The sequence below is a fragment of the Stenotrophomonas sp. YJH_SMC_105-26 genome (genome assembly GCF_059368915.1).
The window spans coordinates 1,413,949-1,470,590 of the sequence record NZ_JCAFSD010000001.1; the positions used below are offsets into that span (position 1 = coordinate 1,413,949).

General features: G+C 67.1%; 54 protein-coding genes and 2 tRNA genes (2 of these 56 only partly in view). 26 read left to right on the forward strand and 30 right to left on the reverse strand.

Annotated elements, in window-relative coordinates:
• From AC5P7F_RS06480 to AC5P7F_RS06500, 5 genes are all read right to left on the reverse strand, one after another.
• Positions 1-1,973: the 5' portion of an NADP-dependent isocitrate dehydrogenase gene (locus AC5P7F_RS06480; protein ID WP_046432822.1), read on the reverse strand. The gene continues 250 nt to the left of window position 1, outside the view; only the first 1,973 of its 2,223 coding nucleotides appear in the window; it begins with the start codon at positions 1,971-1,973; the stop codon falls past the left edge of the window.
• Between the two features lie 915 nt (positions 1,974-2,888).
• Entirely contained in the window at positions 2,889-3,401 is a 513-nt protein-coding gene (locus AC5P7F_RS06485) for a hypothetical protein (protein ID WP_014648644.1), read from the reverse strand.
• Positions 3,402-3,446: 45 nt separating this feature from the next.
• Positions 3,447-3,740: a LysM peptidoglycan-binding domain-containing protein gene (locus AC5P7F_RS06490; RefSeq protein WP_005419771.1), complete on the reverse strand. Its 294-nt coding sequence runs from the start codon at positions 3,738-3,740 to the stop codon at positions 3,447-3,449.
• 285 nt (positions 3,741-4,025) lie between these two features.
• Complete coding sequence (queF, locus tag AC5P7F_RS06495) at positions 4,026-4,844, reverse strand: NADPH-dependent 7-cyano-7-deazaguanine reductase QueF (protein ID WP_164077581.1); 819 nt, start codon at positions 4,842-4,844, stop codon at positions 4,026-4,028.
• 529 nt (positions 4,845-5,373) lie between these two features.
• Entirely contained in the window at positions 5,374-6,693 is a 1,320-nt protein-coding gene (locus AC5P7F_RS06500; RefSeq protein ID WP_164077919.1) for an amidohydrolase, read from the reverse strand.
• Positions 6,694-6,879: 186 nt separating this feature from the next.
• Between AC5P7F_RS06500 and AC5P7F_RS06505 the strand changes: the two genes are divergently transcribed.
• The 9 genes from AC5P7F_RS06505 to AC5P7F_RS06545 all read left to right on the forward strand — a co-directional run bounded on the left by AC5P7F_RS06505 (position 6,880) and on the right by AC5P7F_RS06545 (position 21,152).
• Positions 6,880-8,124, forward strand: coding sequence for an efflux RND transporter periplasmic adaptor subunit (locus AC5P7F_RS06505; protein ID WP_014648647.1), 1,245 nt, complete (start codon positions 6,880-6,882; stop codon positions 8,122-8,124).
• Positions 8,125-8,198: 74 nt separating this feature from the next.
• Positions 8,199-11,432 carry an efflux RND transporter permease subunit gene (locus AC5P7F_RS06510; RefSeq protein ID WP_495204169.1) on the forward strand — a complete coding sequence of 1,078 codons (3,234 nt, stop codon included), beginning with the start codon at positions 8,199-8,201 and terminating at the stop codon, positions 11,430-11,432.
• Between the two features lie 31 nt (positions 11,433-11,463).
• A complete protein-coding gene (locus tag AC5P7F_RS06515) occupies positions 11,464-14,586 on the forward strand; it encodes an efflux RND transporter permease subunit (protein WP_495204170.1) in 3,123 nt (1,040 codons plus the stop codon).
• A gap of 170 nt (positions 14,587-14,756) precedes the next feature.
• A complete protein-coding gene (gene yccS, locus AC5P7F_RS06520; protein ID WP_164077917.1) occupies positions 14,757-16,934 on the forward strand; it encodes a YccS family putative transporter in 2,178 nt (725 codons plus the stop codon).
• A gap of 143 nt (positions 16,935-17,077) precedes the next feature.
• Entirely contained in the window at positions 17,078-17,872 is a 795-nt protein-coding gene (locus AC5P7F_RS06525) for an SDR family NAD(P)-dependent oxidoreductase (protein WP_049440057.1), read from the forward strand.
• Positions 17,873-17,970: 98 nt separating this feature from the next.
• Positions 17,971-19,860 carry an MFS transporter gene (locus tag AC5P7F_RS06530; RefSeq protein WP_014648652.1) on the forward strand — a complete coding sequence of 630 codons (1,890 nt, stop codon included), beginning with the start codon at positions 17,971-17,973 and terminating at the stop codon, positions 19,858-19,860.
• A 221-nt stretch (positions 19,861-20,081) separates the two neighbouring features.
• Positions 20,082-20,369 (forward strand): CD225/dispanin family protein, encoded by a 288-nt coding sequence (locus AC5P7F_RS06535; protein WP_005419784.1) that lies wholly within the window; start codon positions 20,082-20,084, stop codon positions 20,367-20,369.
• Positions 20,370-20,403: 34 nt separating this feature from the next.
• Positions 20,404-20,682, forward strand: a complete 279-nt coding sequence (locus AC5P7F_RS06540; protein WP_014648653.1) for a CD225/dispanin family protein — start codon at positions 20,404-20,406, stop codon at positions 20,680-20,682.
• A gap of 44 nt (positions 20,683-20,726) precedes the next feature.
• Complete coding sequence (locus AC5P7F_RS06545; protein WP_014038725.1) at positions 20,727-21,152, forward strand: DUF2752 domain-containing protein; 426 nt, start codon at positions 20,727-20,729, stop codon at positions 21,150-21,152.
• A 478-nt stretch (positions 21,153-21,630) separates the two neighbouring features.
• Here the strand turns inward: AC5P7F_RS06545 and ampE are convergent, their stop codons facing one another.
• The 5 genes from ampE to AC5P7F_RS06570 all read right to left on the reverse strand — a co-directional run bounded on the left by ampE (position 21,631) and on the right by AC5P7F_RS06570 (position 25,348).
• Complete coding sequence (gene ampE, locus AC5P7F_RS06550; RefSeq protein ID WP_014648654.1) at positions 21,631-22,518, reverse strand: regulatory signaling modulator protein AmpE; 888 nt, start codon at positions 22,516-22,518, stop codon at positions 21,631-21,633.
• Between the two features lie 134 nt (positions 22,519-22,652).
• Positions 22,653-23,558, reverse strand: a complete 906-nt coding sequence (gene nudC, locus AC5P7F_RS06555) for an NAD(+) diphosphatase (RefSeq protein WP_014648655.1) — start codon at positions 23,556-23,558, stop codon at positions 22,653-22,655.
• A gap of 153 nt (positions 23,559-23,711) precedes the next feature.
• Complete coding sequence (gene erpA, locus AC5P7F_RS06560; RefSeq protein ID WP_005419789.1) at positions 23,712-24,104, reverse strand: iron-sulfur cluster insertion protein ErpA; 393 nt, start codon at positions 24,102-24,104, stop codon at positions 23,712-23,714.
• Positions 24,105-24,135: 31 nt separating this feature from the next.
• Entirely contained in the window at positions 24,136-24,600 is a 465-nt protein-coding gene (locus AC5P7F_RS06565) for a polymer-forming cytoskeletal protein (protein ID WP_164077913.1), read from the reverse strand.
• Positions 24,601-24,604: 4 nt separating this feature from the next.
• Complete coding sequence (locus AC5P7F_RS06570; protein WP_164077912.1) at positions 24,605-25,348, reverse strand: DUF6776 family protein; 744 nt, start codon at positions 25,346-25,348, stop codon at positions 24,605-24,607.
• Positions 25,349-25,527: 179 nt separating this feature from the next.
• Here AC5P7F_RS06570 and AC5P7F_RS06575 point away from each other — a divergent pair, with 179 nt between their 5' ends.
• From AC5P7F_RS06575 to AC5P7F_RS06585, 3 genes are read left to right on the forward strand one after another with little or no spacing between them, the layout of a single operon-like run.
• Positions 25,528-26,145 carry a DUF4126 domain-containing protein gene (locus tag AC5P7F_RS06575; protein ID WP_014648657.1) on the forward strand — a complete coding sequence of 206 codons (618 nt, stop codon included), beginning with the start codon at positions 25,528-25,530 and terminating at the stop codon, positions 26,143-26,145.
• A gap of 44 nt (positions 26,146-26,189) precedes the next feature.
• Entirely contained in the window at positions 26,190-28,079 is a 1,890-nt protein-coding gene (locus AC5P7F_RS06580; RefSeq protein ID WP_164077911.1) for an EAL domain-containing protein, read from the forward strand.
• A 1-nt stretch (position 28,080) separates the two neighbouring features.
• A complete protein-coding gene (locus AC5P7F_RS06585) occupies positions 28,081-30,321 on the forward strand; it encodes an ATP-binding protein (protein ID WP_142235101.1) in 2,241 nt (746 codons plus the stop codon).
• Between the two features lies 1 nt (position 30,322).
• On the opposite strand, the gene bfr is transcribed toward AC5P7F_RS06585, so the two are convergent.
• The 3 genes from bfr to AC5P7F_RS06600 form a co-directional block, all read right to left on the reverse strand.
• A complete protein-coding gene (gene bfr / locus AC5P7F_RS06590) occupies positions 30,323-30,793 on the reverse strand; it encodes a bacterioferritin (protein WP_005419804.1) in 471 nt (156 codons plus the stop codon).
• A gap of 142 nt (positions 30,794-30,935) precedes the next feature.
• Positions 30,936-31,145: a (2Fe-2S)-binding protein gene (locus AC5P7F_RS06595; RefSeq protein ID WP_005411309.1), complete on the reverse strand. Its 210-nt coding sequence runs from the start codon at positions 31,143-31,145 to the stop codon at positions 30,936-30,938.
• Positions 31,146-31,253: 108 nt separating this feature from the next.
• On the reverse strand, positions 31,254-31,874 hold the full coding sequence (locus AC5P7F_RS06600; protein ID WP_014648660.1) for an RNA pyrophosphohydrolase: 621 nt from the start codon (positions 31,872-31,874) through the stop codon (positions 31,254-31,256).
• 121 nt (positions 31,875-31,995) lie between these two features.
• On the opposite strand from AC5P7F_RS06600, the gene AC5P7F_RS06605 reads away from it, so the two are divergent.
• A tRNA-Met gene (locus tag AC5P7F_RS06605) sits at positions 31,996-32,072 on the forward strand.
• 55 nt (positions 32,073-32,127) lie between these two features.
• Positions 32,128-32,202 (forward strand) — tRNA-Gln (locus AC5P7F_RS06610).
• 323 nt (positions 32,203-32,525) lie between these two features.
• On the opposite strand, the gene rpsI is transcribed toward AC5P7F_RS06610, so the two are convergent.
• Positions 32,526-32,918: a 30S ribosomal protein S9 gene (rpsI, locus tag AC5P7F_RS06615; protein ID WP_005411311.1), complete on the reverse strand. Its 393-nt coding sequence runs from the start codon at positions 32,916-32,918 to the stop codon at positions 32,526-32,528.
• Between the two features lie 2 nt (positions 32,919-32,920).
• Positions 32,921-33,349, reverse strand: coding sequence for a 50S ribosomal protein L13 (gene rplM / locus AC5P7F_RS06620; RefSeq protein WP_005414692.1), 429 nt, complete (start codon positions 33,347-33,349; stop codon positions 32,921-32,923).
• A 196-nt stretch (positions 33,350-33,545) separates the two neighbouring features.
• On the opposite strand from rplM, the gene coq7 reads away from it, so the two are divergent.
• Positions 33,546-34,190, forward strand: coding sequence for a 2-polyprenyl-3-methyl-6-methoxy-1,4-benzoquinone monooxygenase (gene coq7, locus AC5P7F_RS06625; protein WP_049440046.1), 645 nt, complete (start codon positions 33,546-33,548; stop codon positions 34,188-34,190).
• 82 nt (positions 34,191-34,272) lie between these two features.
• Here coq7 and AC5P7F_RS06630 read toward each other — a convergent pair whose 3' ends face one another.
• Positions 34,273-34,593 carry a DMT family transporter gene (locus AC5P7F_RS06630; RefSeq protein ID WP_005419816.1) on the reverse strand — a complete coding sequence of 107 codons (321 nt, stop codon included), beginning with the start codon at positions 34,591-34,593 and terminating at the stop codon, positions 34,273-34,275.
• Between the two features lie 167 nt (positions 34,594-34,760).
• On the reverse strand, positions 34,761-35,555 hold the full coding sequence (gene speD / locus AC5P7F_RS06635; RefSeq protein ID WP_014648662.1) for an adenosylmethionine decarboxylase: 795 nt from the start codon (positions 35,553-35,555) through the stop codon (positions 34,761-34,763).
• A 149-nt stretch (positions 35,556-35,704) separates the two neighbouring features.
• On the opposite strand from speD, the gene crp reads away from it, so the two are divergent.
• Together crp and AC5P7F_RS06645 are read left to right on the forward strand one after the other, a co-directional pair.
• A complete protein-coding gene (gene crp, locus AC5P7F_RS06640) occupies positions 35,705-36,394 on the forward strand; it encodes a cAMP-activated global transcriptional regulator CRP (protein ID WP_010482649.1) in 690 nt (229 codons plus the stop codon).
• Between the two features lie 62 nt (positions 36,395-36,456).
• A complete protein-coding gene (locus tag AC5P7F_RS06645) occupies positions 36,457-37,218 on the forward strand; it encodes a sulfite exporter TauE/SafE family protein (protein ID WP_010482650.1) in 762 nt (253 codons plus the stop codon).
• Positions 37,219-37,330: 112 nt separating this feature from the next.
• Here the strand turns inward: AC5P7F_RS06645 and AC5P7F_RS06650 are convergent, their stop codons facing one another.
• From AC5P7F_RS06650 to AC5P7F_RS06695, 10 genes are all read right to left on the reverse strand, one after another.
• Positions 37,331-38,047: a haloacid dehalogenase-like hydrolase gene (locus AC5P7F_RS06650; protein ID WP_005419826.1), complete on the reverse strand. Its 717-nt coding sequence runs from the start codon at positions 38,045-38,047 to the stop codon at positions 37,331-37,333.
• The gene (gene trpC, locus AC5P7F_RS06655) at positions 38,044-38,838 is read right to left on the reverse strand and encodes an indole-3-glycerol phosphate synthase TrpC (RefSeq protein WP_032960709.1); all 795 of its coding nucleotides are present in this window, start codon (positions 38,836-38,838) and stop codon (positions 38,044-38,046) included. Before trpC ends, AC5P7F_RS06650 begins: the two co-directional genes overlap by 4 nt.
• 74 nt (positions 38,839-38,912) lie before the next feature.
• Complete coding sequence (trpD, locus tag AC5P7F_RS06660) at positions 38,913-39,944, reverse strand: anthranilate phosphoribosyltransferase (RefSeq protein WP_197641360.1); 1,032 nt, start codon at positions 39,942-39,944, stop codon at positions 38,913-38,915.
• Positions 39,945-39,960: 16 nt separating this feature from the next.
• Positions 39,961-40,548, reverse strand: coding sequence for an anthranilate synthase component II (locus AC5P7F_RS06665; RefSeq protein ID WP_014038739.1), 588 nt, complete (start codon positions 40,546-40,548; stop codon positions 39,961-39,963).
• Between the two features lie 2 nt (positions 40,549-40,550).
• Entirely contained in the window at positions 40,551-41,330 is a 780-nt protein-coding gene (locus tag AC5P7F_RS06670) for an SIMPL domain-containing protein (protein WP_032960714.1), read from the reverse strand.
• 67 nt (positions 41,331-41,397) lie between these two features.
• Positions 41,398-42,873, reverse strand: coding sequence for an anthranilate synthase component I (gene trpE / locus AC5P7F_RS06675; RefSeq protein ID WP_014648670.1), 1,476 nt, complete (start codon positions 42,871-42,873; stop codon positions 41,398-41,400).
• A 299-nt stretch (positions 42,874-43,172) separates the two neighbouring features.
• A complete protein-coding gene (gene yegS / locus AC5P7F_RS06680) occupies positions 43,173-44,102 on the reverse strand; it encodes a lipid kinase YegS (RefSeq protein WP_014648671.1) in 930 nt (309 codons plus the stop codon).
• 224 nt (positions 44,103-44,326) lie between these two features.
• On the reverse strand, positions 44,327-44,809 hold the full coding sequence (locus AC5P7F_RS06685) for a GNAT family N-acetyltransferase (protein ID WP_065178874.1): 483 nt from the start codon (positions 44,807-44,809) through the stop codon (positions 44,327-44,329).
• Positions 44,810-44,821: 12 nt separating this feature from the next.
• A complete protein-coding gene (gene rpe, locus AC5P7F_RS06690) occupies positions 44,822-45,499 on the reverse strand; it encodes a ribulose-phosphate 3-epimerase (RefSeq protein ID WP_006474082.1) in 678 nt (225 codons plus the stop codon).
• A 57-nt stretch (positions 45,500-45,556) separates the two neighbouring features.
• Positions 45,557-45,886, reverse strand: a complete 330-nt coding sequence (locus tag AC5P7F_RS06695) for a J domain-containing protein (protein ID WP_005411327.1) — start codon at positions 45,884-45,886, stop codon at positions 45,557-45,559.
• Between the two features lie 144 nt (positions 45,887-46,030).
• Here AC5P7F_RS06695 and AC5P7F_RS06700 point away from each other — a divergent pair, with 144 nt between their 5' ends.
• The 8 genes from AC5P7F_RS06700 (at position 46,031) to AC5P7F_RS06735 (ending at position 53,845) form a co-directional block, all read left to right on the forward strand.
• Positions 46,031-46,957: a phosphoribosylaminoimidazolesuccinocarboxamide synthase gene (locus AC5P7F_RS06700; RefSeq protein WP_014648673.1), complete on the forward strand. Its 927-nt coding sequence runs from the start codon at positions 46,031-46,033 to the stop codon at positions 46,955-46,957.
• A 146-nt stretch (positions 46,958-47,103) separates the two neighbouring features.
• On the forward strand, positions 47,104-47,589 hold the full coding sequence (locus AC5P7F_RS06705) for an Mpo1 family 2-hydroxy fatty acid dioxygenase (RefSeq protein ID WP_014648674.1): 486 nt from the start codon (positions 47,104-47,106) through the stop codon (positions 47,587-47,589).
• A 333-nt stretch (positions 47,590-47,922) separates the two neighbouring features.
• Complete coding sequence (locus AC5P7F_RS06710) at positions 47,923-50,751, forward strand: monovalent cation/H+ antiporter subunit A (RefSeq protein ID WP_049440037.1); 2,829 nt, start codon at positions 47,923-47,925, stop codon at positions 50,749-50,751.
• Positions 50,751-51,143: a Na+/H+ antiporter subunit C gene (locus AC5P7F_RS06715; RefSeq protein WP_134809381.1), complete on the forward strand. Its 393-nt coding sequence runs from the start codon at positions 50,751-50,753 to the stop codon at positions 51,141-51,143. The genes AC5P7F_RS06710 and AC5P7F_RS06715 overlap by 1 nt, the downstream gene beginning before the upstream one ends.
• Positions 51,140-52,675, forward strand: a complete 1,536-nt coding sequence (locus tag AC5P7F_RS06720; RefSeq protein WP_164077760.1) for a monovalent cation/H+ antiporter subunit D — start codon at positions 51,140-51,142, stop codon at positions 52,673-52,675. The genes AC5P7F_RS06715 and AC5P7F_RS06720 overlap by 4 nt, the downstream gene beginning before the upstream one ends.
• Positions 52,672-53,178 carry a Na+/H+ antiporter subunit E gene (locus tag AC5P7F_RS06725; RefSeq protein ID WP_032957141.1) on the forward strand — a complete coding sequence of 169 codons (507 nt, stop codon included), beginning with the start codon at positions 52,672-52,674 and terminating at the stop codon, positions 53,176-53,178. Before AC5P7F_RS06720 ends, AC5P7F_RS06725 begins: the two co-directional genes overlap by 4 nt.
• Positions 53,175-53,459 (forward strand): K+/H+ antiporter subunit F, encoded by a 285-nt coding sequence (locus AC5P7F_RS06730; protein ID WP_006399171.1) that lies wholly within the window; start codon positions 53,175-53,177, stop codon positions 53,457-53,459. Before AC5P7F_RS06725 ends, AC5P7F_RS06730 begins: the two co-directional genes overlap by 4 nt.
• Positions 53,456-53,845, forward strand: a complete 390-nt coding sequence (locus tag AC5P7F_RS06735; protein WP_014648679.1) for a Na+/H+ antiporter subunit G — start codon at positions 53,456-53,458, stop codon at positions 53,843-53,845. Before AC5P7F_RS06730 ends, AC5P7F_RS06735 begins: the two co-directional genes overlap by 4 nt.
• A gap of 74 nt (positions 53,846-53,919) precedes the next feature.
• On the opposite strand, the gene AC5P7F_RS06740 is transcribed toward AC5P7F_RS06735, so the two are convergent.
• Both AC5P7F_RS06740 and AC5P7F_RS06745 read right to left on the reverse strand, forming a co-directional pair.
• Complete coding sequence (locus AC5P7F_RS06740) at positions 53,920-54,879, reverse strand: sodium:calcium antiporter (RefSeq protein WP_014648680.1); 960 nt, start codon at positions 54,877-54,879, stop codon at positions 53,920-53,922.
• 72 nt (positions 54,880-54,951) lie between these two features.
• Positions 54,952-55,608, reverse strand: coding sequence for a hypothetical protein (locus AC5P7F_RS06745; protein WP_046432891.1), 657 nt, complete (start codon positions 55,606-55,608; stop codon positions 54,952-54,954).
• Between the two features lie 125 nt (positions 55,609-55,733).
• Between AC5P7F_RS06745 and AC5P7F_RS06750 the strand changes: the two genes are divergently transcribed.
• Positions 55,734-56,276, forward strand: a complete 543-nt coding sequence (locus AC5P7F_RS06750) for a hypothetical protein (RefSeq protein WP_495204171.1) — start codon at positions 55,734-55,736, stop codon at positions 56,274-56,276.
• Positions 56,277-56,360: 84 nt separating this feature from the next.
• On the opposite strand, the gene hmgA is transcribed toward AC5P7F_RS06750, so the two are convergent.
• Positions 56,361-56,642: the end of a homogentisate 1,2-dioxygenase gene (gene hmgA, locus AC5P7F_RS06755; protein ID WP_032957134.1), read on the reverse strand. It continues 1,017 nt past the right edge of the window; the window shows 282 of its 1,299 coding nt (coding positions 1,018-1,299); its start codon lies off the right edge, out of view; it ends in the stop codon at positions 56,361-56,363.

Below are 56,642 nucleotides of genomic sequence, written 5' to 3' on the forward strand. Positions count from 1 at the left end.
TGGCTGCCACGGTTGTCGATGCCACCCAGCTTGCGCGATGGCGACTTGTCGTTGTCCAGGAACTGGCCGTTGGCTTCGTCCAGCGCCTTGGCCAGCACACGGGCAGCGGCGTTGTCGTAGCGGTTGCCCAGGTGTTCCAGCGACGCGGCCAGGGCCAGGAACTCACCCAGCGAATCCCAACGCAGGTAGTCCTCTTCAACGAACTGCTGCACGTGCTTCGGGGCCGAACCACCGGCACCGGTCTCGAACAGGCCGCCACCGGCCATCAGCGGCACGATCGACAGCATCTTGGCGCTGGTGCCCAGTTCCATGATCGGGAACAGGTCGGTCAGGTAGTCACGCAGCACGTTGCCCGTCACCGAGATGGTGTCCTCGCCCTTGCGGATGCGGTCCAGCGAGAACGCGGTGGCTTCCACCGGCGGCAGGATGCGGATGTCCAGGCCGGTGGTGTCGTGGTCCTTCAGGTACTGCTCGACCTTGGCGATGACCTGCGCGTCGTGGGCGCGGGCGGCGTCCAGCCAGAACACGGCCGGGGTGCTGCTCAGGCGGGCGCGCTCGACGGCCAGCTTGACCCAGTCCTGGATCGGCGCGTCCTTGGTCTGGCACATGCGCCAGATGTCACCGGCTTCCACGGCGTGCTCGAATACCACGGCGCCGGCATCATCGGTGACCTTGACCACGCCATCGGCGGCGATCTGGAAGGTCTTGTCGTGCGAGCCGTACTCCTCGGCCTTCTGCGCCATCAGGCCGACGTTCGGCACCGAACCCATGGTGGCCGGGTCGAAGGCACCGTGCGCCTTGCAGTCGTCGATGACGGCCTGGTACACGCCGGCGTAGCAGCGGTCCGGAATGACCGCCTTGGTGTCCTGCAGCTTGCCTTCGGCATTCCACATCTTGCCCGAGTCGCGGATCATCGCCGGCATCGAGGCGTCGACGATCACGTCGCTCGGCACGTGCAGGTTGGTGATGCCCTTGTCCGAATTGACCATGGCCACGCCCGGGCGCTGCGCGTACTCGGCGGCCAGGTCGGCCTCGATCGCGGCGCGGGTGGCTTCAGGCAGCGACGGCAGGCGCGCAGCCAGGTCACCAATGCCGTTGTTGGCATCGAAACCGGCCTGCTTCAGCACGTCGGCGTGCTTGGTCAGTACGTCCTTGTAGAACTCGTTCACCGCCACGCCGAACATGATCGGGTCGGAGACCTTCATCATGGTCGCCTTCAGGTGCAGCGAGAACAGCACGCCCTGGGCCTTGGCATCGGCAATCTGCTCGCCGATGAACGCGGCCAGTGCCTTGCGGCTCATGACGGCGGCATCGACGATCTCGCCCGCCTTCACTGCGGTCTTTTCCTTCAGCACGACGGCGCTGCCGTCCTTGCCGTGGAAGGTGATCTTCAGCGAACCGGCGTTGGCCAGGGTGGCCGACTTCTCGCTGCCGTAGAAGTCACCGGCGGCCATGTGCGCGACGTGCGACTTCGAATCCGACGCCCAGGCGCCCATGCGGTGCGGATGCTTGCGCGCGTAGTTCTTCACCGACAGCGGTGCACGGCGGTCGGAGTTGCCTTCGCGCAGCACCGGGTTCACCGCACTGCCCTTGACCTTGTCGTAGCGCGCCTTGTAGTCGCGCTGCTGGTCGTCGGCCGGGGTTTCCGGGTAATCCGGCAGCGGATAGCCCTGGTCCTGCAGTTCCTTGATGGCCGCCTTCAGCTGCGGCACCGAGGCGGAGATGTTCGGCAGCTTGATGATGTTGGCGTCCGGGGTGGTCGCCAGCTGGCCCAGCTCGGCCAGGTCGTCGCTGACCTTCTGCGCGTCGCTGAGCAGTTCAGGGAACAGCGACAGGATGCGGCCGGACAGCGAGATGTCACGGGTTTCCACCACGATGCCTGCGGTGGCGGTGTAGGCGCCGACGATCGGCAGCAGCGACTGGGTGGCCAGGAACGGTGCTTCGTCGGTCAGCGTGTAGAGAATCTTGGACATGGGGGACTTGGACTCTGTAGGAGTGCTCAGGGGAAGGCCGGCGCCAGCGCCGGGCCACGTGCAACCGTTCGCGCGCGGGGCCGGGCCCCACGCTTTCCCCCGTCGCCGTCAGGGTGGGCGCGCGGCGGGGAAACCCCTGCATTGTCGCGTTTTCAGCCGCGCGGGGCAAAGCCGCGCCATACGCGGCGGTACTGGACCGCTGTGTTTCGTCGTTGGCTCGCTTCCGGTCAGGAAGCTGAGGCTTGATGGCTAATTCGACTTCCCGCTCCTTGAGGCACGCATGACCCACTCCGACAATCGCGGCCCCCACTCGGCACGCCTTGGACAGATCAATGTCTGCGAGCGCTTGCTTTGCTGGAAGTTGCAGATTCGGAATCCCCCAACGACGGCGGCCAGGCTGGCGAGTTCATCAGCCGTCGCTGCAGAGCCTCGGATGTGCAGCGAACCGGCACCAGATGATCCGGGTCGAACGTAGACGTCGTACCGGGTGGAAGGTCCTTCCGCCCTTGCATACCCCGACACGACATATCCGCCATCCGTGATGCGCAGATCCGGCGTGCTTCCTGGCACAGGCTTTTCGGGGGCATCTCCCTCGTAGATCAAGGCGACTTCCCTACCATCACGCCTGATGCGGTGCAGACCAAAGTCAACAGGTGCCTCGTAGGTCACGGACATGTCTGTCGGCACCCGCACACAGGCGCCGTATAGGAAGTGGTCGCAGCCGTAGCTCCAGAGATTCGCGGGGCCCATTGCGAGTGTGAGCGCAATCCAGCTGAGCATGCTGTCCCCCGACCTGTCCGTGTTCCGTTCAGCGTACCCCGCTAGCCTCCCTAAAGCGGGCATCGCCCAACAAAAAAGGACGCAGCCTCGCGGCTGCGTCCATCGTGAGCCCTGCCGGGAGAGAGTCGGCAGGACTTACTTGACCTCGAACTCCTGCGGCGTTCCGGCCGCCTTGCCATCGACGGTGACCTCGGCGCGGTACTTGCCGGCCGGCCAGCCCTTTGCATTCTTGAACGTGACGTTGGTGGTTTCCGCACCACTGGTGTTCAGGGTGGCGTTCTGTTCGCCGGCTACCTGGCCGTCCTGATAGGTCAGCTTGGCGCCAACGGTGACGTTGTTTGCAGCGCCGTCGGTCTTGACCGAGACGATGATGTCATCCTTCGGTGCGAACAAAGCCGTCGTCGCAACCGACTTGTCGGCGGCGGCGGTCTTGCCGACGGTGACCGACGAGACGTTGACCGCAGCGGCTTCGGCCATCGGCGGCGGTGCGCCGGTCATCGGCGCGGGAGCTGCGGGTTCGGCCGGGGCGGTCGCTGCCGGAGCGGCGTTGCTGTCGGTCGACTCTTCTTTCTTCTTGCAACCGACCAGGGCAACGCTGCCCAGCAGGGCGGCGATCAGGGCGGTCTGTAGCGGGGTGGTCTTGATCATTCGGGGTTCCTCCCAGGGATTGTCGGACGGCGTTCGATGGCCGGCTTACTTCGGCGGCAGTTTCAGGGTCTGGCCCGGGAAGATCTTGTCCGGGTCATCAAGCACATCGCGGTTGGCTTCGAAGATCTTTTTCCAGGCATTGGCGTCGCCCAGATGCTGCTTGGCGATCTTCGACAGCGAGTCACCCTTCTGCACGGTATAGGTGCCGCCGCTGACAACGTCTGCGGTGCTGTCCACCGAAGCGCTGACGCCGGAGAAGTCCGCCTTCGGCACCTGCTCGGCGGTACTGTCGACACTGCCACTGACGCCGGAGAAATCGGCCTTCTTCTCGGTACTCATCCACAACTCCCGTCTGCATGACTACGTAATTCGCACGGTGCCATGGAGGTTGTTAAATGGGGATGGTGCAGATGTGAAGCCGCCCCCCGGGGCGGCTGAACAATCGGGGGAATGGACGCCCGGTAGTGCCGGCCGCTGGCCGGCTGTGCCAGGGGGATCCGGCCTTGGCCGATTGCCGGCCAGCGGCCGGCTCCACCCGTAACCGCCTGCGAATCATGGTAATGCCGGCCGCTGGCCGGCGCTCGCCGGGCATGGCCCGGCGCAACGGGCAACCGCCTGTGGCGGTTACTGCCGCAGTTCGCGGTAGGTCGCGGCCGGGGCGGCGATGCCCGGGCTGGCACGCCAGGGGTTGATGTCCAGGCCGCCACGACGGGTGTAGCGGGCCTCCACTTCCAGCCACTGCGGCTGGCAGCGCGCAGACACCTCGCTGAAGATCCGTTCAACACACTGCTCGTGGAACTCGGCGTGCTCGCGGTAGCTGACCAGGTAACGCAGCAGGCCGGCGCGGTCGATCTTCGGCCCGCGGTAGCGCAGGCTGACCGTGGCCCAGTCCGGCTGGCCGGTAACCGGGCAGTTGGACTTCAGCAGCGCCGAGACCAGGGTTTCCTCCACCACCTCGCCGGCATCAGCGGCGAGGAAGTCTGCCTGCGGCGGGCCGTAGCAGTCGATCTCCAGGTCCAGCCCATCGATGGATTCGCCGAGCGGCGTCTCACGCAGGCCCGGCAGGCCGAACTCGACCTCGACCGGCGCACCGGCGCAGGCCGACAGGTCAGCCACCAGGCGCCCACGAAGTGCCTCGGCGCTGTCGATACGGGTGCTGTTGAGGGAGTTCAGGTACAGCTTGAACGACTTCGATTCGATCAACCGCGGCGAGGTGCACGGCACCTGCACGGTGGCGACGGCGACCTGCGGCTTGCCACGCGCGTCGAGCCAGCTCAGCTCGAAGGCATGCCAGCGGTCGTGGCCAACGAACGGCAGCGCGGCGTCATCGAGGCCGATCTCGGCGCGGGCGCCGATGCGGGGGATGGGGAACAGCAGGCCGGGATCGTACTGCGACGGGTAACTGACCTCGCGACCGAGGCTGGAATCCTGTGGGGTGTTCATGGGCGCCATTGTATCGCGCGGGCGGCGGGCCTTCGGCCGGGCTGGCCAACGGCGGAGCCCCTCCGTGGTGGTTGTGTTGCCGGATACAGGAGCTGGCCGGGAGGGTGGGTTGGCCGGGGGACGCCGTGAATCCATCCATGGAGGCTCGGTCGCCGCATCCATGCGGCTCACGCCCCCAGCCAACCCACCCTCCCGGCCACGGACAATTTCCCGCGCCACCACGGGAAAGATCAGGAAAATCAAAATCAGAATCCGATCCTTCAGACGTTCATTACGTCCGCCGTGCCGACCAACGGTCGGCACCCACCAACAGCAGCGGGCACCAACAGCCGCGGGACACTGTCGAAGGCGGGGTGGGTCCGGTTGAGGGGGTGTCCGCGGCATGGATGCCGCGGCCAAGCCCCCAGGGACGGGTTTACGGCGTCCCCCTCAACCGGACCCACCCCGCCATCCCACGGAATGCCCGCTTTTGACGTTGACGTTGCCGTTGATCCAAGCGGGTGCAGGGCTGCAAGCCCTGCGGAAACCCTCACCCCGCCGGGGTGCCGGCACCGTGCAGATAATCCAGGCTCACCTGCAGCAGCGCGCGGAACCCGACATCCAGCGCCTTCTCATCCAGCAGGAACTTCGGCGAATGGTTGGCCGGCGCCGTTGCCGGGTCGATGCCCGCGCTGGTGGAGCCGACGAAGAAGAACATGCCCGGCACTTCCTTGGCGTACAGCGAGAAATCTTCCGCACCCATCTGCAGCGGTGGCTCGTATACGTTGTCCTTGCCCACCACCGCCTGCAGGCTCGGCAGCATCTTCGCGGTCAATGCCGGGTTGTTCACCGTGGCCGGGTTGCCGTCGGCTTCGTAGATCTCGGTTACCGCCTTGGCACCATGCGCAGCGGCGGTGTGCTCGGCCACGTTGCGCAGGTCGGCGAAGATCTGCTGGCGCATGCCTTCGTCGAAGGTGCGGATGGTGCCGACCATCTCCACTTCATCGGGAATGATGTTGTAGCGGATGCCGCCGTTGATCGCGCCGAAGGTCAGCACTGCCGGCTGCTTGGACAGGTTGGCGCGGCGGCTGACGATGGTCTGCGCGGTGCCCACCAGGTCGGCGGTGGCGACGATCGGATCAACCCCGTTCCACGGCGCCGAGCCATGCGTCTGGCGGCCGATCACCTTGATCCCGAACCGGTCCGAGGCCGCCATCAACGGGCCACCGCGCACCGCGATCTGACCCACCTGCACGCTGGAGAACACATGCAGGCCGAACACCGCTTCCGGCTTGAAATCGGCGAACAGGCCTTCCTTCAGCATGAGTGCCGCACCACCCTCTTCCGGCGGCGGTGCGCCCTCCTCGGCCGGCTGGAAGATCAGCATCACCTGGCCCGGCAGGTCCTTCTTCATCGACACCAGTGCTTCGGCCACGCCGAGCAGGGTCGCGGTGTGCGCGTCATGGCCACAGGCATGCATCACGCCCACGGTCTGCCCGCGGTACTGGTCAGTGGCCTTGGAGGCGAACGGCAGGCCGGTCTGCTCGGTCACCGGCAGCGCGTCCATGTCGGCGCGCAGGGCGATCTTCGGCCCCGGCTTGCCGCCCTCGATGATCGCAACCACGCCGTGGTGGGCGATGCCGGTCTTCGGCTTCAGGCCCATCGCACGCAGGCGCTTGGCGACCTCGGCCGAGGTGCGCGCCTCGCGGTTGGACAACTCCGGATGCTGGTGGAAATCGCGGCGCCATTCGACCACCTTGGCCTGCAGCCGCTGCGCGGCGGCGGTCACTTCCGGGCGCTGCCCGTCCTGGGCGTGGGCATGGGCCGGCAGGGCCAGCAGCAGGGCGGACAGCAGCAGCGAACGGCGCATCGCAATCTCCACAGCAGAAGGGTTCCAGCTGAATGTAGGGCAACACCGCCGCCACGGGAACCTCCGGCGCTCGATCCGGTCTTAGCGCCCGTCCCATCCGTCATGCAGGAAACGTGATGTGGCACAGGTATGCTTTGCGCATTGCCCCGGCGTCCCGCCTGGTCCAGCCCTCTCGGAGTCCTCGTAATGTCACGTGTTTGGAAGATCGTGCTGCTGGTCGTGGCAGTGCTGGTGCTGGCCGTGGTCGGCCTGCGCGTCATGGGCGGGGGCAAGGACAAGGCCGGTGGTGCAGCTGCGGGGGCGCGCCAGGGCGGCGAGGATCCGAATGCCGGTCCAGTACCGGTGACCGTGGTGGAGGCCACGCGCCAGGACGTGCCGGTGTATGCCAGCGCGCTGGGCACGGTGACTGCGATGAACACCGTTACCGTCAGCCCGCAGGTCGGCGGCCAGCTGATGAGCCTGAATTTCCGCGAAGGCCAGGAAGTGAAGCAGGGTGACGTGCTGGCGGTGATCGATCCGCGCACGGCCCAGGCCAGCTATGACCAGGCCGCCGCAGCCAAGCGCCAGAACGAAGCCCTGTTGGCCACTGCGCGCTCCAACTTCCAGCGCTCGAACGCGCCTGAGTATCGCCAGTACGTCGCCAAGACCGATCTGGATACACAGCGAAACCAAGTGGCACAGTACGAAAGCGCCGTGGCCGCCAACGAGGCCAGCATGCGTTCGGCGCAGGTGCAGCTGCAGTACACCAAGGTCACCGCACCGATCTCCGGCATCGCCGGCATCCGCGCGGTCGACGCGGGCAACGTGGTCAACGCCGGCACCGCGCTGGTCACGCTGACCCAGATCCATCCGATCCACGTGCTGTTCAACCTGCCCGAGCGCCAGCTCGGCGACGTGCGCCAGGCGCAGGCCGCCGGCACGGTGCCGGTGGCCGCGCTGGACCGTGCCGATTCGCATGTGTTGTCCGGCGACGGCAAGCTCGACGTGGTCGACAACCTGATCAGTGCCGACAGCGGCACGTTCAAGGCGCGTGCGATTTTCGACAACACCGACAACGGCCTGTGGCCGGGCCAGTTCGTCAACGTGCGCATGCAGCTGCGCACGATCGCCGGTGGTGTGGTCATCCCCACCCAGGCGGTGCTGCGTGGCCCGGATGGCGAGTACGTCTACATCGTGCAGGGCGACAACACGGTAAAGATGCAGACGGTGCGCAGCGGCGTGGAAGTGGGCGACAGCCAGGTGCAGATCGCCGAAGGCCTGAAGGGCGGCGAGCGGGTGGTCAGTGAAGGCCAGTTCCGCCTGAAGCCGGGCAGCAAGGTCACCGCGCTGAAGCCGGGCGAGACCCCGGCCGCACCGACCGAGGCCGAACTGAAGGCGGCCGAGCAGAAGAACGCAGGCGGCGGTGGCCGTCGCGGTGGTGGCCCGCGCTGAGCGCAGGCCACTGATCTCCCTCGCGCCGGCATACCCGCCGGCGCCGACATTGAAGTGCCAGCAAGGATCAGTCCGTGGGCTTTTCGACGATCTTCATCCGCCGCCCGATCGCCACCTCGCTGTTGATGGCGGGCCTGTTGCTGCTGGGCATCCTCGGTTACCGCAAGCTGCCGGTGTCGGCGCTGCCGGAAATCGATGCGCCCAGCCTGGTGGTCACCACCCAGTACCCCGGTGCCAACGCCACCACCATGGCCTCGCTGGTCACTACCCCGCTGGAGCGCCAGTTCGGGCAGATTTCCGGGTTGGAGCTGATGACCTCCGACTCGTCGGCCGGGTTGTCGACGATCATCCTGCAGTTCTCGATGGACCGCGACATCGACATCGCCGCGCAGGACGTGCAGGCGGCGATCCGCCAGGCCACCCTGCCCTCGTCACTTCCCTACCAGCCGGTCTACAACCGGGTGAATCCGGCCGACGCGGCCATCGTCACCCTGAAGCTGACCTCCGACACGCGCCCGCTGCGCGACGTCAACAATTACGCCGACTCGATCCTGGCCCAGCGCCTGTCGCAGGTGCAGGGCGTGGGACTGGTGTCGATCGCCGGCAACGTGCGCCCTGCCGTGCGCATCCAGGTCAATCCGGCGCAGTTGTCGAACATGGGCCTGACCCTGGAGCAGCTGCGCAGCGCACTGACCCAGGCCAACGTCAATGCGCCCAAGGGCTCGTTGAACGGCAAGACGCAGTCCTACAGCATCGGCACCAACGACCAGCTGGCCAGCGCCGCCGAGTACCGCGACACCATCATCAGCTACAAGAACGGCCGCCCGGTGCGGCTGTCGGACGTGGCCGAGGTGATCGATGGCGTGGAGAACGACCAGCTGGCCGCCTGGGCCGATGGAAAGCCGGCGGTGCTGCTGGAAGTCCGGCGCCAGCCTGGTGCCAACATCGTGCAGACCGTCGAGCGCATCCGCGCGATCCTGCCGCAGCTGCAGGGCGTGCTGCCGGCCGACGTGCACCTGGAGATCTTCAACGACCGTACCGAGACCATCCGCGCCTCGGTGCATGAAGTGCAGTTCACCCTGATCCTCACCATCGGCCTGGTGGTGGCGGTGATCTTCGTGTTCCTGCGCCGGTTGTGGGCCACGATCATCCCGTCGGTGGCAGTGCCGTTGTCGCTGGCCGGCACCTTCGCGGTGATGGCGTTCGCCGGCATGTCGCTGGACAACCTCTCGCTGATGGCGCTGGTGGTGGCTACCGGTTTCGTGGTCGACGATGCGATCGTGATGATCGAGAACATCGTGCGCTACATCGAGCAGGGCAAGAGTGGCAAGGAAGCGGCCGAGATCGGCGCGCGCCAGATCGGCTTCACCGTGCTGTCGCTGACCGTCTCGCTGGTAGCGGTGTTCCTGCCGCTGCTGCTGATGCCCGGCGTCACCGGCCGCCTGTTCCACGAGTTCGCCTGGGTGCTGAGCATCGCGGTAGTGCTGTCGATGCTGATCTCGCTGACGCTCACCCCGATGATGTGTGCCTACCTGCTCAAGCCCGACGCCCTGCCCGAGGGCGAGGACGCGCATGAGCGCGCAGCGGCCGCCGGCAAGCAGAACCTGTGGACGCGCACCGTCGGCCTGTACGAGCACAGCCTGGACTGGGTGCTGGGCCACCAGCGCCTGACCCTGGCCGTGGCCGGCGGCGCGCTGGTACTGACCGTGCTGCTGTACGTGCTGATTCCCAAAGGCCTGCTGCCAGAACAGGACACCGGCCTGATCACCGGCGTGGTGCAGGCCGACCAGAACATTGCCTTCCCGCAGATGGAACATCGCACCCGGCAGGTCGCCGAAGCGCTGCGCCAGGATCCGGATGTGACCGGCGTGTCGGCGTTCATCGGTGCCGGCAGCATGAACCCCACGCTCAACCAGGGCCAGCTGTCGATCGTGCTGAAGGAGCGCAGCCAGCGCGATGGCCTGGAGCAGATCCTGCCGCGCCTGCAGAAGGCGGTGGCCGGAATCCCGGGCGTGGCGCTGTACCTGAAGCCGGTGCAGGACGTGACCCTGGATACCCGCGTGGCCGCCACCGAGTACCAGTACTCGCTGTCGGACGTCGATTCGGCAACGGTGGCCACCCAGGCCACGCGCCTGACCGAAGCGCTGCGCAAGCGCCCGGAACTGGCTGACGTCGACAACAACCTGTCCAACCAGGGCCGCGCCCTGGAGCTGAACATCGACCGCGACAAGGCCAGCGTGCTGGGCGTGCCGATGCAGACCATCGACGACACGCTCTACGATGCGTTCGGCCAGCGCCAGATCTCCACCATCTTCACCGAGCTCAACCAGTATCGCGTGGTGCTGGAAGTGGCGCCGGAGTTCCGCACCAGCACCGCGTTGATGGAGCAGCTGGCGGTGGCCTCCAATGGCGCCGGCGCGCTGACCGGCACCAACGCCACCAGCTTCGGCCAGGTCACCTCGTCCAACTCGTCGACCGCCACCGGCATCGGCGCGCAGAACACCGGCATCACCGTCGGCGCAGGCAACATCATCCCGCTGTCGGCGCTGGCCGAAGGCAAGGTGAGCAGCGCGCCACTGGTGGTCAGCCACCAGCAGCAGCTGCCGGCGGTGACGGTCTCGTTCAACGTGGCGCCGGGCTATTCGCTGTCCGAAGCGGTGCGTGCAATCCAGGAGACCAAGGACAGCCTGGACATGCCCACCCACCTGCATGCCGAGTTCATCGGCAAGGCCGCCGAGTTCACTGGCAGCCAGACGGACGTGGTGTGGCTGCTGCTGGCCTCGCTGGTGGTGATCTACATCGTGCTGGGCGTGCTGTACGAGAGCTACATCCACCCGATCACGATCATCTCCACGCTGCCGCCGGCCGGTGTCGGCGCGCTGCTGGCGCTGATGCTGTGCGGCCTGAGCCTGTCGGTGGATGGCATCGTCGGCATCGTGCTGCTGATCGGCATCGTCAAGAAGAACGGCATCATGATGGTGGACTTCGCGATCGAGGCCCGCCGCGCCGGTGCCAACGCGCACGAAGCGATCCGCCGTGCCTGCCTGCTGCGCTTCCGCCCGATCATGATGACCACCGCCGCGGCCATGCTGGGCGCGCTGCCGCTGGCACTGGGCACCGGGATCGGCTCGGAGCTGCGCCGCCCGCTGGGCATCGCCATCGTCGGCGGCCTGCTGCTGTCGCAGCTGGTGACCCTGTACACCACCCCGGTGATCTACCTGTACATGGAGCGTTTCTCCGAATGGCTTGCCCGCCGCCGCGAGCAGCGTGCGTTGCGCGACGGTTCGCTGCAGGAGCCGCAGGCATGATCCACGCCCCGCTGCTGCAAGGGGCCGCACGATGAACCTGTCCGGCCCCTTCATCCGCCGCCCGATCGGCACCGCGCTGCTGGCCATCGGCCTGTTCATGGTCGGGCTGATCTGCTACCTGCGCCTGGGCGTGTCGGCATTGCCGAACATCGAGATCCCGGTGATCTTCGTGCATGCCAGCCAGTCCGGCGCCGATGCGGCGACCATGGCTTCCACGGTCACCGCGCCGCTGGAACGCCACCTCGGCCAGCTGCCGGGCATCGACCGCATGCGCTCGTCGAGCTCGGAAGGCAGCTCGCTGGTGTTCATGATCTTCCAGAGCGGCCACAACATCGATTCGGCCGCGCTGGACGTGCAGACGGCGATCAACTCGGCCCAGGCCGACCTGCCCTCGGGCATGGGGTCGCCGATGTACCAGAAGGCGAACCCGAACGATGACCCGGTGATCGCCATCGCGTTGACCTCGCAGACGCAGTCGGCCGATGAGCTGTACAACGTCGCCGATTCGCTGCTGGCGCAGCGCATCCGCCAGATCAGTGGCGTCGCCTCGGTCGACATCGCCGGCGCGTCGACGCCAGCGGTGCGCGTGGACGTCAACCTGCGCCTGATGAACGCGCTGGGCCTGACCGCCGATGACCTGCGCAATGCGGTGCGCGCGGCCAACGTGACCTCGCCCACCGGCTTCCTCAGCGACGGCAACACCACCACCGCGATCATCGCCAACAATTCGGTGGCGCGTGCGGCCGACTTCGCCGATCTGGTGGTCAAGACCCAGGGCGATGGCCGGGTGATCCGCCTGAAGGACATCGCCAACGTCTACGACGGCCAGCAGGATGCCTACCAGGCCGCGTGGTTCGACCACAAACCGGCGGTGGTGATGTACGTGTTCACCCGTGCCGGCGCCAACATCGTGGAGACCGTGGACCGGGTCAAGGCGCAGATCCCGACCCTGCGCGACTACCTGCAGCCAGGCACCACGATGACGCCGTACTTCGACCGTACGCCGACCATCCGCTCGTCGCTGCATGAAGTGCAGATCACGTTGCTGATCAGCCTGGCGATGGTGGTGCTGACCATGGCGCTGTTCCTGCGCCGGCTGGCACCGACGCTGATCGCCGCAGTGACCGTACCGCTGTCGCTGGCCGGTGCCGCGTTGGTGATGTACGTGATGGGCTTCACCCTGAACAACCTGAGCCTGCTGGCGCTGGTGATCGCGATCGGCTTCGTCGTGGACGATGCGATCGTGGTGATCGAGAACATCATGCGCCACCTCGATGAGGGCATGCCGCGCATGCAGGCGGCGCTGACCGGTGCGCGCGAGATCGGCTTCACCATTGTCTCGATCACCGCCTCGCTGGTCGCGGTGTTCATCCCGCTGCTGTTCGCCAGCGGCATGATGGGCGCGTTCTTCCGCGAGTTCACCGTCACCCTGGTGGCGGCCATCGTGGTCTCGATGATCGTTTCGCTGACGTTGACCCCGGCGCTGTGCAGCCGCTTCCTCAGCGCCCATGACCACAGCGCGCCGCCGTCGCGCTTCGGACGCTGGCTGGATGCCGGCCACGAGCGCATGCTGCGCATCTACACCGTGTTCCTGGACTTCTCGCTGCGCCACGCGCTGCTGCTGTCGCTGACGCCGCTGATCCTGATCGGCGTCACCATCTTCCTGTTCGGGGCGGTGAAGAAGGGCGCGTTCCCGCCGCAGGACACCGGCCTGATCTGGGGCCGCGCCAATTCCAGCGCCACCGTCTCCTTCGAGGACATGGTCGCCCGCCAGCGTCGCATCACCGACATGCTGATGGCCGACCCGGCAGTGAAAACCGTGGGTGTGCGCCTCGGCAGCGGCCGTCAGGGCTCCAGTGCACAGTTCAACATCGAGCTGAAGTCACGCAGCGACGGTCGCCGCGAAACCACCGCACATGCGTTGGCGCGACTCAGTGCCAAGGCCGATCGCTACCCCGACCTGCAGTTGCGCCTGCGCGCGATCCAGGACCTGCCCAGCAACGATGGCGGCGGTTCCAGCCAGGGCGCGCAGTACCGCATTTCCCTGCAGGGCAACGACCTGGCTGCTTTGCAGGAATGGCTGCCCAAGCTGCAGGCGGAACTGAAGAAGAACCCGAAGCTGCGTGACGTCGGCACCGACGTGGACAATGCCGGACTGCGCCAGAACATCCAGATCGACCGCGCCAAGGCCGCGCGCCTGGGCATCACTGTCGGCGCCATCGACGGCGCGCTGTACGGTGCGTTCGGCCAGCGCCAGATCTCCACCATCTATTCGGATATCAACCAGTACAGCGTGGTGGTCAACGCCCTGCCCTCGCAGACCGCCACCCCGGCGGCGCTGGATGAGGTGTACGTGCGTGCGCGCAACGGCGACATGGTGCCGATCACCGCGGTGGCCACGCAGATGCCCGGCCTGGCCCCCTCGCAGATCACCCACGAGAACCAGTACACGACGATGGACCTCAGCTACAACCTGGCTCCGAACGTGAGCATGGGTGAGGCCAAGGCGATCATCGATGCCACCGTCGCCGGCATGCGCATGCCTGGCGACATCCGCCTGGCCGACGATGCGGGCTTCGGCTTCAATTCAGATCCCAGCGACATGCTGATCCTGGTGTTTGCCGCGATCCTGACCGTCTACCTGGTGCTGGGCATGCTCTACGAGAGCCTGATCCACCCGGTCACCATCCTGTCCACGCTGCCGGCGGCGGGCGTCGGTGCGCTGCTGGCGTTGTTCGGCACCAACACCGAACTGTCGGTGATCTCGATGATCGCGCTGGTTCTGCTGATCGGCATCGTCAAGAAGAACGCGATCATGATGATCGACTTCGCCCTGGTGGCGCAGCGCGAGCATGGGCTGGCGCCGCGCGATGCCGCACGCGAGGCCAGCATCGTGCGCTTCCGCCCGATCATGATGACCACGATGGTCGCGATCCTGGCCGCCGTGCCGCTGGCGATCGGCCTGGGTGAAGGGTCCGAGCTGCGCCGCCCGCTGGGCATCGCGATGATCGGCGGCCTGCTGTTCTCGCAGAGCCTGACCCTTCTCAGCACGCCGGCGCTGTACGTGATCTTCTCGTGCCTGGCCGAGCGTTGGCGCGCACGCCGCGCACGCAGGCGCGAAGCCAAGCTGCTCAAGCGCGCGCAGCGGGCCTAGAAGGGCCCATCCACGCGCGGCGTGGATCTATGGGTAGAGCCGGCCGCTGGCCGGCTTTCTCCGTACCGCACATCTGCCGGCCAGCGGCCGGCACTACCGGATTCCTGCGCGGGCTGTCCCCTTCACCCCACACCCGCAATAATGGTCGGAGACCCTTCCGCCGAGCCTGCATGTCCGCCCGACAATCCCGCCTCAGCCGCCTGTGGGCCCACGAGAAGGCCAGTTACGGCCTGCGGGTGTTCATCGCCCTGACCGCGGCGCTGGCGGTGTGCTGGCAGCTGGATGCACTGACCGCCCTGCCCGGCGTGTTCCTCGGCATCATCGCCAGTGCCATCGCCGAAACCGATGACAACTGGTGGGGCCGGACCAAGGCGGTGGCGCTGTCGCTGCTGTGCTTCTGCATTGCCGCAGCATCGGTGATCTGGCTGTTCCCGTGGCCGTGGATCTTCATCGGCGCGCTGGCGCTGTCCACCTTCGGCCTGACCCTGCTCGGCGCGCTCGGCGAGCGCTATGCGTCCATTGCCCAGGCCACGGTGACGCTGGCGATCTACACCATGATCGGCCTGGAACAGCACGGTGCCAGCGACCTGCACAGTGCGCTGGAAGCGGTCAGCCACCTGCTGGCCGGTGCGGTCTGGTACGGCCTGCTGTCGATCCTGTGGACCGCGCTGTTCGCCAACCGGCCGGTCCGCGAGCGGGTGGCGCGACTGTACGTTGAGCTGGGCCGCTACCTGCAGCTGAAGGCCGCGCTGTTCGAGCCGGTGCGCGAAGCCGACCTGCAACGTCGCCAGCTCGACCTGGCCGAACAGAACCGCCGCGTGGTCGGCGCGCTGAACGAGGCCAAGACCGCGATCCTGGCCCGCTTCGGCCGCTCCGGCCGACCCGGCGTGAACTCCGGCCTTTACCTGCGCCTGTACTACATGGCGCAGGATTTCCACGAGCGCGCCAGTTCCTCGCATTACCCGTACGGCGCGCTGGTGGACGCGTTCTTCCACAGCGACGTGCTGTACCGCTGCCAGCGCCTGCTTGACCTGCAGGGACAGGCCTGTGCCCGCCTGGGCGAGGCAATCCGGCTGCGCCGTCCGTTCGTGTACGGCGAAGGCAACCAGCAGGCCGGGCGCGACCTGGCCGATGCGCTGGCCTACCTGCGCGACCAGCAGCGGCCGCAATGGCAGCGCCTGCTGGGCTCGCTGGACCTGCTGGTGCACAACCTGCGCAGCATCGAACGGCGCCTGCTGGATGCCGAGCGCTCCGAAGCCAGCCTGGACAACGTCGATACCCGCCTGCGCGACAGCAACCCACACACCCTGCGCGAGATGGGCGTGCGCATCCGCCAGCAGCTTACGCCCGGCTCGGTGCTGTTCCGGCATGGGCTGCGCATGGCGCTGGCGCTGATTGCCGGCTTTGCAGCGATCCGCCTGTTCAATGCGCAGAACGGTTCGTGGGTACTGCTGACCATCGTGTTCGTGTGCCGGCCCAACTTCGGCGCCACCCGCCAACGCCTGGCCCAGCGCATCGTCGGCACCCTGGCCGGACTGGTGCTGACCTGGGCGCTGCTGCAGCTGTTCCCGCAGCTGCACGTGCAGCTGCTGATCGCCTTGCTCTCTGCACTTCTGTTCTTCTTCACCCGCACCGACCGCTACCTGGTGGCGTCGGCGGCGATCACGGTGATGGCGCTGACCTGCTTCAACCTGATCGGCGACGGCTTCGTGCTGATCGTGCCGCGCATGGTCGATACGGTGCTGGGTTGCGCGATCGCAGCGGCGGCCGCGTTCCTGGTCCTGCCCGACTGGCAGGGCCGGCAGCTGCATCTCGTCCTGGCACGCGTGCTGGACACTGCGGCTCGCTACCTGGATTCGGTGCTGGGCCAGTACCGCAGCGGCATGCGCGACGACCTGGCCTACCGCATCGCGCGGCGCGACATGCACAACGCCGATGCCGCGCTGTCCACCGCACTGTCGAACATGCTGCGTGAGCCCGGCCATGTGCGCCGCAATCTGGATGCCGGCTTCCACTTCCTGGCGCTGTCCAACACACTGCTGGGACACCTGTCGGCGCTGGGCGCGCATCGCGACCAGGTGGACAGCTATGCGGGCGACCCGCTTGCATTGGCGGCCGGCGAGCGCGTGCGCAAGGCACTGCAGCAACTGGCCTCGGCGCTGACCGCACGGCAACCGGTCGCCGACGATGACAACGACGCCGACCGCGCGGTGGCCGCCGAGCTGGAGCAGATCGACGAGGCGATGCCGCCGAAACTGCAGCTGATCCGCACGCAGATGGCGCTGGTACTGCGAATGCTGCCGAAGGTGCGGGCAGCGGCCAATGAAGCGGTGACCAGCCTGACCTGACTCCTCATCGCTGATCGGAGATCCCACCCACGCGTGGCATGGGTCAATTGCGCCGTGTGCAACGGCGCGTCGCGCGTGGCGCTGCGGTTCGATCACGCGGCCGCGCGGATACTGGGCAATCCCCCCCGCTCCGGACTATCGCCATGAAAATCGAGCTCAGTGGCCGCACCGCGCTGGTCACCGCCTCCACCGCCGGCATCGGCCGGGCCATCGCCCAAGGACTGGCCAGCGCTGGTGCGCGTGTCATTCTCAATGGCCGCAGCACCGACAGCGTCGAGCGCGCCCGCCGGCACCTGCTCGCCACCGTGCCGGGAGCCGACGTGCTCGGCCTCGCCGCCGATCTCTCTGATGCAGCCGGTGTCGAAACACTGTTGGCCGGCCTGCCCAAGGTCGACATCCTGGTCAACAACGCCGGCATCTTCGGCCCACAGGACTTCTTCGAGACCGATGACGCGACCTGGGAGCGCTACTGGCAGACCAACGTGATGTCCGGCGTGCGCCTGTCGCGTGCGCTGCTACCGGCAATGGTCGATGCCGGCTGGGGCCGCGTGCTGTTCATTTCCTCCGAATCAGCGCGCAACATTCCCGCCGACATGATCCATTACGGGGTCAGCAAGACCGCGCAGCTGTCGTTGTCGCGCGGCCTGGCCAAGCGCGTGGCCGGCAGTGGCGTCACCGTCAACGCGGTGCTGCCCGGCCCGACCCTCTCCGATGGTTTTGCGGCGATGTTCGAGGATGAACGCCAGCGCAGCGGCAAGCCGCTGGAGCAGATCGGCCGTGAGTTCGTGATGGCGCACCGGCCGTCCTCGGTGATCCAGCGCACCGCCACGGTCGAGGAAGTGGCCAACATGGTGGTGTACCTGGCCTCGCCGCAGGCATCGGCAACCTCGGGTGCGGCGCTGCGCGTGGATGGCGGCGTGGTCGACGATATCGTCTGAGAGTGCTGGCAGGTGTGCGGACCAACGGTCCGCACCCACAGGTCCGCACCCACAGCAGAGGGGAAGGAATGCTAGGCTGCGCCGGTCAAGGAGGTTCCATGTCCGGTCACAACCAGTTCGCCCTGCTGCGCCAGCGCCGTTTCCTGCCGTTCTTCGTGGTCCAGGCGCTCGGTGCGTTCAACGACAACGTGTACCGGCAGGCGATCATCAGCATGTTGCTGTTCATGGCTGTGCCGGAGGAAGAACTGGGGTTGTACGCCACCCTGGCACCGGCCATCTTCATCCTGCCATATTTCCTGTTCTCGGCGCTGGCCGGGCAGATCGCCGACAAACTGGAAAAATCGCGACTGATCGTGATCACCACCACCATGGAGATCGTGATCATGTCGCTGGCGGCCACCGGCTTCCTCACCCAGAGCCTGCCGGTGCTGCTGGTCGCGCTGTTCTGCACCGGCATGCAGTCCACCCTGTTCGGCCCGGTGAAGTACTCAGTGCTGCCGTCGGTGCTCAGGCCAGAAGAGCTGACCGGCGGCAACGGCCTGGTCGAGATGGGCACCTCGATGTCGATCCTCTCCGGCATGATCGTCGGCGGCCTGGTGTTCACCGTGGCTGGCAGTCACGGCACGGTGGTGGCCGCGTGCGCGATCATCGCCCTGGCGATCTGCGGCAACATCGCCGCCCGCCTGATTCCCAAGGTCGATGCCGGCGACCCGAATCTGAAGATCAACTGGAACCCGTTGCCGGAATCGCTGGCGGTGCTGCGCATGGCGCGCCAGCAGAAAGCCGTACGCAACTCGATCCTGGGCGTGTCCTGGTTCTGGTTCGTCGGCACCGTGCTGACCTCGCAGTTGCCGGCCTATGCGGTGACCAACCTGGGCGGCCAGCCGACCCTGTACATCTTCGCGCTGGCCCTGTTCTCGGTGGGCACCGGCGTCGGCTCGCTGCTGTGCGAGAAGCTGTCAGCACGTACGGTGGAAATCGGCCTGGTACCGCTGGGCGCGTTCGGCATGACCGCGTTCCTGCTCGACCTGTACTTCGCCCGCAGCGGCGAAGCGACAGTGCACGGGCTGACCATCGGGCCGTTCCTGCAGCAGCCCGGCAGCATCCGCATCGTCATCGACCTGATCGGCATCGGCCTGTTCACCGGCATCTTCGTGGTGCCGCTGTTCGCACTGATCCAGAGCCGCACGCCGAAGGCGCAGATGTCGCGCGTGTTCGCCGCACTGAACATCCAGAACTCGGGCTTCATCGTCGCTGCGGCGCTGCTGTCGCTGGCCGCCCACAAGCTGCTGCACTGGACCATTCCGCAGCAGTTCCTGGCGCTGGCCATCGCCAACGCGCTGGTGGCGATCTACATCTTCACCATCGTCCCCGAATTCCTGATGCGCTTCCTCAGCTGGCTGATGGTGCGCACCCTGTACCGGCTGCGCCCGCACGGCATCGAGGCCAACGTGCCGGACGAAGGCGCCGCACTGCTGGTCTGCAACCACGTCAGCTACATGGACGCGCTGATCCTGTCGGCGACCATCCCGCGCCCGGTGCGCTTCGTCATGTACTACAGGATCTTCAACATCCCGGTGATGCGCTGGATCTTCCGGACCGCCAAGGCGATCCCGATTGCCGGGGCGCGCGAAGACCCGGCGCTGATGCAGCGTGCGTTCGATGAGATCGACGCGGCGCTGGCCGAAGGCGAACTGGTCTGCATCTTCCCCGAGGGCGCGCTGACCCGCGACGGGCAGATGGCGCCGTTCAAGTCCGGCGTCGAGAAGATCCTCGAGCGGCGGCCGGTGCCGGTGGTGCCGATGGCGCTGCGCGGCATGTGGTCGAGCATGTGGAGCCGCCGCGACAGCCGCCTTGGCCGCATGCGGGTGCCGCGTCGTTTCCGCGCCACGGTCGAGGTGGTGGCGGCACCGGCCGTGGATGGCCGCACCACCAGCGCCCCGGTGCTGGAGGCCCAGGTGCGGGCCCTGCGTGGTGATCACGCCTGATCGACCGCACGGACACGGGTAGACCGTCCCAGCGACAAGCCCCCATCCTCGCCCTCCGATGCATCGCAGAGGTCCGTCAGATGCGTCAGATCAAGGGCCATACCGGCCAGTATCTGACTGTAACCGCATACATGCAGCGCGGGTTGAGGTAGATTACGCACCCACAGGGGGGAGGTTCGGCCGTTTCATCATGGCCGGCCACCAAGGAATGGAGTCTTGCTTTGAATCAACCGCCACCGCTCAGCCGTCCGGTCTACATCCCCAACCATCTGGTCTGGGCGATCCTGACGACGCTGTTCTGCTGCCTGCCGTTGGGCGTGGTGTCGATCGTCTATGCCTCCCAGGTCGATGGCCGCCGCGCCGCCGGCGACCTGCCGGGGGCCTACAGTGCGTCGCGCAAGGCGGGCTGGTGGGCGGTGGCTTCGGCCGTGGCCCTGCCGGTCCTGTTGCTGTTGTGGTTCGGGCTGTTCGGCGGCTTGGCCGTACTGGGCGCTCTTTCCGACCAATGATTCACCACCACCACCCATCAAGGAGCTTGAACCCATGAACACCGCCACTCCGCAGGTCCCGAACAATCTGGTCTGGGCCATCCTGAGCACCCTGTTCTGCTGCCTGCCGGCCGGCATCGTGTCGATCGTCTACGCCGCGCAGGTCAACGGCAAGCTGGCCGCTGGCGACATCGCCGGTGCTCAGGACTCCGCCGCCAAGGCCAAGAAGTGGGCGATCTGGTCGGCCATCGCCGCCGTCGTGGTCGGCGTGCTGTACGGCATCCTGATCGTCGCTGTCGGCGGCATGGGTGCAATGAACAACAGCGGCTACTGATCCGCGTGGACGGATCCGGCGCCCGCGCCGGATCCGTTGCTGCAATGTCCGCACTTCCCGCCCGCTCCCGATTCGCCCGCTGGGCACCGCTGCTGGCCGCCACCGGCCTGGCCGCCGGTGCCGCGGTGGTGCTGCGCAACGTCAATCCGTATGTCGCCGGCAATCCTTTGCCGAGCTGCCCGCTGTACGCGCTGACCGGCCTGTACTGCCCGGGCTGTGGCAGCACCCGCTGCCTGTATTCACTGGTCCATTTCGACCTGCCCGGCGCGATGGCGATGAACCCGCTGCTGGTCATCAGCCTGCCGTTCCTGCTGCTGATGCTGCTGAACGTCGCCGGCATCCGGCCGCGCGTGCTCGACCCGCTCATGCGGGTACTGGCCAATCCAACGTTCTGGCTCTGGGTGCTGCCCGGGTATGCGCTGCTGCGCAACCTGCCGTGGGCGCCCTTCACTGCACTGGCACCGATCTAGGTTTCCAGCCAACGGCCGCAGCCCCTCGTGGTGGGCGGCGTTTGAAGGCAGAAGCCCTGGGGTTGGCCGGACGGGATGGGTTTGCGGGGGACGCCGTGAATCCGTCCGTGGAGGCTTGGCCGCGGCATCCATGCCGCGGACACCCCCGCAAACCCATCCCGCCCGACCACGGACAGTTTCCGTGTGCGTCCACCACGGAAAAGAAAGAGAAGATCAAAAGCAGAAGCGGATCGCTTCGCTGCGCTCGCTCGGAGCCGAGCATGGCTCGGCTCTACAGAACGTCAGTGCGCGGAAAACTGTCGAAGGCGGGGTGGGTCGGATGGCGGGGGTGTGAGCCGCATGGATGCGGCGACCAAGCCTCCATGGACGGATTCACGGCGTCCCCCGCCATCCGCCCCACCCCGCCGACCCGCTGCAATCCTGCCGTTGCAGTTGCTGTCGACTCTGCAGGTGCAGGGCTGCAAGCCCTGCAAAACAACTACGTCACCCAGCCTGCAATCACCAGCAGGGCGAGGACCGCCAGCCACAGCAGCAGCATCCGCCACACCAGGCTCATCGCATCACGCAGGTCCGGCAACCGCTGCCACACCGGCAGCAACCCTGCCTCGGTGTAATCGTGCGCATCCTCACGCAGCTCGGCGTTGACGCTGGCCCGCGCCACCGCGCCAAGGAACCCGATGTTGCCGGCCAGGCGTTCGCCATGGGCCTGGCGCCAGGCCTTCCACGCCGTATCGAAATTGCCCACCAGCGCCATCGAGAAGGCCATCAGCTGCGCCACCGGCCACTCGATCCAGCCCAGCAGGCGCTGCGCCAGCGCCAGCGGCTCCACCGGCACGCGTGCGCGCATCGGGCTCTCCGCCATCAGCGCCAGCAGCCGGTAACCGAGCGCGCCAGCCGGGCCCAGCAACAGGAACCAGAACAGCACCGCGAACCAGCGCCGCAGTGCGTTGAGCACCGTCGCCTCGACCAGTGACGGAATGTCCTCGCGCAGGCTGCCGCCGGCCGACTGCAGGTTGCGCACTGCAGCCTGCCGCGTCGCCGCATCATCGGCATCGATAATGGCCTCGATATCGCGGTCCAGGTCACGCGGGCCCCAGCACCAGGCCAGCACCGCCACGCCCAGCAGCAGCGACGGCAGGCCGAACAGCACCCCGCGCAACAGCCACGCCAGCAGCACCATCAGCAACAGCGGCGGCAGCAGTGCCAAGGCAACGCCGGCCGGTCCCTGCCAGGCCTTGCCACCACGCGCATCCAGCCAGCCCAGCCAACGCCGGAAACCGTCGAAACGGCGCAGCGAGGCAGCAGCGGCCGGAGCAACATGGCCCAGGGCCAGTGCCACCAGCACGGCGGCCAGAGTGGTGAACATGGCAGGTCTCCCTACGAAACAGAACGCTCGGCGCCGCTACCTTACCTGTCGCAGCGGCGCCCTCCGCGATGACCCGCACTGTAACCCGGGCCGTGTTCAGGTGGCGGCAATGCAATCGCCCCAGCCGGCCCGGCTCAGCCCTTCTGCTGCCGGTACCAATGCTCGATCAGGCCGCGCGAAATCGAGATCGGCGGCGACAGGCGGATACCCTGGCCATCGTCCTCCACGTCGCGCGCCAGTGCCGCGCCGACCTCGTCGGCACTGAACCAGCGCGCGTCTTCCAGCTCACCGTCCACGGTCGGCAGGTCATCCTGCGCCTGTGCGCGGAAGCCAACCATCAGCGCACCCGGGAATGGCCAGGGCTGCGAACCGAGGTACTGGCAGGCCGTCACGCGCACCTTGCTCTCTTCATGGACTTCGCGCACCACGGTCTGCTCGAAGGTCTCGCCGGGTTCGACGAAGCCGGCCAGCACCGAGTAGCGACGCGGGGCCCAGTTCGACTGCCGGCCCAGCAGCAGCCGGCCCTGGTTTTCCACGGCGACGATCACCGCCGGGTCGACACGCGGGTAGTGTTCGGTGGAACACTGCCCGCAGCGGCCGACGAAGCCACCACGGGCAAACGCCACGGCGCCGCCGCACACGCCGCAGAAGCGGGTGCGCGAGTGCCAGTACGACATGCCGCGGGCATAGCTGAAGGCGGTCGCATCGGCCATCGACCACAGCAGCGCGGCCTGGCGCAGATCAAGCCGGCGTGGTGCGCTGATGGTGACGTTGGTGGCTTCAACCGAGAACCACGCCTGCTCTCCGCGCAGGCCGAGGAAGATCGCGGCACCCGGGCCGCCGCCGATGTCGGCGCCGGTCAGCGCCAGTGGCTGATCGTCATCGCCGGTGAAGGCGCTGCCGTCCTGATCGAGCACGAGAATGCGCGCGCCCGGCCACAGGCGCGCCAGTGCATCGGCATCTTCGCGCAGGGCATCGGCGCGCTCCAGCGGTTCACCCACGAAGGCGAAACCGGAAAGCGGCGAAGGAGTATTGGGCATCCTGCAAGCGTGCCGCCAATCGATGCGGGTGGCAAGGTCGGCGCTGTGCGCAATCTGCCGTTGTGGATGCAGGAAGGATCATCCACGCATGGCGTGGATCTACCCGCTCTGGCAGGTGCCAACCCTGGTTGGCACATTCCGGCCACAGGCCTCTTACATGCTGAAGCTGCTGCCGCAGCCGCAGGTGGTCTTTGCGTTCGGGTTGCGGATCACGAACTGGGCACCGGTCAGGCTCTCGGTGTAGTCCACCTCGGCGCCCATCAGGTACTGCAGGCTCAGCGGGTCGACCAGCAGGGTCACCCCGCTGGTCTGTACCGCCAGGTCATCCTCGGCACGGTTCTCGTCGAACTCGAACCCGTACTGGAAGCCCGAACAGCCGCCGCCCTCGATGTACACACGCAGGGCCAGGTCGGGGTTGCCCTCTTCCTGGATCAGGGATTTGACCTTGGCGGCCGCCGACTCGGTGAAGTTCAGCGGGCGCTCCAGCGATTGGTAATCGGGCGCGGCAACCGGGGTGGCGCCGGGCAGGGAGACTAGCGTGCTCATGGTGCCAGCATGGGGGTGCCGGGGATGGCTTTCAAGCCATCGCCTCGGCCAGCTTGCGGCGTGCGGCGGTGTCGCCCTTGCTGCCATTGGCCTCATCGCCTTCCGGCGCCGGCAGGGCCGCCATCGGGGCGCTGGCATGGATCAGGCGGCCGTTCAGCTGGGCGCCCGCATTCATCTCCACCATCTGGTAATGGACGTTGCCATTGACCCGTGCGCTGGGGGTCAGCTCGACCTTCTCGGTGGCGTGTACATCGCCGTCCAGACGGCCGCTGATGACCACCACCTGGGCCCGGATCTCACCCTCGATCACGCCATGCTCGGCGACCGTCAGGGTCGCGCCGCTGGCGCCTTCGGTGGCGATCACCTTGCCGTGGATGCGACCTTCCACATACAGGCCACCACTGAATTCCACATCACCGCGGATCACCACCTGGTTGCCGATCAGGGCATCCACCACCAGCTGGCCTTCACGGTTGGATTTGCTGCTTCCGAACATCTGCCTACTCCCCTTTGCTGGCCGGCGCACCGGCCTGTTTCCAGTCGAATACCTGGGTGGTACCCCCCGTACCACTCCCCAATGTCACCCGCACGCGTTGCGGGGTGAAGTCAGCCGGCAGCATCACGCTGCCGGTGAGCTGCTGGAAGTACCGGAACGAGTAATCCTGTCCCGGCACCTTGCTGCGCTGGTGCAGATCATCCCAGCTGATCGTGGCCAGCTTGCCGTTCTTCACGCCTTCCACGGTGAAGCGCATCTGCCCCTGGCTGATGGCGCCGCGGTTGAGGTTCTGGGTCAGCACGGCGGTGTACTGCCAGGTGCCGGCCGCTTCCGGGCTGAACTCGATCGAATGGGTGTTCAGGCCCTTGCGCTGGCTGGTCGAACCCACCAGGCGCTCATAGAAGGCAACGTCGGCGCGCAGGCCGGCGATTTCCTCATCGCGCTCGGCCAGCGAGGACTGCACCTCGTTATTGGCGGCGCGGCTGATGCGGTCGGAGGCTTCCAGCGTGGCCTGCTTCTGGCGCAGCTCGGTCAGCTGCGCCTGCAGCGTCTCGGCGCGCTTCTCGGCAGCCTGCAGGCGCTGGCCCTGGACATCGCGTGGCGTGGCCATCCAGCAGCCACCCAGCACCGCCAGCACCAGGCTGAGCAGCCAGATGCCGCCGATCACCAGCAGGCGGCGACGGTCGGCCGGCGGTTGCGGCGCGCCGGGCAGGCGTACCTGCACGCGCATGGGAGGACGGTTGGTCATGGGTGGTTTCCGGGGTATCGCGAGGGCGACACCGGTACGGCCCCTGTGGCAAACGACGGGCTAGTGTATGACAGGACGGGTGGGTTTCCTGCGCCGTGGCCGGCCACGGTCTGTGGCGTTCAGGCATGCCATCGTCGATAGTGTGGTCCCCTGCACAGTTCCGTCGCCGGAGCATCGCCATGACCGAAGCCCACCTGTTCGTGATCGGCATCCTGCTGGCCTGGCTGGCCGGCATCCGCGTCTACCTCACCGTGTTCGGCGTCGGCCTTGCCGGCCTGCTCGGCTGGGTCGACCTGCCGCCCGCTCTGCAGGCCACCGAATCCTGGTGGGTGCTGGGCACGTCGGCGGCGCTGGCCATCGCCGAGTTCTTCGCCGACAAGATTCCCGGCGTGGACTCGGTCTGGGACCTGGTGCAGACGCTCGCACGCGTGCCGGCCGGCGCGTTCCTCGCAGCGGCTACCCTGTCGCCGGACGGTCAGCTCGGCGCCGGCGCACTCGCCGCCGGTGCCGGCGTCGCCCTCGCCAGCCACGGCCTGAAGGCCGGTACCCGCGCGCTGCTCAATACCTCGCCGGAACCGGCCAGCAACTGGGTCGCCTCCGCCGCCGAGGACACCGTGGTAGTCGGTGGCCTGGCGCTGGCCCTGGCACACCCGTGGATCGCGCTGGTGGTGGTGCTGGCCTGCAGCCTGGCCGGCGCGCTGCTGGTGTGGCTGGTCTGGCGCGCGCTGTGGAAGGGCGTGCGCTGGCTGGCGCGCGGTGCATCGGCAGCACCGCCGGGGCACAGCAGTACCGGTTGAGCACCGGGCTTGTCGCATAATGGACGCGAACACCAGGAGCACCGATGGCCGCAAACGAATCCCCCGCGGGCGCCCGCCCGGGACGCGCTGAAACCCCTCCGGCCGATCATTGGCAGCGCTGGGCGCCCGAGGCGGCAGGCCCCGCTGTGGCCGCACCGACGGTTGCGACCCCGCCGCCCATCGCGACCGATGCCCCGGCGCCGGTCAACAGCGCACCGCCGCCGCTGCCCGGCCCGATCGCGCTGGCCGAAGCCGGCAACAACGATCTGGCCCCGCCGCCCTCGGACTCGCCCTACCGCGTGCTGATCGTTGAAGACGATCGCGCCCAGGCGCTGTTCGCGCAGAGCGTGCTGCACGGCGCCGGCATGCAGGCGATCGTGCACAGCGATGCCGATGCCGCGCTGCAGGCGATCAAGGAGCACCGCCCCGACCTGATCCTGATGGATCTGCACCTGCCCGGGCTGGACGGCATGCGCCTGACCGCGCTGATCCGCCAGCAGCCCGGCCTGCAGCTGCTGCCGATCGTGTTCCTCAGCGGCGATCCGGATCCAGAGCGCCAGTTCGAAGTGCTCGACAGCGGCGCCGACGACTACCTGAGCAAGCCGATCCGGCCGCGCCACCTGATCGCAGCGGTGGCCAACCGCATCCGCCGCGCACGTGCCCAGGCCGCGACCCTGCCGGGCGCCACCGGCGCACCGGCCACCAGCAATCCGGAAACCGGCCTGCCGACGCGCCACCATGTGCTGCAGCAGCTCAACACCGCACTCGCCCACCGCGACCGGGGCGGCGTGTTCTTCATCGAAGTGGCCAGTGCGCTGGGCCTGCGCGAACGCTATGGCTATGCCGCGTTTGAACGGCTGATGGTGCAGGCCGGGCAGCGCCTGGCCGAAGCCGGCCATCCGCACCTGCTGGCGCGGCTGAACGACAACAGCTTCCTGCTGCTGGCCCGCAACGCCGACGAGGACGCCCTCGAAGGCATCGCCGCGAGCCTGCGCGAGCAGCTGTCGGCCCGCGCCTTCGTGATCCGCGACGACGAATCCGTGCATCTGCGCGGCGTGGTCGGCTATGCGCCGCTGTCGCCGGGCTTCGAGGATGCCAGCAGTGCGCTGGAAGCGGTTGAGCGCACCACCCTGCAGGCGCGCCTGCTCAGCGCCGGCGTGGCGGGCCATGTGCATCGCCAGGCGGTCACCGAACAGGAACACCTGGCGCTGCTGGAGGGCCAGCTGGAACTGGCCTACCAGCCGATCGTCGCCGTGGCAGGCGGCAACACCGCGCAATACCAGTTGCTGCTGCGCCTGCGCCAGGCCGATGGCACGGTGCTGGCGGCCGGCCAGGTGATCCCCGCCGCGGAAGCCGCCGGGCGCATCGCCGACCTCGACCAGCAGGTGATGGACCACGCACTGGGCCTGCTGGATCTGTACCGGCACGCAACGCAGCCGCTGAGCCTGTTCGTCTCGCAGTCGCTGCGCACCCTGCAGCGCGATGCCTTCGCCGACTGGCTGCTGGAATCACTGCAGCAGCGTGACCTGCCTGGCAGTGCGCTGGTGATCGACGTGCGCCTGCCCGACGCACTGATCCACACCGTGCCGCTGCAGCAGTTCTGCCAGCGCATGGCCAGCGCAGGGGTGCGCTTCTGCCTGAGCCAGTTCGAACCCAGCGGCGAGGCCGATGCACTGCTGACCCAGCTGCCGCTGTCGTTCGTGCGCATGGCTGCGCGCTTCTCCAGCAGCCATTCCAATCCGGCCACGCGCGAGGCGCTGCGCAAGACGATCGAACAGGCCCATGCCGCAGGACTGCAGATCATCGGCCAGCAGATCGAGGATCCGCAGGCTGCAGCGGCGATGTGGGTAGGCGGCGTCGACTACATCCAAGGCAACATGGTGCAGTCGGCCGGCAGCGACCTGAACTTCGACTTCCACAACGCGGTGCTCTGACGTGCCGCTGTGGGGCGTGCTGCTGGTTGCCCTTGCTGCGGCCGCCATCGCGCTGCTGCTGTTGGGCCTGCGCCTGCGCGCGCGCAACCATGCGCTGGCCCAGCTGCAGCGCACGCACAGTGCGCTGGCCGCCGAACGCGACCAGCTTCGCCATACTACCGAACGCCAGGGCCAGCTGGAGCAACAGCTGCTGCAGGCCAAGCAGGCCGCCGAGGCGGCCGTGCTGGCCAAGGGCGAGTTCCTGGCCACGATGAGCCACGAGATCCGCACCCCGCTCAACGGCATCCTGCCGATGCTGGAGCTGATCGCACGCGGGCCGCTGGGCGAAGACCAGCGGCAGATGCTGGCCACCGCCTCGGCCAGTTCGCAACAGCTGCTGCGCATCGTCGACGACATCCTCGACTACTCCCGGCTGGAAGCGCAGGCGCTGGAACTGGAGATCACCAGCTTCAACCTGCGCGACCTGCTCGATGGCGTGGTACAGCTGATGCAGCGGGCCGCCGACGCCAAGGGCCTAGCCCTGGGCCTGCAACTGGATCCATCGGTGCGCCTGCCGGTGCGCGGCGACCCGGTGCGCCTGCGCCAGGTGCTGAGCAACCTGCTGGCCAACGCCATCAAGTTCACCGCCCGCGGCCAGGTGCAGCTGCGCGTGCTGCGCCTGGGTGAAAGTGCCGCGCAGCACCAGCTGCGCTTCGAGATCATCGATACCGGCATCGGCATCGACGACGCGCTGCAGGCACGCCTGTTCCAGTCCTTCAGCCAGGCCGACGCATCCACCACCCGCATCTATGGCGGCACCGGCCTGGGCCTGGCCATCTGCAAGCGCATCATCGACCTGATGCACGGGCACATCGGCGTGCACTCCACGCCGGGCCAGGGCGCAACCTTCTGGTTCGAGATCCCGCTGCTGAAGGTCGCTGGCGACCTGCCGGCGATGGCGCGCGCACCGGCACCGCTGCTGCTGTTCAGTGCCGATGCAACGCTGCAGGCACGTATCGAGCGCATCGCCGCCCACCATGGGCTGCAGGTGCAGGTGCTGGCACAGCTGGATGCCGTGGTCGAGCGCCTGCGCGCTCCCGCGCGACCCGGACAACCGGCACCGGCATGGCTGCTGGTCGATGCCCGCGCACGCCGCAACGGTGAGGCCACGCTGCAGCTGGCGCTGAGTGAACGTGGTGACGACGATGCGCTGCAGGTGCTGTGGCTGCAGGAGGGCGCACTTCCACAACGCCAGCGCCAGCGCCAGCTGCCCCCGCACTTCGACGATGCGGCCCTGCATGCACTGCTGGCTGCACCGGTCGCCCCCGCCCGCCCCGCTGCGCTGCTGGCCAGCGCGGACAACGAGCAACCGGCTGCCACGCTGCCGCCGTTGCATCTGCGTGTGCTGCTGGTGGAGGACAATACGGTCAACCGGATGGTCGCCGAACAACTGCTGCGCGTGTTCCAGTGCGAAGTGCGCAACGCCGCCGATGGCGAGCAGGCGCTGGCCGCCCTCCGCGAAGGCGGCGTGGACATCGTGTTGATGGATTGCCAGATGCCGGTGCTGGACGGCTACGCCGCCACGCGCCGCTGGCGCGCCGAAGAAGTGGAGACCGGGCGCGCCCGCCTGCCGATCATCGCCATGACCGCCAACGCCATGGCCGGTGACCGCGAGCGCTGCCTGCAGGCGGGCATGGACGATTACCTGTCCAAGCCGATCGCGCGCGCCACGCTGCATGCGCTGCTGCTGCGTTGGGGTGGCGGCAAAGCTGCATCACCTGGACAATTTTCTGTGGAGCCGTCTGTAGAGCCGAGCCATGCTCGGCTGACGGCCAGTGGCACTCCCACTCCATCAGCCGAGCATGGCTCGGCTCTACAGGAGACGACAAGCCAAGCCGCGCCGAAACCGGTGATCGACCGCGACGTGCTGGATGAACTGCACACCGTGATCGGCGACGCTGCCACCCAGATCGTCATGGTCTTTCTTGAAGATGCGCCGGTGATGGTGCAGCAGTTGCAGCTGGCCGCGCAGAACGGCGATGAGCTGCGCTTGCAGGCCACAGCGCACAGCCTGAAGTCATCGAGTGCAAACGTCGGCGCATTGTCGCTGTCGGCGATCGCGCAGCGGATCGAGCACGAAGCCCGTAGTGGCAGCCTGCAGCGCCCCGCGGTGGCGGTGGCGCTGCTGGTTGCGGAATTCGCCCGGGCGCGCGTTGCACTGACGGGCTACCTGGCACAGCACCGCGCCGGCCAGGGCGGCTGACTCACTCTTCCAGCTTGCTCAGCAGGTACTTCGGCTCGCCGATACGCTCGATCAGGTCCAGCTGGGTCTCCAGCCAGTCGATGTGCTCCTCTTCCGAATCGAGGATCTTCACGAACAGCTGGCGGCTGACGTAGTCGCCAACCGAATCGGAATAGGCCACGGCCTCGCGCAGGGTGACCACGCCATCGCGTTCCAGCGACAGGTCGCACTGCAGGATCTCGGTCGGGTTCTCGCCGATGCGCAGCTTGCCCAACGCCTGGAAATTCGGCAGGCCTTCAAGGAACAGGATGCGGTCGGCGAGCATGTCGGCATGCTTCATCTCGTCGATCGATTCCTTGTACTCGTGTTCGGCCAGTTCCTTGATGCCCCAGTTCTTCAGCATCTTGGCGTGCAGGAAGTACTGGTTGATCGCGGTCAGCTCGTTGTAGAGGACCTTGTTGAGGAATTCGATGACCTTGGTGTCGCCCTTCATGGGGGTGCTCCTGCACGCTGAAAACGCAGGCACTTTAACGCCTCGCGTGCGCTCGTGAAGGAACGCGAATCGTGTGCATTGGCCTGCGAGGCCGAAGGTGAAGGATGCGAAAGCGCGGCGTCAACGCGCCGCGAAAAGGCGATCAGGCGACCTGCGCCAGGCCCAATACCGGCAGCGGCAGATCGTGGGTCGCACGTGCCTTGGCCAGCAGGTCGCCGGCCATGTCCAGGCAGGAACCGCAGGTGGCACCACAACCGGTACGCATGGTCAGTTCGGCCACCGTGCTGACGCCATGGCTGGCGGCTTCGCGGATCTGGTGGTCGGTGACTCCGTTGCAGATGCAGACGTACACAGGCGTGAACCGGGCTGACAGGCCACAAGCGGCCTGGTGGCTATTCCAATGGAAACGAGAATGGTTGTCAATCAGAGACCTGAACCATTCTCGATACCGTTCAGCCGGTCAGCTGGCCGGGCCGTCGCCCGTGACCTTCTTCGGCCAGTACCCTCGGGTCCGCGGGCGCTTGCGCGGGCGGTCGTGCCCGGCGGTGTGGCCCGGCATCCAGGCCTCGGCGGCGCTCTTGGGCATGGCGGTGACGCCCTGCCCGGCCACGCCGCGCGCCAGTGGCGCCAGGTGTCGCAGGGCACGCGCATAGACGCCGCGTTTGAACATCACCACGTGCTCTACCGGGTACCAGAAGTCGACCCAGCGCCAGTGGTCGAACTCGGGCGAGTCGGTGTGGTCCAGCGTCACGTGGGATTCGTCGCCGGTCAGGCGCAGCAGGAACCAGACCTGTTTCTGGCCGATGCAGACCTGCCGCTCGTTGCGGCGGATGGCCCGCGCCGGCAGCTTGTAGCGCAGCCAGCCGGGCGTGGCCCCGAGCACTTCCACATGCTCAGGCAGCAGGCCGGTCTCTTCCTGCAGTTCACGATACATGGCCTCGACAGGCGTCTCGTCGGTGTTCATGCCACCCTGCGGGAACTGCCAGCCATCCCGGCGCACGCGTCGTGCCCAGAACACCTGGCCGTCCTGCCGCATCAGCACGATGCCGACGTTCGGTCGATAGCCGTCCGGATCGATCACGATGCGGACTCCTAAGAAAATCTACTGGTCGGGACTATCCCATGCCCTCTGTCGGCCCACAAGCACGACACAAAAGTGTTGACAGGGTCGATACACATCCGCAGAATAGCGGGCTCACCAAGGCTATGTAGCTCAGCCGGTTAGAGCACAGCACTCATAATGCTGGGGTCGGTGGTTCGAGTCCACCCATAGCCACCACACTGAAAATCAAGTTGTTTTTCAGTGTGAAAAGTGAGAAAATAGTTGCACGTTTTGCCCCGTCGCCAAGCGGTAAGGCACCTGACTCTGACTCAGGCATTCGGTGGTTCGAATCCATCCGGGGCAGCCAAATTAAAAGCAAAAGGCCAGATCGAAAGATCTGGCCTTTTGCTTTTAATTTGGTCGCGCATCCCACCTTATCCCCGCGCCTGTCGGCGCGCCCCCTTGAACATCAAGGGGGCTCTTCTCCAGAGAGAGGCCCGGGGTCGGATCCTTTTCCAAAGGAAAAGGCTCTGACCCCACCCCTTCCGAGATGCGAAACCCCGGGTAGTGCCGGCCGCTGGCCGGCAACCACGAAATGCCTGACTCCAAAACAACAAAAGCCCGGCCGAAGCCGGGCTTTTGCTTTTCCAACCAGCGGGCTCCCGCAGGAGCCCAACCAGGCGCGGTAAATCAGCGCTTGGAGAACTGGGTGGCGCGGCGGGCCTTGTGCAGACCGACCTTCTTACGCTCGACTTCACGGGCGTCACGGGTCATGAAGCCGGCCTTGCGCAGCTCGGACTTCAGGGTTTCGTCGTACTCGACCAGCGCACGGGCGATGCCCAGGCGGATCGCACCGGCCTGGCCGGTGGTGCCGCCGCCAGCGGCGGTGACCAGGATGTCGAAGCTTTCGGTGTTCTTGGTCAGCTCGAGCGGCTGGCGCACGATCATGCGCGCGGTCTCACGACCGAAGAACTCGTCCAGCGGACGACCATTGACGGTGATGTTGCCCGAACCCTTGCGCAGGAACACGCGAGCGGTGGAGGACTTGCGGCGGCCAGTGCCGTAGTTTTGAGTGATAGCCATGATTAGATATCCAGAACCTGCGGCTGCTGTGCGGCGTGCGGATGCTCAGTGCCGGCGTAGACCTTGAGCTTGCGGTACATCTGGCGACCCAGCGGGCCCTTCGGCAGCATGCCCTTCACGGCGATCTCGATCACGCGCTCCGGGTGGCGCTCCAGCGCCTGGGCCAGGGACTCGGTCTTCAGGTTGCCGATGTAGCCGGTGAAACGGTGATACATCTTGTCCTGCAGCTTCTTGCCGGTGACGGCAATCTTTTCTGCATTGATGACGACCAGGTAGTCGCCGGTATCAACGTGGGGGGTGTAGACCGGCTTGTGCTTGCCGCGCAGACGGCGGGCCAGCTCGGTGGCGAGACGGCCCAGGGTCTTGCCCTCGGCGTCGACGAGGTACCAGTCGCGCTGGACGGTCTCGTTCTTGGCAGTGAAAGTGCTCATGAAGAACTCTAGGTTAGGTCGGGCTCATTGCGGCGAAGGACTCGCCGGAACTCTGCCACGCGTTGTGAAAGGTGAAGCGCAAGAGGCGGGATTGTACGCAGGTCACGCCCTCGGTGCAAGCTCGCCCTGCCCCGGGTTGGCAGGGGAGCGGGGGCGGGCGAGAATCGGCGGGTCTCCCGCCCCACCGCGTGCCGCCATGACCGTGCTCCGCCAGACCACCCCGCTGGACCACCTGCTGACCGAGGCGCAGCGCGCCCTGGACACGGTGTTCGGCAACCCTCCGGCGGCCCGCCCCTACCCGGCCGCAGGCACCGGCGAGCCGGGCATGGGCCGCGCCGAGCGCCGCCACGCCGCGGGGCTGATGCGGATCAACCATGTCGGCGAGGTCTGCGCACAGGGCCTGTACTTCGGCCAGGCGGCCGTGGCCCGCGACCCGGCCACCCGTGAACACCTGCTGGAAGCGGCCCAGGAAGAGACCGATCACCTGGCTTGGTGCGCGACCCGGCTGGATGAACTGGACAGCCGCCCGAGCCTGTTCAATCCGCTGTGGTACGCCGGCAGCTACACCATCGGCACCCTGGCGGGTCTGCGCGGCGACGGCTGGAACCTGGGCTTCGTGGTTGAAACCGAGCGCCAGGTGGAAGCCCATCTGGACGAGCACCTGGTCGACCTGCCGGCCGGCGATCTGCGCAGCCGCGCGGTCATCCAGGTGATGAAGGAGGACGAGGCCCGCCATGCGGAGCACGCCGAACAGGCCGGCGCACGCCGCCTGCCATTCCCGATCCCGGGCGCGATGGCGCTGGCTTCCAGGGTGATGAAGACCATCGCCTACCGCATTTGAAGGGTCGCCCGCACCAACGGTGCGGGCCTACCAGGAGGTGCGGGGGGCGACGGTGGGGCCCGACCGTTGGTCGGGCCATCAATCAGTTGGGCGAGACCAGCTTCAGGCCGATCACACCGGCTACGATCAGGCCCACGCAGGCCAGGCGGGCCGGCGACGCACTGTCGTTGAACAGATAGATGCCCAGCACCGCCACGCCCATGGCGCCGATGCCGGTCCAGATCGCGTAGGCGGTGCCGACCGGGATGCTCTTCATCGCCTGGCTCATCAGGTACAGGCTGATCAGGGCGGACACCACCGTGGCAACGGTGGGCAGGGGTTTGCTGAAGCCTTCGGAGTACTTCATTCCGAGGGCGAAACCGATCTCGAACAGGCCGGCCAGCAGCAGATAGATCCAGGGCATGGGTGGGGGCTCCTTACCTTTTTGGGAAAAACGAAACGGCCCGGTGTTTTCACACCGGGCCGTGGGTCGGTACATCACCGTGGAACTGTAACGCGTGCGGGGCACTGGTTCCACGGGGCGGGTCGTCCCGCCTGGGCGGCGATGCCTGCGGGCATCGCACATGGGGCTTACTCGGACAGGTTCCGGCCGTGGAACAGCTCTTCGATCTCGCGCTTGAGCAGCGCTTCGATCTTCATGCGTTCCTTGAACGACAGGTTCTTGGCCTTTTCCTCGAACAGGTACTGGTCCAGGTCGAAGTCCTTCAGGTGCATCTTCGTGTGGAAGATGTTTTCCTGGTAGACGTTGACGTCGAACATCTCGTAACGCGACTTGATGTTCTTGGCCAGGAAGTTCTGGATCGAGTTGATCTTGTGATCGATGTAATGCTTCTTGCCCTTCACATCGCGGGTGAAGCCACGGACACGGTAGTCCATGATCACGATGTCCGATTCCAGGCTCTCGATCAGGTAGTTCAGGGCCTTCAGCGGCGAAATGACGCCACAGGTGGCCACGTCGATGTCCGCGCGGAACGTCGCGATGCCTTCCTGCGGATGGGTTTCCGGGTAGGTATGGACAGTGATGTGGCTCTTGTCCATGTGCGCGACCACGGCGTCGGGAATCAGTTCCTTGCCGGCCTGCTTCTTGTCGATCACCGGCTCTTCGGAGATCAGGATGGTCACCGAGGCACCCTGCGGGTCGTAGTCCTGGCGGGCCACGTTCAGGATGTTGGCGCCGATGATCTCGGCGACATCGGTCAAGATTTGAGTCAGCCTGTCGGCGTTGTACTCTTCATCGATGTATTCAATGTAACGCTGACGCTCCTCTTCGGTGCGCGCGTAACACACGTCATAGATGTTGAAGCTCAGCGCCTTGGTGAGGTTGTTGAAACCCTGCAGCCTCAGGCGAGGCAACGGCTTGACCACGGCGGTCGATTCCTGTGTAAGAAGGGAAAGGGGGAATTATGGGGCAAACTGCCCCCGGGGGGAACGTGAAGACGCAAGAGTTCTGGCACACTGTTTGCCCTTAACAATTGCGCTGGTTAAGCTCCGCTATCGACCCCGTGAATCCGTTCATGCGCAGAGGGAGCGCCCCTATCGTGTCAACCGTGCGCCTAGCTAGCAGTCCACTGGCCCTGGATATCGCCACAATCGATCGTTTCCTGGCGCACAGCCACAGGCGGCGATATCCCACCCGTACCGACGTCTTCCGACCCGGTGACCCGGCGGGAACCCTGTATTACGTCATCAGCGGCTCGGTTTCGATCATGGCCGAGGAAGATGACGATCGCGAGCTTGTGCTGGGCTACTTCGGTGCCGGCGAGTTCGTCGGCGAGATGGGCCTGTTCGTCGAATCGGACCGCCGCGAGGTGATCCTGCGGACCCGTACCGCCTGCGAGCTGGCTGAAATCAGCTACGAGCGCCTGCATCAGCTGTTCCTCGGCCCGCTGTCGGCCGACGCCCCGCGCCTGCTGTACGCGCTGGGCCAGCAGATCTCCAAGCGCCTGCTCGACACCAGCCGCAAGGCCAGCCGCCTGGCATTCCTGGACGTTACCGACCGGATCGTGCGCACCCTGCACGACCTGGCGCAGGAACCGGAGGCGATGAGCCATCCGCAGGGCAGCCAGCTGCGCGTCTCCCGCCAGGAGCTGGCACGCCTGGTCGGCTGCTCGCGGGAAATGGCCGGCCGCGTGCTGAAGAAGCTGCAGACCGACGGCCTGCTGCATGCCCGTGGCAAGACCGTGGTGCTGTACGGCACCCGTTGACCGTTGAGCACCCGGTGGGTGCGGACCTTGGTCCGCACTCCTTCGCGCGCTAGGCTCGGGGCATGGAACTGAGCAGCGAATTCTGGTGGTTCATCCTCATCGGCCTGGGCGCACAGCTGGTCGACGGCGCGCTGGGCATGGCGTTCGGCCTGGTGTCTTCGTCGGTGATGCTGAGCATGGGCCTGCCCCCGGCGCAGGTCAGCGCCAGCATCCACACCGCTGAAGTGTTCACCACTGGCGCCTCGGGTGTGTCGCACCTCGCAGCCGGGAATGTCGATAAGCGCCTGTTCCTGCGCCTGGCCCTGCCTGGCGCGGTGGGCGGTGCCGTGGGCGCGTACGTGCTCACGCAGATCCCGGGCGAGATCATCCGGCCACTGATCTACCTGTACCTGCTGGTGCTGGCGATCATCATCCTCGCCCGCGCGGCCGGACGCTGGATGCCCAAGGGCGAGATCCGCCGGGTACCGGTGCTGGGCTTCTTCGCGGGCCTGCTCGACGCCAGCGGTGGCGGCGGCTGGGGGCCGATCGCCACGTCCACCCTGCTCGCCCGGGGTGGCCAGGCGCGCACCACGATCGGCACGGTCAATGCGGCGGAGTTCGTGGTCACGCTGACGGTGTCGGCGACCTTCCTGCTGTCGATGGGGGTGCAGCACCTGCAGATCGTCGCCGGCCTGCTGATCGGCGGCATGATGGCCGCGCCGGTAGCCGCCATCCTGGTCAAGCGGGTGAAGGAGCGCTGGGTGCTGGTGGCCGTCGGCGTGCTGGTGCTGGGGATCAGCCTGTTCCAGATTGGCCACGCGGTGTACGGGCACCTGTACCGCTGAGCGTTTGCCGGCCAGCGGCCGGCACTACCGGGACAGAGAAGCGCCGGCACAACCGCGACGGAGAAGGGTAGTGCCGGCCGCTGGCCGGCAGATCCATCACCGTGCGGCGGGATCAGGCCTTGTCGCCACCGCGGTCCACGCAACCCCAGTTGAGGATGCGGGTGCCCGCCGGCAGCACGCGGCGGAAGAACGCCACCCGGCCCGGCTTCGGGTTCACCACTACCGGCGCCTTGGCTGCCAGCAGCAGCGGCAGGTCGGCGGTGCTGTCGGAATAGGCGATATCGATGTCGCCGTAGCCGCGCTCACGCAGCATGCGCATCTTCTCTTCATTGTGGCAGTGGCGGGTCGGGCCGACGCCGCCCAGCCGCGGGCCGACCTCGGTGCCGATCACCGGTACGTCCTGGTGGGCCACGAAAGCCAGGATCGCGCGCGCCAGCTCCGGCGGCGCACCTGTGGCAACCACCACGCGGTCGCCCTTGGCGCGGTGCGCGGCGAACACTTCCAGCGCCTGCGGCAGCAGCTTGGCGCGCATCTGCGCCTGGTTGCGCAGCACATAGGCGTCGATCACCTTGTTGAAGTCACGCGCACGGTGCAGGCCGAAGCTGCCGATCCACACATAGACCGAGATGCCCGCGCGACGGGTCGGCAGCATCGCCACCATCGGCCCGGCGATCGGCGTGACCAGCAGCGCCGCCAGCATGCGCAGCGGGTTGCGCTTGATCAGCGAGGCGAACAGGTGGGTGCCCGAATCGCCGTCGTACAGGGTGTGGTCGAAGTCGAAGACCACCAGCGGCGCATCCTCGCGCGGCGTTGGATAGTGCGTTGTCATGCCGCGAAGAATAGCTGACGCAGGCCCTCGCCCGGCTCTTCCACGCGCATGAAGGCTTCCCCGACGAGGAAGGCATGGATGCCGGCGTCACGCATCAGCGCTACGTCCTGCGGGCCAAGGATGCCGCTCTCGGTGACCAGCAGGCGGTCACGCGGCACCGCGTTCTGCATGTCCAGCGTGGTCTGCAGCGACACTTCGAACGTGCGCAGGTTGCGGTTGTTGATGCCGATCATCGGCGCCGGCACCTGCAGCGCACGCTCCAGCTCGTCGATGTCGTGCACTTCCACCAGCACGTCCATGCCCAGCGACAGCGCCAGTTCGGACAGCGTGGCCAGCTGGGTGTCGTCCAGCGCGGCGACGATCAGCAGGATGCAGTCGGCGCCCAGCACGCGTGCCTCGTACACCTGGTAGGCGTCGATGACGAAGTCCTTGCGCAGCACCGGCAGCGTGCACGCCTCGCGCGCCTGCTGCAGGTAGGCGTCGGCGCCCTGGAAGAAGTCCACGTCGGTCAGCACCGACAGGCAGCTGGCGCCGCCGAACTCGTAGCTGACGGCGATGTCGGCCGGGCGGAAGTCCGGGCGGATGACGCCCTTGGACGGGCTGGCCTTCTTCACCTCGGCGATCACCGCTGGATCGCCGTTGGCCACCGCCGCCTGCAAGGCGCGCACAAAGCCACGTACCGGCGGGGCGCCGGCCACGGCGGCCTGCAGCGCCTCGAGCGGGCGCTGGGCGCGGCGCTGGGCCACTTCTTCGGCCTTGCGGGCCAGGATCGTCTGCAGGATGTCGCTCATCGTCTTCGGTTCGGTGCGGGGGCGGTGAGGACGGCCATTATCGGCCATCGACGGGGTCAGGCTGAACCGCGCGCTCAGGCAACCAGCGCGCGGGTGGTCTCAACATACTGCTGCAGGCGCTGGCGGGCACTGCCGTTGGCGATGGCGGCACGGGCGCGGGCCAGGCCGTCGCCGATGTCGCTGGCCACGCCGGCAACGTACAGGGCGGCGCCGGCATTCAACGCAACGATGTCCAGCGCCGGGCCGGGCTCGTTGTCCAGTACCGCGCGCAGCATCTGGATGGACTGCTCCGGGCTGTCCACGCGCAGGTTGCGGCTGGCCGACATGGCGATGCCGAAGTCCTCCGGGTGGATCTCGAACTCGCGCACCTTGCCGTCGCGCAGTTCGCCCACCAGCGTGCCGGCACCCAGCGAGATCTCGTCCATGTTGTCGCGGCCCCAGACCACCATGGCGCGCTCGGTGCCCAGCTCGCGCAGCACGCGGGCCTGGATGCCCACCAGATCGGGATGGAACACGCCCATCAGCACCGACGGCGCGCTGGCCGGATTGGTCAGCGGGCCGAGGATGTTGAAGATGGTGCGCACGCCCATCTCGCGGCGTACCGGCGCAACGACCTTCATCGAAGGATGGTGGATCGGCGCGAACATGAAACCGATGCCGGTCTGCTCGATGGCGGCGGCCACCTGATCCGGCTGCAGTTCGATCACCGCGCCCAGCGCTTCCAGCGCGTCGGCACTGCCGGACTTGGAAGACACGCTGCGGTTGCCATGCTTGGCCACGCGCGCGCCGGCGGCGGCCGCGACGAACATCGAGCAGGTGGAGATGTTGAAGGTGTGCGAGCCATCGCCACCGGTACCGACGATATCAACCAGGTTGGAGGTATCGGCCACCGGCACTGGCCGGGCGAATTCACGCATCACGGTGGCCGCCGCGGCGATTTCGTCCACGGTCTCCTTCTTCACGCGCAGCCCGGTCAGGATCGCCGCGGTAATCATCGGCGAGACGTCGCCGCGCATGATCTGCCGCATCAGGTCGACCATTTCGTCGAAAAAGATTTCGCGGTGTTCGATGGTGCGATGCAGGGCTTCCTGGGGGGAGAAGCTCATGGGAATGCTCCTTGGATCAGGCCGCCGGACGCTGCAGGAAATTGCGCAGCAGGGCGTGGCCGTGTTCGGTGAGGATGGATTCGGGATGGAACTGCACGCCTTCCACCGGGAACTGGCGGTGGCGCAGGCCCATGATTTCTTCGATCGAGCCGTCGTCGTTCTCGGTCCAGGCGGTCACTTCCAGCACATCGGGCAGGCTGTTCTTGTCCACCACCAGCGAGTGGTAGCGGGTGGCCTGGTAGCGGTCCGGCAGGCCGGCGAACACGCCCTTGCCTTCATGGCGGATCGGCGAGGTCTTGCCGTGCATGATGTTGCCGGCACGGATGACCGTGCCGCCGTAGACCTGGCCGATGCCCTGGTGGCCCAGGCAGACGCCGAGGATCGGCGTGGTCGGGCCCAGGCGCTGGATCAGCTCCAGCGACACGCCCGCTTCGTTGGGCGTGCACGGGCCGGGCGAAATGACAATGCGCTCGGGCTTCTGCGCGGCGATCTCGTCCACGCTCATCGCATCGTTGCGCACCACCTTCACCTCGGCGCCCAGCGTCTGCAGGTACTGCACGAGGTTGTAGGTGAAGCTGTCGTAGTTGTCGATCATCCACAACATGGTCAGGTTCCGTCGCTTATGAGGAAAATGGCGTACACGTTTTCGGTGTAGGTGATGGGGCCGGCTTCCACCGACTCGCGCAGGCGCGAGCCCGTGGTCTCGATGCTGTTCATCGGTGCCTCGGGCGCAGGCGGCGAGGGCGGCGTCACCAGATCCCCACTGCTGGGCCAATTGCCCGCCTGCACGCCATAGGCGAAGTCCGGCGCCACATCGGAGATGCTGTACAGGCCACGCACTCTTGTTCCATAGGCCTTGGCCAGGCCCAGCGCGGACTCGCGGGTCTGGGCCGCTGCCTCGCCCTTGAGTTCGCGGCGCAGCGCCACTTCGCCCGAATAGGTCGGCGCCAGGCTGCTCACCTGTACGTTCTCGTTGGCCTTCAACGCCCCCAGCACATCCTGCATCGCCTTCACGCTGGCGAAGCTGGCACGCAGCTGGCGCGATACGCGGGTACCGATGAAGACCTGCCGGTTCTGCTCATAGCGCGTGGCCGGGCCGATCCGCAGGTTGTCCGCACGCACGCTGCCCTCCACCGCCTTGTGCTGCTTGAACAGTGCCAGCACGCGGGCAACGTTGTCCTGCACGCGGCGGCGCGCGGCGTCGGCGTCCATGTCGGTCTCTTCGATGTTCAACTGCAGGCCGAACCGGTCCGGCATCACCGTGCGGCTGCCCTGCCCCTTCACCAGCAGGTGCGGCTGCGAGGGAATCGTGTTGGCCTGCGCCCACGCAGACGGGGCCATCGTGGCCAGCAGTGACGACCACAGCAATGCGCTCAGCAGCTTCATGCGGTACTCCTTGTCTTGAATGGGAACAGCGGAAGGTGCCGCGGCGCAGGCCACGGCACGGGGAGGATCACAGGCCCTTGGCGGCCTGGGCGACGGCGCGGAACAGCGCGCGGCCCTTGTTCATCGTCTCGTCCCATTCCTTGTCCGGGTCCGAGTCGTAGACGATGCCGGCACCGGCCTGCACGTACAGGCGGCCATCCTTGATCACCGCGGTGCGGATCGCGATCGCGGTATCGGCATCGCCGTGCCAGCCGATGTAGCCGATGCTGCCGGCGTAGACATTGCGCTTGATCGGTTCCAGCTCGCGGATCACTTCCAGCGCGCGGATCTTCGGCGCGCCGCTGACCGTGCCGGCTGGGAAGGTGGCACGCAGCACGTCGGCATAGCTCAGGCCCGGCTGCAGCTGCCCGGTCACTTCGCTGACGATGTGCATCACGTGGCTGTAGCGTTCGATCACGAACTGCTCGCCCACCTCCACGGTACCTGCCTTCGAGACGCGGCCGGCATCGTTGCGGCCCAGGTCGATCAGCATCAGGTGCTCGGCGCGTTCCTTCGGATCGGCCAGCAGCTCGGCTTCCAGCGCCAGGTCCAGCTCGGGCGTGGCGCCACGCGGGCGGGTGCCGGCGATCGGGCGCACGGTGACTTCGCCATCCTGAAGGCGTACCAGGATTTCCGGCGATGAACCGACCACCTGCAGGTCGCCGACATCCAGGAAGTACATGTACGGCGACGGGTTCAGTGCACGCAACGCGCGGTACACATCCACCGGGCGCGCCTTGAACGGCACGCTCAGGCGCTGGCTGAGCACCACCTGGAAGATGTCGCCGGCGCGGATGTATTCCTTGCTGCGCTGGACCGCATCGACGAACCCTTCGCGGGTGAAACCGGAGACGAAATCCGATTCGTCCAGCACGTCGCTGTTGAGCGGCGCCGGATAGCCGGCGCCCGGTGCACGCAGCTTGGCAGTCAGTGCATCCAGGCGCGCCTGGGCCTGCTCGAAGGCGCCCTCGACGCGCGGGTCGGCGTGCACGATCAGGTACAGCCGGCCCTTGAGATTGTCGAACACCGCCAGCTCGTTGGAGTCCAGCAGCAGGATGTCCGGCGTGCCCAGCTCATCGCGGCCGGCCGGCGGGGCCAGGCGCGGCTCGATGTAACCGATGCACTCGAAACCGAACCAGCCGACCAGGCCACCGGTGAAGCCCGGCAGGCCTTCCAGCTTCGGCACCGAGTGGGCGCTGCGCAGCGCCTCGACCTCGGCGAACGGGTCGGCCACTTCGCGGGTGTCCACCACCTGGCCGTCTTCGCGCACGGTCAGCGTGTGGCCATGGAAGGCGTACACGCGACGCGCCGGCAGGCCGATGATCGAGTAACGACCAAAGCGCTCGCCGCCTTCGACGGATTCAAACAGGTAGGTATTGGGGCCGTCGGCGAGCTTCAGATAGACCGAAAGCGGCGTGTCCAGGTCGGACAGCACTTCACGGACGACGGGAATATGGGTGTGGCCTTCAGCGGCCTGCTGCTGAAACTGAGCGTGCGAGTTCAAGACGACTTTCCTTCCGGGACACAGCGTTATGGGGGCGGACGACGGCAACGGGCCACCATCGCCACCAACGGCGTGCGGAAGAAAGGGTATGCGGGGTCGTCAGGCTGGACACCCCCTGACTGTATCGCAGCCGGGGCGGGAGGGGAACCCTGGGAAACTGAACCACGGGACGGGCGGGGCCGGCCACGGGAACCAACGACGCGGACCGGTAGAGTCGACTGTTGGTCGACTTGCGCGCGTAGCGCGGGGTTTTACGCCGTCGGAACGAAAAGCAGTCGACCAACAGTCGACTTTACCCCCTACCCGGCCAGCAACGGGCATCCGGTTGGCAGGTGCATCCGCACCCTGCCCGGCACGCACGCAATGCGGAACTGGCGGGCCTGGACTGGTTCGCCGTCCAGGTTGAGGGTCAGCGCCTTCGGTGCGTCGATCTGCAGCCACGGCAGCCGCGCGCGCGTGGCCAGCTGTTCGAGCGCCGCCTGGGTGCCCGACTTCAGCATCTGGCCGAGCGTGGCGGTGACCTCACCTTCCAGTTCCGGAAGCACGGTGACATCCAGCAGCCCATCGTCGATCACGGCCTGCGGGCACAACTGCTGGCCACCGCCGGCCTGCCGGCCATTGCCGATGCCCAGGGCGATGAAGTCGCCTTCCCACGCGAAATCCGGGCCGGACAGCCGCGCGGTGATCGGCTCGATGCGGCCCAGCTTGGCGATGCCGGTGATCACATAGGCCAGCCCGCCCAGCATCTTCTTCAGGCCGGCATCGGTCTCCACCGTCACCTGCGTGCCGAAGCCACCGCTGGCGAGGTTGGCGCACCACCAGGGCGTGCCATCGGCATCCACGCGCAGCAGATCGATGGCACGCGGCGTGGTTTGTCCGATCAACGCAAACGCGCCCTCAGGCTCGGTCGGAATACCCGCAGCCGTGGCGAAATCGTTGGCGGTCCCCATCGGGATCAGCGCCAGCGAGGGCAGCGCATCCGCCGCTTCCTCACGATGCGCCAGGGTTTCGGCTACCGCGCTGAGCGTGCCATCGCCACCGGCGGCAACGATCACGTCCACGCCATGATCGATGGCCTCGGCCACGTAGCGTTCGGCGTCACCGTCCTCCCAGGTCACCCGCACGTCCAGCTGCACGCCCTGCCCGCGCCAATGGCCGACAGCCTCGCGCAGTTCCTCGTTGCCTGCGGATTTGCCATTGAGGATCAGGCGCCAGCGCGGGGTGGTCATGCGGTACTTCCAGGAGGGGGTGGCACAGGCTAGCAATGCGCTGTTTGCCCGCGGTGAATGTCACGCAGGTGTCATTCAGTTGCTGGAGAATGGAAGGCCATAGCAGGGACGATGGATGGAGGCAGGATCAGCCTCCCACGCATGCAGCGAGGCCACGCCAGTGATTGGCGTGGCTTTTTTTTTGCCCAGCAGTAGATCCACGCCAAGCGTGGATGCACGTCATCTCACCCGTTGGCGAAATCGTGCAGCGCCTGGCCCTGCAACCGGTACACGGTCCACTCGTCCTGCGGTTTGGCACCGGCAGCGGTGTAGAACTCGATGGCCGGGGTGTTCCAGTCCAGCACCGACCATTCGAAACGGCCGCAGCCCTCGGCCACGGCCTGGCGCGCGATGTACTTCAGCAGTGCCTTGCCGGCGCCCGCACCGCGCTTTTCCTGGCTGACGTAGAGGTCTTCCAGGTAGATGCCCTTGCGGCCCAGCCAGGTGGAATAGTTGTAGAAATACACCGCATAGCCGATGGCCTCGCCGTCGGCTTCGCAGATCAACGCGCGCGCCGTGGCATCGGCGCCGAACAGGCTCTCGGCGATGCCGATCTCATCGGTCTGCACCGAATGCTCGGCCTTCTCGTAGATGGCCAGCTCGCGGATGAAATGCAGGATCAGTCCCGCATCGGCGACGGTGGCCGGGCGGATGTTCAACACGGCCACCGTACTCATGGCTCAGCCCCGTGCCGCAGCGACGTTGGCGCGCATCTGCGCGATCACATCCTGGTAGCTGGTCCTGGCGTTGAAGATGGCCGAACCGGCGACGAAGGTGTCGGCGCCGGCAGCGGCGATCTCGCCGATGTTGTCGGCCTTCACGCCGCCATCGATCTCCAGGCGGATGTCCTTGCCGCTGGCATCGATCATCTTGCGCACCACGCGCAGCTTGTCCAGCGCCGAGGGGATGAAGGCCTGGCCGCCGAAGCCCGGGTTGACCGACATCAGCAGCACCAGGTCCAGGTCATCCAGCACCCAGTCGAGGATGTCCACCGGAGTGGCCGGATTGAGCACGATGCCCGGCTTGCAGCCCAGCGAGCGGATCAGCTGGATGGTGCGGTGCACGTGGCGGCTCGCCTCCGGGTGGAAGCTGATGTAGGTGGCACCGGCCTCGGCGAAGTCCGGGATGATGCGATCCACCGGCTCGACCATCAGGTGCACGTCGATCGGCGCGGTGACGCCGTGCTTGCGCAGCGCCTGGCAGACCATCGGGCCGATGGTCAGGTTCGGCACGTAGTGGTTGTCCATCACGTCGAAGTGGACCCAGTCCGCGCCAGCGGCGAGGACGTTGTCGACTTCCTCGCCGAGGCGGGCGAAGTTGGCGGACAGGATGGAGGGGGCGATGAGGCAGTTGGACATGGCCGGGGCCTTCGGAACGGGGAAAAGGTTCTCCCGCCCGCAGGCGGGACTCTGGAATCAGCGCTTGCGCAGGGTCTTGATGCGGTCGTAGGCGGCATTGATCCGCCGCGACTTCTGCTCGGCCTGCTGCTGCAGCTCGGGGGCGGCACCGCCCAGCTTGTCGGGGTGGTACTGCGAGATCAGCTTGCGGTAGGCGCGCTCGACCTCGGCATCGGTGGCCTCGGAGGTCAGCCCAAGCTCCCGGTACGGGTTCTCCTTGTTCAGGCGGAACCAGTCCGAATCGAAGGCGTGGCCGATCAACAGGCCGACCACCGCGCCGAACAGCGGATTGGGCCGGAACAGCAGGGCGCCGGCGATGAATCCGAGCAGTTTTCCGTACCAGCGCATGGCGCTCCGGGGTCGACCGACGAAATGGACGCTCATTTTACGTCACAGCGGGCCCGGACCGCTTTACACTAGGCCGCCCGCTGGTCAGCGGGCCCGCCGGGTCCGTTGGGCAGCAGCCGTATCGACAACGCCCCAGGAGTGCCCGTGCCAACCACGCTGTTGCAATCCGATCTCCCCGGCCTGCCCTTGCGCCATCGCGGCAAGGTGCGTGATGTGTTCGATATCCCGCGCGAGCGGCTGCCAGCCGGAACCCCGCCGGGCGAGTACCTGCTGATGGTCGCCACCGATCGCCTGTCGGCGTTCGACGTGGTGCTGCCTGACCCGATTCCGGGCAAGGGCGAGATGCTCTGCCAGGTCTCCAACTTCTGGTTCGCCAAGACCGCGCACCTGATGCCCAACCACCTGACCGGCATCGACGTGGCCAGCGTGCTGCCCGAAGGCGTGGACCCAGCCCTGTACGCCAAGCGTGCGGTGGTCACCCGCAAGCTGAAGCCGGTGCCGGTGGAAGCGATCGCCCGCGGCTACCTGATCGGCAGCGGCTGGAAGGACTACCAGCGCACCGGCAAGGTCAGCGGCATCGACCTGCCCGACGGCCTGCGCCAGGCCGAGCAGCTGCCGGAGCCGATCTTCACCCCCTCGACCAAGGCCGCCGTCGGCGACCATGACGAGAACATCGATTTCGATGCGATGGTGAAGCAGGTCGGTGCGGAACTGGCCGAGCGCGTGCGCGACGCCACCCTGCGCATCTACAAGTTCGCGGCCGATTACGCCCGCGAGCGCGGCATCATCCTGGCCGATACCAAGTTCGAGTTCGGTACCGACGCCGATGGCCGCCTGTACATCATGGACGAGATGCTGACGCCGGATTCCTCCCGTTACTGGCCGGCCGACGAATACGAAGTGGGCACCAGCCCGCCGAGCTACGACAAGCAGTTCGTGCGCGATTACCTGGAGACGCTGGACTGGGGCAAGACCGCCCCGGGCCCGAGCATCCCGGCCGAGATCATCGAGCGCACCCGCGCCAAGTACGCCGAGGCGCTGCAGCGCCTGGCCGGGATCAGCGTCGACTGATCCCCCCGCGTCCCCCCGGCCGGAAAGGCGGGGGGCGCTCTGATCGCGGTAGTGCCGGCCGCTGGCCGGCAACCTCGCGAACTCGGCTATGCTCTGGAGTGCCGGCCAGCGGCCGGCACTACCGTTGCCCGAGGAAGCGACGCAGCATGCAGACATCCACCCAGCTTGCGCGGCCGATCGACCGCTATTTCGCCAGCTACTCCGACGACCACCGCAATGTGATCAACCAGCGCATCCACGTGGTGGCGGTCCCGGCGATCCTGTGGTCGGTGGTGGCCCTGCTGTGGTGCCTGCCGCCGCTGATCACCTGGTTCCAGTACGGCATCTGGTCGGCGTTGGCGATGTTCAGCGCGTGGTGCTTCTACAACAAGCTGTCGCGCCCGCTGGGCATCGGCATGCTCATCCAGTTCTTCGTGTTCGGCTGCCTGTGCCGGCTGCTGGAGGCCGAGATCGGCCTGCAGGCCCTGCGCTGGCTGGCGGTGGGCGTGTTCGTGGTGGCCTGGATCGCGCAGTTCATCGGCCACAAGTTCGAGGGCCGCAAGCCCAGCTTCCTGACCGACCTGACCTACCTGCTGATCGGCCCGGCCTGGGTGATGGCCAAGTTCTACCGCAAGCTGGACTGGCGCTACTGACCTGGCGGCGGCCGACAGCGGCCGTCGTTTCCTGAACGGGCGGATTCCGTCACCCGTAGTCCACGGGAGCCCTGCCAGCCTGCGCCGGTGATCCGCTCCCCATTGCCCGCCCGTCGACGGCAGCCCCTGTGCGACAGGGCCTGCGGTCTCCCTGCGTGGGCGTAGGGTGTCCCCCGAGGGCAGCCAGGGAAGGGATGCAGGAATGTGATGTTGCATCGCAGAAAAAATGAATCAGCGAACGTTACATGCAATTGATCGCTGTTCGATGGGTTTCGGCGACATTTCGCAGCCTGTTATCCTCCCTGACCTGCTCGTGAATCATGGATTCCCTGCATGCTCCCCAGCCTGCCCCTGCTGCTGGCCCTGCCGTTCCTGATGGCAGCGGCTGTTGCGGCCTTCCCCCGTAGTTCGCGCTCGACTGCTGCCTGGCTGGCGGCGCTGGCGCCGTTGGGCGGGCTGGCCATCCTCGGCTGGCTGACCCCGTCGGTGCTCGATGGCCAGGTGGTCCGCACCCTGGTGCCCTGGCTGCCGCAGATCGGGCTGGACTTCACCCTGCGACTGGACGGGCTGGCCTGGATGTTCGCCGGGCTGGTGCTCGGCATCGGCGCGCTGGTGGTGCTGTATGCGCGCTACTACCTGAGCCAGCAGGACAACGCGCACCGCTTCTACTGCTACCTGCTGCTGTTCATGGGCGCCATGCTGGGCATGGTGCTGTCGGGCAACCTGCTGTTGCTGATGATCTTCTGGGAAATGACCAGCATCAGTTCGTTCCTGCTGATCGGCTTCTGGTCGCACCGCCAGGACGCCCGCGAAGGCGCACGCATGGCGCTGGTGATCACCGGTGGCGGTGGCCTGGCCCTGCTCGGTGGCGTGCTGCTGATCGGCCGCATCGTCGGCAGCTTCGACCTGGACGTGGTGCTGGCCGCTGGCGAGCAGATCCGCGCCAGCGCGCTGTACCCCTACGCCCTGTTCCTGGTACTGGCCGGCATCTTCACCAAGAGCGCGCAGTTCCCGTTCCACTTCTGGCTGCCGCACGCGATGGCGGCGCCGACCCCGGTCTCGGCCTACCTGCACTCGGCCACCATGGTAAAGGCCGGCGTGTTCCTGCTGGCGCGCCTGCATCCGGCACTGGCCGGCAGCGACCTGTTCTTCTACACGGTCAGCGGCATCGGCGCACTGACCCTGCTGATCGGCGCCTGGAATGCGATCTTCCAGCATGACCTGAAGGGCCTGCTGGCGTACTCGACCATTTCCCACCTGGGCCTGATCACCCTGCTGTTCGGCCTGTCCACGCCGATGGCGGTGGTGGCCGGCGTGTTCCACATCCTCAACCACGCCACCTTCAAGGCCTCGCTGTTCATGGCCGCCGGCATCATCGACCACGAGACCGGTACCCGAGACATGCGCAAGCTGGGAGGCCTGCGCAGGCTGATGCCGTTCACCAGCGCGCTGGCGATCATCGCCTCGCTGGCGATGGCTGGCATCCCCCTGCTCAATGGCTTCCTGTCCAAGGAAATGCTGTTCGCCGAAGCGATCACGGCCGGCGGCCCGGGAATCATGCGCACGGCGGTGTCGATCGCCGCGTTGCTGGCGGGCGTATTCGGGGTGGCGTACAGCCTGCGCTTCGTGCACGACACCTTCTTCGGCCCCGGCCCGCACGACCTGGACCGCGTGCCCCACGAACCGCCGCGCTGGATGAAGGTGCCGGTGGAACTGCTGGTGGTGATCTGCGTGGCGGTGGGCGTGGCACCGGCACTGACCGTAGCGCCGGTGCTGCACGCCGCTGCGGCCTCGATCCTCGGCGACGCCATGCCCGAGTACAGCCTGGCGGTATGGCACGGCTTCAACCTGCCGCTGGCGATGAGCGCGATCGGCGTGATCGGCGGCGTGGCGCTGTACTTCGGCCTGCGCAAGCTGATCAACCTGCACGCCGTGACCAACGTCAGCACTGGCCGCAATGTGTTCCATGCGCAGCTGGACGCGATCTCCGCACTGGCCATGCGCCTGACCAACGGCATCGCCAACGGCAGCCTTCAGCGCATGCTGCTGGGCCTGGTGCTGGTGGCGATCGTGGCCGCCGCCGCGCCGTTCGTGGCCAACCCCGCCTCGCCGAACTGGACCAGGCCACAGCCGATCCCGCTGCTGGGCTGGGCGCTGTGGCTGGTGATGATGGCCTGCGCGGTGGCTACCCTGCGTATCTACAAGCAGCGCCTGCTGGCGGTGCTGCTGGTCGGCGGCGTCGGCCTGATGGTGGCGCTGACCTTCGTGTTCCTGTCCGCGCCGGACCTGGCCCTGACCCAGCTGCTGGTGGAGATGGTGACCCTGGTGCTGATGCTGCTGGGCATGAACTACCTGCCTGCGCAGTCCGGGCCGGAGCGGCCGCGCTGGCGCAAGCGCCGTGACGCGGTGATCGCGATCATCGCCGGTGCCGGACTTGGCGCCTTGGCCTATTCCGCGATGACCCTGCCGCCGAACACCATGGCCGGCGAGCTGCTCGCCCGTGCCCTGCCCGAGGCCTATGGCCAGAACGTGGTCAACGTGATCCTGGTCGACTTCCGCGGCTTCGATACCTTCGGCGAGATCACCGTGTTCGGCATCGCCGCGCTGGTGGTGCATGCCCTGCTGCGGCGCACGCGGATGGCGCCGGAGCAGATCATGCCCGGCCCGCCGATCAAGCTGCCGGTGCCGGCCGACCTGGCCCAGATCATGTTCCCGCTGACCCTGACCGTGTCGATCTTCCTGTTCCTGCGCGGCCACAACGCGCCGGGTGGCGGCTTCATCGCCGGCCTGGTGCTGGCGGTGCCGCTGCTGATCCAGTACGTGATCCAGGGCACCGCGTCGGTGGAGTCGCGCTTCGGCTTCGACTACATCCGCTGCATCGGCATGGGCCTGCTGATCGCCCTGCTCAGCGGCAGCGCGTCGATGCTGTTCGGCGTGCCGTTCCTGACCAGCGGCCACCTCGACCTGCACCTGCCGCTGATCGGCGACGTGCCGCTGGCCAGTGCGATTGGTTTTGACATCGGCGTCTATCTGGTGGTGTTCGGCGGTGCCATGCTGATGCTGTCGATGATGGGCACGATCAAGCCATCGCGTACCCGTACCGCCCGCAAGGGTGAGATCGACCTGCAACGCCGCTCGGCACGCACCGGGGAGATGCACTGATGGAACTGGCCCTGGCTACCGCGATCGGCGTGCTGACCGCCATCGGCATCTACCTGCTGCTGCGTGCGCGCAGCTTCGATGTGATCCTCGGCATGACCTTCCTGTCCTATGCGACCAACCTGCTGATCTTCGCCGGTGGCCGCGTGGTGCTGGGCAAGGCGCCGGTACTGCAGGACGGCGTGGACAGCCACCTGGGCAACTACACCGACCCGCTGCCGCAGGCGCTGGTGTTGACCGCGATCGTGATCGCCTTCGCGATGACCGCGGTGAGCATCGTGCTGGCCATGCGCAGCCGCAGCGACAACCACAGCGACCATGTGGACGCCCACGAGCCGGATGACGACCTGCAGGATGAGCGCGTTCCACCACGGCAGGGCGGGGACCGCGCATGAACCACCTGGTGATCCTGCCGATCCTGATTCCGCTGCTGGGTGCGGCACTGTCGCTGTTCGTCGAACACCGCCGCTATGGCCCCAGGGTGCAGCGCGCGGTGGCCTGGACCGCGCTGTCGGCGCTGGCGCTGGCGGTGGGCCTGCTGTTTGCCACCACCGCCAGTGGTGAGATCAGCGTCTACCTGCTGGGCGACTGGCCGTCGCGGCTGGGCATCGCGCTGGTGGCCGACCGGCTGTCGGCGTGGATGCTGCTGACCACCCTGCTGCTGGCCATTCCCTGCCTGCTGCACGCCTGTTCGGGCTGGGACCGCCGCGCACCGCACTTCCATGCGCTGTTCCAGTTCCAGCTGGTCGGCCTCAACGGTGCGTTCCTGACCGGCGACATCTTCAACCTGTTCGTGTTCTTCGAGGTGATGCTGATCGCCTCCTACGGCCTGCTGCTCAGTGGTGGCCGCGGCCTGCGCATGCGCATCGGCCTGCACTACGTGGTGTTCAACGTCACCGCCTCGACCCTGTTCCTGATCGCGCTGGGCCTGCTGTACGCCACGCTGGGTTCGCTGAACATGGCCGAGCTGTCGCAGCGCATCGCCGAGGTACCGCCGGCGCAGCTGACCCTGGTGAAGGCGACGATGGGCCTGTTGCTGCTGGTGTTCTGCGCCAAGGCCGCCCTGATGCCGCTGTACCTGTGGCTGCCGGAAGCCTATTCACGCGCACCGGCGGCGGTGGCTGCGCTGTTCGCGATCATGACCAAGGTCGGCCTGTACTCGGTGCTGCGCATCCAGATGCTGTGGTTCGGCGACGATGCCGGCGCGATGGCCGGCTACGGCCATGACTGGCTGCTGTGGGCCGGTGTGGCGACGCTGGTGCTGGGCGGCCTGGGCGCCCTCGCCGCGACCCGCCTGCGCGTGCTGATCTCCTACCTGGTGATCGTGTCGGCAGCCACGCTGTTCATCGCCTTCTCGGTCGGCACACCGCAGGTGCTGTCGGCCGGCCTGTACTACCTGCCGCACAGCAGCTTCGTCGCCGCCGCGCTGTTCCTGATCGCCGACCTGATCCGCCGTCGTCGCGGCGGTGCCAGCGACCGCAAGGAAGTGGTCGCGCCGATGCCGGGCAAGGAGACACCCGCCGTGCTGTTCCTGATCGGCGCGGTGTCGGTGGCCGGCCTGCCGCCGCTGTCCGGTTTCCTGGCCAAGGCCGCACTGCTGGCCGGCATGCCGGCGCAGTACACCGCTCCGGTCTGGACCGCGGTGCTGGTCAGCAGCCTGCTGGTGATCATGGGCCTGACCCGCGGCGGCATCCGCCTGTTCTGGCGCGTGCCGCCTGTCGATCCGGAGGCACCGAAGCCGCGCAAGGCTCCTCTGCGCCGGGTGGAGCTGTACGCCGCGTGCATCCTGCTGGCCTACGGTATCGCCATGACCCTGGCCGCTGCACCGTTGATGCGCTACACCGACGCCACCGCCGCACAGCTGCTGCAACCCAGCGAGTACGTGCAGCAGCTGCGCGCGACCGCACCGGAGATCCGCCAGCCATGACCGCCCAGCGCTCCCTGTTCCGTCGCCTGATTCCCTCGCCGATGCTCAGCATCATGGTGGTGGCATTCTGGCTGCTGATGTCCGACAGCTTCACCCTCGGCCAGATCGTGCTGGGGCTGGTGCTGGGCGTGGTGGTGCCGCTGTTCGCCGCACGCCTGGACCGCGAGTTCGCGCGCATCGGCACGTTGCGGCCGCTGCCCAAGCTGGTATGCGTGACCCTGTGGGACATCCTGATGTCCAACATCCGCGTGGCCCTGCAGGTGCTGGGCCCGGAGAAGAAGATTCACCCCGGTTTCATCTGGCTGCCGCTGGACATCGCCAACATCCACGGCATCGCGGCGCTGACCAGCATGATCACGCTGACCCCGGGCACGGTCTCGGCCGCGCTCAGCGACGACCGCAAGTTCCTGCTGGTGCACGTGCTGCACCTGGAGGACCCACAGGACCTGATCGATACGATCAAGCGCCGCTACGAGGCGCCGTTGATGGAGATCTTCCCATGACTGGATTCCAGATCATCCAGACCACGCTGGTGGTGTGCATGCACGTGGTCGGCCTGGCCATGCTGCTGGCCACCTGGCGCCTGCTGCGCGGACCGACCGTGCCCGACCGCATCCTCGCACTGGACACGTTGTCGGTGACCGCCATTGCCGAGCTGATGCTGTTCGGCATGTACCTCAACTCCGCGATCTACTTCGAAGCCGCACTGGTCATCGCCATGCTCGGCTTCGGCAGCACCGTGGTGCTGAGCAAGTTCGTGCTGCGCCGGGACATCGTCGAATGATCACCGCGATCCAGATCGGCCTGTCGATCCTGCTGCTGTTCGGCTGCTTCTTCATCCTGGTCGGCGCACTGGGGCTGGTGAAGCTGTCCACGTTCTTCAAGCGCCTGCACGCGCCGACCAAGGCCAGCACGCTGGGCGTGGGCTGCGTGCTGGTGTGCTCGGTCTGCTACCACATCTTCCTGGGCCAGGACCCGCAGCCGCGCGAGCTGCTGATCACCGTATTCCTGTTCATCACCGCGCCGATCAGCGCCCACATGATGGCCAAGGCGGCGCTGTCGCTGCTGATGGAAACCCGTCCCAGCCTGCCGGGCAACGAGCCGGCTGCCGAGGAACAGCTTCCGCCGCCGGAACCGGCGCGGGAAGAGGAAGCCACGCAGAACCGGTAGTGCCGGCCGCTGGCCGGCAGTGGCAAGGGTTCCGTCAGAGGCAGTGAGGTTGCCGGCCAGCGGCCGGAACTACCTCATGCCGCGCCGACCAGCAGCAGCTCCAGCACGAACCAGCCGGCGAACGCGACCAGCAGGATTCCGCCTTCACTGCGGCTGATCTTCAGATCGCCACGCAGCATCGGGTACAGCACCAGGGCGAACGCCAGCAGTGCCGGCAGTTCCAGGCGCACGAACGAGGCCGGCAACGCCAACGGCTGCAATACCGCCATCGCCCCGATCACCAGCAGCAGGTTGACCACGCTGGAGCCCAGCACGTGGCCAAGCACCATGTCGCCGTGGCCGCGACGCGCGGCAGCAATTGCGGTTGCCACCTCCGGCAGTGCGGTGCCGATCGCCACCGGCAGCAGGCCGACCAGCAGCGGTGTCCAGCCCAGCGCGGCACCGAAGTCAGCGGCGGCGCCCACGACCAGGCGCGCGCCCCAGTACAGCGTCAGCGCTGCGATCAGCACCCGCAGCACGTTCAACGGCAGGCTGGTGCGGCTCAGGGCGGACTCGGCGATAGCCGCCTGCACCTCGGCACGCTCAACGCGACCGCGGCGCAGCAGCAGCACCTGCATGACGATGAAGCCTGCCACCAGCACGCCGCCTTCCCAGCGCGCCAGGCGACCATCCAGCCCGAACAGGACCAGCAGCACGCCGGCCACCAGCAGCGACCACCACAGCACCGTCTGCAGGCGCGCGCGCAGCAACAGGGGCGCGGCGATGGCTGCCACCGCCAGGGTGAAGCCCAGGTTGACGATGCTGCTGCCCACGGCATTGCCCAGTGCCAGCTCCGGTTGGCCGACCGCCAGCGCGCGCGCATTGACCGCCAGTTCCGGCAACGAGGTGGTCACCCCGAGCAGCAGCAGCCCGGCAGTGAACGGGCTGGCCCCGAAGCGCTGGGCCAGGCCGGACACGGCCTTGACGATGGAATCCCCGCCCAGCGCCAGCAACAGCAGGCCGAGCAGGAACCAGGCAATGGCAATGGCGATCATCGAGCACTCCCCAGCAGTGGTGGCGCGATTCTACGCTTGGCCCGAGCGCATGGCTGGGCGGTGGATCAAGGATCAGCCACAGCCTTCGGCGTAATCGACCTGCGGGGTCTGGCCGACGCGCCAGGCGCTGACCCGACCATCGGCGCCGAGCGCGAAGTCGATGACCGCCCCGCCTTCCTGCGCCGGTCGCACGCGCAGGTGCTGCGCCTTCTCGTCGTACTTGTCAGGGCCGACGTCGGCGCGCTCGGGGTACAGCACCTGCAGCTCGCCCAGGGTCATGCCGACCTTGCCGCCACCCGGAGCGACGATCGCCGCACTGCGCACGTCGTAGCGCACCAGCTTGCGTGCCTCGATCATCAGGCGAGGGTCTTCGGCGCCCTGCGGACGCAGGAAGTAGCAGCCGTCGTTGCTGTCGTCGGCCGGCAGGGGCTTGCCATTGGCGTCGGTGCCCAGTCCCTGCAGCGGCGTGCCGAAGCCGCTGCGGACCTCGGCGATGCCGGCGCCCAGCGTGACGCCGCCGAAGCCGTCCAGGCGCGCTGGACTGTCCTTGCGGAGGTCGTTGGCCGGGCGGGCGGCCAGGTCGGGATCCGCCGACTGCGCGGGCCCGGTCGCCGAGGCGGTTTCGGCCGGGGTGTCGCTGCCACTGCCGGCCGCCCCCTGCTTGTCGGGGCCAGCACTGCAGGCGGTGAGCGAAAGGAGCAACAGACCAGCAAGCGGAAGGTGCTTCATCGGTGCGGTTCCCTGGCACGAAGATGGCTGCACGCTAGCCCATCCCGTGTGCAGGCGCTGCATTGTCATCGCGGTTTCATCGCCTTCGTTCAGGCTCGGCGTGCACCGACTTGGCTGTCCCTTCCATGCAACCGCGCAAGACCGAACTCGCCCGAACCACGCTGCAGGCCCATCGCGCGCCGCTGGACATGCGCCAGCGGCGGCTGCTGATCCTGTGCGACGGCCAGCGCAGCATCGCCGACCTGACCGGCCTGCTCGGCCAGGACGCGCCCGCCATGGTCATCCAGCTGGTGCAGGCCGGCTACCTGAGCACCGGTACCGGCGCCACAGCCGCACCGCCACCACCCGCAGACGCGGCAGCACCGGCACCCACCACGCCGGCGGCGGCACCGGCTGCACCCGCAACCGGCAGCGAGCGCCGCCGCTCGCTGGTGGCCGCGCGCATCTATGTACTGGGCATCCTGGAAATGCAGCGCCACCCGCAGGCGGCGGCGCTGTTCCGCGACCTGCAGCAGGCGCGCGCCGAAAGTGAAGTACTGCAGGTGCTGCACTCGGCGATGCAGATGCTGCCCGGGCTGACCTCGGAGGGTTATTGCCAGCGTGTGCGGCAACGCCTGCTGGAAGCGCTGCCGCTGGAGCATTGCGACGCGTTCACCGAGGCCGCCTGAAGAAAAAGGGGACGGAGGGGATTAAGTCGTTTCAGGCACACGTGTGCTGATTGCGGCTTAATCCCCTCCGTCCCCTTTTCCGGGTCAGCGGTAGTTGTTGCGCAGGCCGTTCCAGCACTGCTGGTAATCGCCCTGGCGATGGCCGGCGGCCAGCGCCTGCGCGGTCGGGCGGATCACCGCGCGGGTCTCGAACATGAAGGCCATCGTGTCCTTGATCACATCGGCCTTGGACAGATCGGCATTGGAGGCCTTGTCGAAGGTCGGCGCATCCGGGCCGTGACCGCTCATGCAGTTGTGCAGCGATGCGCCACCCGGCACGAAGCCTTCGGCCTTGGCATCGTAGGCGCCATGCACCAGGCCCATGAA

Coding starts and splice junctions, on each gene's coding strand:
- AC5P7F_RS06485 (WP_014648644.1), bottom strand. CDS start 3,401: ATGATCAAGACCACCCCGCTACAGACCGCCCTGATCGCCGCCCTGCTG.
- AC5P7F_RS06490 (WP_005419771.1), bottom strand. CDS start 3,740: ATGAGTACCGAGAAGAAGGCCGATTTCTCCGGCGTCAGTGGCAGTGTC.
- queF (WP_164077581.1), bottom strand. CDS start 4,844: ATGAACACCCCACAGGATTCCAGCCTCGGTCGCGAGGTCAGTTACCCG.
- AC5P7F_RS06500 (WP_164077919.1), bottom strand. CDS start 6,693: ATGCGCCGTTCGCTGCTGCTGTCCGCCCTGCTGCTGGCCCTGCCGGCC.
- AC5P7F_RS06505 (WP_014648647.1), top strand. CDS start 6,880: ATGTCACGTGTTTGGAAGATCGTGCTGCTGGTCGTGGCAGTGCTGGTG.
- AC5P7F_RS06515 (WP_495204170.1), top strand. CDS start 11,464: ATGAACCTGTCCGGCCCCTTCATCCGCCGCCCGATCGGCACCGCGCTG.
- yccS (WP_164077917.1), top strand. CDS start 14,757: ATGTCCGCCCGACAATCCCGCCTCAGCCGCCTGTGGGCCCACGAGAAG.
- AC5P7F_RS06525 (WP_049440057.1), top strand. CDS start 17,078: ATGAAAATCGAGCTCAGTGGCCGCACCGCGCTGGTCACCGCCTCCACC.
- AC5P7F_RS06530 (WP_014648652.1), top strand. CDS start 17,971: ATGTCCGGTCACAACCAGTTCGCCCTGCTGCGCCAGCGCCGTTTCCTG.
- AC5P7F_RS06540 (WP_014648653.1), top strand. CDS start 20,404: ATGAACACCGCCACTCCGCAGGTCCCGAACAATCTGGTCTGGGCCATC.
- AC5P7F_RS06545 (WP_014038725.1), top strand. CDS start 20,727: ATGTCCGCACTTCCCGCCCGCTCCCGATTCGCCCGCTGGGCACCGCTG.
- ampE (WP_014648654.1), bottom strand. CDS start 22,518: ATGTTCACCACTCTGGCCGCCGTGCTGGTGGCACTGGCCCTGGGCCAT.
- nudC (WP_014648655.1), bottom strand. CDS start 23,558: ATGCCCAATACTCCTTCGCCGCTTTCCGGTTTCGCCTTCGTGGGTGAA.
- erpA (WP_005419789.1), bottom strand. CDS start 24,104: ATGAGCACGCTAGTCTCCCTGCCCGGCGCCACCCCGGTTGCCGCGCCC.
- AC5P7F_RS06565 (WP_164077913.1), bottom strand. CDS start 24,600: ATGTTCGGAAGCAGCAAATCCAACCGTGAAGGCCAGCTGGTGGTGGAT.
- AC5P7F_RS06570 (WP_164077912.1), bottom strand. CDS start 25,348: ATGACCAACCGTCCTCCCATGCGCGTGCAGGTACGCCTGCCCGGCGCG.
- AC5P7F_RS06575 (WP_014648657.1), top strand. CDS start 25,528: ATGACCGAAGCCCACCTGTTCGTGATCGGCATCCTGCTGGCCTGGCTG.
- AC5P7F_RS06580 (WP_164077911.1), top strand. CDS start 26,190: ATGGCCGCAAACGAATCCCCCGCGGGCGCCCGCCCGGGACGCGCTGAA.
- bfr (WP_005419804.1), bottom strand. CDS start 30,793: ATGAAGGGCGACACCAAGGTCATCGAATTCCTCAACAAGGTCCTCTAC.
- rpsI (WP_005411311.1), bottom strand. CDS start 32,918: ATGGCTATCACTCAAAACTACGGCACTGGCCGCCGCAAGTCCTCCACC.
- rplM (WP_005414692.1), bottom strand. CDS start 33,349: ATGAGCACTTTCACTGCCAAGAACGAGACCGTCCAGCGCGACTGGTAC.
- coq7 (WP_049440046.1), top strand. CDS start 33,546: ATGACCGTGCTCCGCCAGACCACCCCGCTGGACCACCTGCTGACCGAG.
- AC5P7F_RS06630 (WP_005419816.1), bottom strand. CDS start 34,593: ATGCCCTGGATCTATCTGCTGCTGGCCGGCCTGTTCGAGATCGGTTTC.
- crp (WP_010482649.1), top strand. CDS start 35,705: ATGCGCAGAGGGAGCGCCCCTATCGTGTCAACCGTGCGCCTAGCTAGC.
- AC5P7F_RS06645 (WP_010482650.1), top strand. CDS start 36,457: ATGGAACTGAGCAGCGAATTCTGGTGGTTCATCCTCATCGGCCTGGGC.
- AC5P7F_RS06650 (WP_005419826.1), bottom strand. CDS start 38,047: ATGACAACGCACTATCCAACGCCGCGCGAGGATGCGCCGCTGGTGGTC.
- trpC (WP_032960709.1), bottom strand. CDS start 38,838: ATGAGCGACATCCTGCAGACGATCCTGGCCCGCAAGGCCGAAGAAGTG.
- trpD (WP_197641360.1), bottom strand. CDS start 39,944: ATGAGCTTCTCCCCCCAGGAAGCCCTGCATCGCACCATCGAACACCGC.
- AC5P7F_RS06665 (WP_014038739.1), bottom strand. CDS start 40,548: ATGTTGTGGATGATCGACAACTACGACAGCTTCACCTACAACCTCGTG.
- AC5P7F_RS06670 (WP_032960714.1), bottom strand. CDS start 41,330: ATGAAGCTGCTGAGCGCATTGCTGTGGTCGTCACTGCTGGCCACGATG.
- yegS (WP_014648671.1), bottom strand. CDS start 44,102: ATGACCACCCCGCGCTGGCGCCTGATCCTCAATGGCAAATCCGCAGGC.
- rpe (WP_006474082.1), bottom strand. CDS start 45,499: ATGTCCAACTGCCTCATCGCCCCCTCCATCCTGTCCGCCAACTTCGCC.
- AC5P7F_RS06695 (WP_005411327.1), bottom strand. CDS start 45,886: ATGCGCTGGTACGGAAAACTGCTCGGATTCATCGCCGGCGCCCTGCTG.
- AC5P7F_RS06705 (WP_014648674.1), top strand. CDS start 47,104: ATGCAGACATCCACCCAGCTTGCGCGGCCGATCGACCGCTATTTCGCC.
- AC5P7F_RS06710 (WP_049440037.1), top strand. CDS start 47,923: ATGCTCCCCAGCCTGCCCCTGCTGCTGGCCCTGCCGTTCCTGATGGCA.
- AC5P7F_RS06715 (WP_134809381.1), top strand. CDS start 50,751: ATGGAACTGGCCCTGGCTACCGCGATCGGCGTGCTGACCGCCATCGGC.
- AC5P7F_RS06720 (WP_164077760.1), top strand. CDS start 51,140: ATGAACCACCTGGTGATCCTGCCGATCCTGATTCCGCTGCTGGGTGCG.
- AC5P7F_RS06725 (WP_032957141.1), top strand. CDS start 52,672: ATGACCGCCCAGCGCTCCCTGTTCCGTCGCCTGATTCCCTCGCCGATG.
- AC5P7F_RS06730 (WP_006399171.1), top strand. CDS start 53,175: ATGACTGGATTCCAGATCATCCAGACCACGCTGGTGGTGTGCATGCAC.
- AC5P7F_RS06735 (WP_014648679.1), top strand. CDS start 53,456: ATGATCACCGCGATCCAGATCGGCCTGTCGATCCTGCTGCTGTTCGGC.
- AC5P7F_RS06740 (WP_014648680.1), bottom strand. CDS start 54,879: ATGATCGCCATTGCCATTGCCTGGTTCCTGCTCGGCCTGCTGTTGCTG.
- AC5P7F_RS06745 (WP_046432891.1), bottom strand. CDS start 55,608: ATGAAGCACCTTCCGCTTGCTGGTCTGTTGCTCCTTTCGCTCACCGCC.
- AC5P7F_RS06750 (WP_495204171.1), top strand. CDS start 55,734: ATGCAACCGCGCAAGACCGAACTCGCCCGAACCACGCTGCAGGCCCAT.